At 55.4% G+C, this 56445-nt stretch carries 56 protein-coding genes (2 of these 56 running past the window's edge); 30 read left to right on the top strand and 26 right to left on the bottom strand.

From position 1 onward, the window contains the following. Positions 1 to 314 carry the 5' portion of a peptide-methionine (R)-S-oxide reductase MsrB gene (gene msrB / locus E6C51_RS17825; protein ID WP_146937025.1) on the bottom strand. 97 nt of this gene lie to the left of the window's left edge, so only the first 314 of its 411 coding nucleotides appear in the window; it begins with the start codon at positions 312 to 314; its stop codon lies beyond the left edge, outside the window. A gap of 420 nt (positions 315 to 734) precedes the next feature. Between msrB and E6C51_RS17820 the strand changes: the two genes are divergently transcribed. From E6C51_RS17820 to E6C51_RS17785, 8 genes are all read left to right on the top strand, one after another. Continuing rightward, positions 735 to 3113 carry a putative monovalent cation/H+ antiporter subunit A gene (locus tag E6C51_RS17820; protein ID WP_190236981.1) on the top strand — a complete coding sequence of 793 codons (2379 nt, stop codon included), beginning with the start codon at positions 735 to 737 and terminating at the stop codon, positions 3111 to 3113. Continuing rightward, positions 3110 to 3529: a Na+/H+ antiporter subunit B gene (locus tag E6C51_RS17815; RefSeq protein ID WP_146937029.1), complete on the top strand. Its 420-nt coding sequence runs from the start codon at positions 3110 to 3112 to the stop codon at positions 3527 to 3529. The genes E6C51_RS17820 and E6C51_RS17815 overlap by 4 nt, the downstream gene beginning before the upstream one ends. Beyond that, the gene (locus E6C51_RS17810) at positions 3529 to 3906 is read left to right on the top strand and encodes a Na+/H+ antiporter subunit C (RefSeq protein WP_146937031.1); all 378 of its coding nucleotides are present in this window, start codon (positions 3529 to 3531) and stop codon (positions 3904 to 3906) included. Before E6C51_RS17815 ends, E6C51_RS17810 begins: the two co-directional genes overlap by 1 nt. 58 nt (positions 3907 to 3964) lie before the next feature. Continuing rightward, positions 3965 to 5530: a Na+/H+ antiporter subunit D gene (locus E6C51_RS17805; RefSeq protein WP_190236980.1), complete on the top strand. Its 1566-nt coding sequence runs from the start codon at positions 3965 to 3967 to the stop codon at positions 5528 to 5530. After that, complete coding sequence (locus tag E6C51_RS17800; RefSeq protein ID WP_190236979.1) at positions 5527 to 6000, top strand: Na+/H+ antiporter subunit E; 474 nt, start codon at positions 5527 to 5529, stop codon at positions 5998 to 6000. Before E6C51_RS17805 ends, E6C51_RS17800 begins: the two co-directional genes overlap by 4 nt. After that, positions 5997 to 6410: a cation:proton antiporter gene (locus tag E6C51_RS17795; RefSeq protein WP_190236978.1), complete on the top strand. Its 414-nt coding sequence runs from the start codon at positions 5997 to 5999 to the stop codon at positions 6408 to 6410. The genes E6C51_RS17800 and E6C51_RS17795 overlap by 4 nt, the downstream gene beginning before the upstream one ends. Then, positions 6410 to 6775, top strand: coding sequence for a monovalent cation/H(+) antiporter subunit G (mnhG, locus tag E6C51_RS17790; RefSeq protein ID WP_146937040.1), 366 nt, complete (start codon positions 6410 to 6412; stop codon positions 6773 to 6775). The genes E6C51_RS17795 and mnhG overlap by 1 nt, the downstream gene beginning before the upstream one ends. A gap of 418 nt (positions 6776 to 7193) precedes the next feature. Continuing rightward, positions 7194 to 7625, top strand: a complete 432-nt coding sequence (locus E6C51_RS17785) for a MucR family transcriptional regulator (RefSeq protein ID WP_146937041.1) — start codon at positions 7194 to 7196, stop codon at positions 7623 to 7625. A 1152-nt stretch (positions 7626 to 8777) separates the two neighbouring features. On the opposite strand, the gene E6C51_RS17780 is transcribed toward E6C51_RS17785, so the two are convergent. Continuing rightward, complete coding sequence (locus tag E6C51_RS17780; protein ID WP_230987424.1) at positions 8778 to 9998, bottom strand: helix-turn-helix domain-containing protein; 1221 nt, start codon at positions 9996 to 9998, stop codon at positions 8778 to 8780. Between the two features lie 24 nt (positions 9999 to 10022). Between E6C51_RS17780 and E6C51_RS17775 the strand changes: the two genes are divergently transcribed. Continuing rightward, entirely contained in the window at positions 10023 to 10760 is a 738-nt protein-coding gene (locus E6C51_RS17775; protein WP_190236977.1) for a hypothetical protein, read from the top strand. A 7-nt stretch (positions 10761 to 10767) separates the two neighbouring features. Here the strand turns inward: E6C51_RS17775 and E6C51_RS17770 are convergent, their stop codons facing one another. The 5 genes from E6C51_RS17770 to E6C51_RS17750 all read right to left on the bottom strand — a co-directional run bounded on the left by E6C51_RS17770 (position 10768) and on the right by E6C51_RS17750 (position 13856). Continuing rightward, the gene (locus tag E6C51_RS17770) at positions 10768 to 11280 is read right to left on the bottom strand and encodes a GNAT family N-acetyltransferase (RefSeq protein WP_190236976.1); all 513 of its coding nucleotides are present in this window, start codon (positions 11278 to 11280) and stop codon (positions 10768 to 10770) included. 139 nt (positions 11281 to 11419) lie between these two features. Beyond that, positions 11420 to 12073, bottom strand: a complete 654-nt coding sequence (gene trhA / locus E6C51_RS17765; RefSeq protein ID WP_146936598.1) for a PAQR family membrane homeostasis protein TrhA — start codon at positions 12071 to 12073, stop codon at positions 11420 to 11422. Positions 12074 to 12274: 201 nt separating this feature from the next. Beyond that, positions 12275 to 12820, bottom strand: a complete 546-nt coding sequence (locus tag E6C51_RS17760; protein WP_230987422.1) for a cytochrome b — start codon at positions 12818 to 12820, stop codon at positions 12275 to 12277. Between the two features lie 302 nt (positions 12821 to 13122). Continuing rightward, entirely contained in the window at positions 13123 to 13446 is a 324-nt protein-coding gene (locus E6C51_RS17755) for a TraR/DksA family transcriptional regulator (protein ID WP_407920829.1), read from the bottom strand. Continuing rightward, complete coding sequence (locus tag E6C51_RS17750; protein ID WP_190236975.1) at positions 13446 to 13856, bottom strand: universal stress protein; 411 nt, start codon at positions 13854 to 13856, stop codon at positions 13446 to 13448. The genes E6C51_RS17755 and E6C51_RS17750 overlap by 1 nt, the downstream gene beginning before the upstream one ends. Before the next feature lie 204 nt (positions 13857 to 14060). On the opposite strand from E6C51_RS17750, the gene E6C51_RS17745 reads away from it, so the two are divergent. Then, positions 14061 to 15020, top strand: coding sequence for a VOC family protein (locus E6C51_RS17745; RefSeq protein ID WP_190236974.1), 960 nt, complete (start codon positions 14061 to 14063; stop codon positions 15018 to 15020). Between the two features lie 248 nt (positions 15021 to 15268). Here the strand turns inward: E6C51_RS17745 and E6C51_RS17740 are convergent, their stop codons facing one another. From E6C51_RS17740 to E6C51_RS17730, 3 genes are all read right to left on the bottom strand, one after another. Beyond that, positions 15269 to 16009 (bottom strand): polysaccharide deacetylase family protein, encoded by a 741-nt coding sequence (locus tag E6C51_RS17740; protein WP_190236973.1) that lies wholly within the window; start codon positions 16007 to 16009, stop codon positions 15269 to 15271. 80 nt (positions 16010 to 16089) lie between these two features. Next, positions 16090 to 17007, bottom strand: coding sequence for a bestrophin family protein (locus E6C51_RS17735; protein WP_190236972.1), 918 nt, complete (start codon positions 17005 to 17007; stop codon positions 16090 to 16092). Between the two features lie 106 nt (positions 17008 to 17113). Next, positions 17114 to 17392, bottom strand: a complete 279-nt coding sequence (locus E6C51_RS17730; RefSeq protein ID WP_190236971.1) for a DUF2798 domain-containing protein — start codon at positions 17390 to 17392, stop codon at positions 17114 to 17116. Between the two features lie 126 nt (positions 17393 to 17518). On the opposite strand from E6C51_RS17730, the gene E6C51_RS17725 reads away from it, so the two are divergent. Then, complete coding sequence (locus E6C51_RS17725) at positions 17519 to 18442, top strand: LysR family transcriptional regulator (RefSeq protein WP_190236970.1); 924 nt, start codon at positions 17519 to 17521, stop codon at positions 18440 to 18442. A 187-nt stretch (positions 18443 to 18629) separates the two neighbouring features. Here the strand turns inward: E6C51_RS17725 and E6C51_RS17720 are convergent, their stop codons facing one another. Next, a complete protein-coding gene (locus E6C51_RS17720) occupies positions 18630 to 19019 on the bottom strand; it encodes a DUF930 domain-containing protein (protein WP_146936589.1) in 390 nt (129 codons plus the stop codon). Positions 19020 to 19272: 253 nt separating this feature from the next. Here E6C51_RS17720 and E6C51_RS17715 point away from each other — a divergent pair, with 253 nt between their 5' ends. After that, positions 19273 to 21387, top strand: a complete 2115-nt coding sequence (locus E6C51_RS17715; RefSeq protein ID WP_230987421.1) for a S9 family peptidase — start codon at positions 19273 to 19275, stop codon at positions 21385 to 21387. A gap of 346 nt (positions 21388 to 21733) precedes the next feature. Next, entirely contained in the window at positions 21734 to 23326 is a 1593-nt protein-coding gene (locus tag E6C51_RS17710) for a diguanylate cyclase (RefSeq protein ID WP_190236968.1), read from the top strand. A gap of 24 nt (positions 23327 to 23350) precedes the next feature. Here E6C51_RS17710 and E6C51_RS17705 read toward each other — a convergent pair whose 3' ends face one another. Then, positions 23351 to 23791 carry a VirK family protein gene (locus E6C51_RS17705; RefSeq protein ID WP_190236967.1) on the bottom strand — a complete coding sequence of 147 codons (441 nt, stop codon included), beginning with the start codon at positions 23789 to 23791 and terminating at the stop codon, positions 23351 to 23353. A gap of 390 nt (positions 23792 to 24181) precedes the next feature. Here E6C51_RS17705 and E6C51_RS17700 point away from each other — a divergent pair, with 390 nt between their 5' ends. Continuing rightward, a complete protein-coding gene (locus E6C51_RS17700) occupies positions 24182 to 25069 on the top strand; it encodes a branched-chain amino acid aminotransferase (RefSeq protein ID WP_190236966.1) in 888 nt (295 codons plus the stop codon). Positions 25070 to 25120: 51 nt separating this feature from the next. On the opposite strand, the gene E6C51_RS17695 is transcribed toward E6C51_RS17700, so the two are convergent. After that, entirely contained in the window at positions 25121 to 26023 is a 903-nt protein-coding gene (locus tag E6C51_RS17695) for a sensor domain-containing diguanylate cyclase (protein ID WP_190236965.1), read from the bottom strand. Between the two features lie 129 nt (positions 26024 to 26152). Here E6C51_RS17695 and E6C51_RS17690 point away from each other — a divergent pair, with 129 nt between their 5' ends. The 4 genes from E6C51_RS17690 (at position 26153) to E6C51_RS17675 (ending at position 28774) form a co-directional block, all read left to right on the top strand. Next, the gene (locus E6C51_RS17690) at positions 26153 to 26509 is read left to right on the top strand and encodes a YkgJ family cysteine cluster protein (protein ID WP_190237001.1); all 357 of its coding nucleotides are present in this window, start codon (positions 26153 to 26155) and stop codon (positions 26507 to 26509) included. A gap of 124 nt (positions 26510 to 26633) precedes the next feature. After that, positions 26634 to 27341, top strand: a complete 708-nt coding sequence (locus E6C51_RS17685; protein WP_190236964.1) for a DUF3592 domain-containing protein — start codon at positions 26634 to 26636, stop codon at positions 27339 to 27341. 270 nt (positions 27342 to 27611) lie between these two features. After that, complete coding sequence (locus tag E6C51_RS17680) at positions 27612 to 28214, top strand: superoxide dismutase (protein ID WP_190236963.1); 603 nt, start codon at positions 27612 to 27614, stop codon at positions 28212 to 28214. A gap of 77 nt (positions 28215 to 28291) precedes the next feature. Next, a complete protein-coding gene (locus E6C51_RS17675; protein WP_190236962.1) occupies positions 28292 to 28774 on the top strand; it encodes a GNAT family N-acetyltransferase in 483 nt (160 codons plus the stop codon). A gap of 36 nt (positions 28775 to 28810) precedes the next feature. Here E6C51_RS17675 and E6C51_RS17670 read toward each other — a convergent pair whose 3' ends face one another. Beyond that, entirely contained in the window at positions 28811 to 29218 is a 408-nt protein-coding gene (locus E6C51_RS17670) for a winged helix-turn-helix transcriptional regulator (RefSeq protein WP_146936579.1), read from the bottom strand. An 82-nt stretch (positions 29219 to 29300) separates the two neighbouring features. Between E6C51_RS17670 and E6C51_RS17665 the strand changes: the two genes are divergently transcribed. Then, the gene (locus E6C51_RS17665) at positions 29301 to 29906 is read left to right on the top strand and encodes an FMN-dependent NADH-azoreductase (protein ID WP_146936577.1); all 606 of its coding nucleotides are present in this window, start codon (positions 29301 to 29303) and stop codon (positions 29904 to 29906) included. A gap of 74 nt (positions 29907 to 29980) precedes the next feature. Here E6C51_RS17665 and E6C51_RS17660 read toward each other — a convergent pair whose 3' ends face one another. Further along, positions 29981 to 30487 carry a GNAT family N-acetyltransferase gene (locus tag E6C51_RS17660; RefSeq protein WP_190236961.1) on the bottom strand — a complete coding sequence of 169 codons (507 nt, stop codon included), beginning with the start codon at positions 30485 to 30487 and terminating at the stop codon, positions 29981 to 29983. Between the two features lie 115 nt (positions 30488 to 30602). Here E6C51_RS17660 and E6C51_RS17655 point away from each other — a divergent pair, with 115 nt between their 5' ends. The 3 genes from E6C51_RS17655 (at position 30603) to E6C51_RS17645 (ending at position 33061) form a co-directional block, all read left to right on the top strand. Beyond that, positions 30603 to 31445: a metallophosphoesterase gene (locus E6C51_RS17655; protein ID WP_190236960.1), complete on the top strand. Its 843-nt coding sequence runs from the start codon at positions 30603 to 30605 to the stop codon at positions 31443 to 31445. Between the two features lie 166 nt (positions 31446 to 31611). Beyond that, a complete protein-coding gene (locus E6C51_RS17650; protein ID WP_146936571.1) occupies positions 31612 to 32064 on the top strand; it encodes a c-type cytochrome in 453 nt (150 codons plus the stop codon). A gap of 82 nt (positions 32065 to 32146) precedes the next feature. Continuing rightward, positions 32147 to 33061: a cytochrome c gene (locus tag E6C51_RS17645; RefSeq protein WP_190236959.1), complete on the top strand. Its 915-nt coding sequence runs from the start codon at positions 32147 to 32149 to the stop codon at positions 33059 to 33061. 76 nt (positions 33062 to 33137) lie between these two features. Here E6C51_RS17645 and E6C51_RS17640 read toward each other — a convergent pair whose 3' ends face one another. From E6C51_RS17640 to E6C51_RS17610, 7 genes are all read right to left on the bottom strand, one after another. Further along, entirely contained in the window at positions 33138 to 33368 is a 231-nt protein-coding gene (locus E6C51_RS17640; protein ID WP_230987418.1) for a hypothetical protein, read from the bottom strand. Between the two features lie 142 nt (positions 33369 to 33510). Next, on the bottom strand, positions 33511 to 33999 hold the full coding sequence (locus E6C51_RS17635) for a GNAT family N-acetyltransferase (RefSeq protein ID WP_190236958.1): 489 nt from the start codon (positions 33997 to 33999) through the stop codon (positions 33511 to 33513). Between the two features lie 293 nt (positions 34000 to 34292). After that, positions 34293 to 36104, bottom strand: a complete 1812-nt coding sequence (locus E6C51_RS17630) for a methyl-accepting chemotaxis protein (protein ID WP_190236957.1) — start codon at positions 36102 to 36104, stop codon at positions 34293 to 34295. A gap of 318 nt (positions 36105 to 36422) precedes the next feature. After that, positions 36423 to 37178, bottom strand: coding sequence for an ABC transporter ATP-binding protein (locus E6C51_RS17625; RefSeq protein WP_190236956.1), 756 nt, complete (start codon positions 37176 to 37178; stop codon positions 36423 to 36425). Then, positions 37172 to 38239: a FecCD family ABC transporter permease gene (locus tag E6C51_RS17620; RefSeq protein ID WP_146936560.1), complete on the bottom strand. Its 1068-nt coding sequence runs from the start codon at positions 38237 to 38239 to the stop codon at positions 37172 to 37174. The genes E6C51_RS17625 and E6C51_RS17620 overlap by 7 nt, the downstream gene beginning before the upstream one ends. Further along, positions 38239 to 39375 (bottom strand): ABC transporter substrate-binding protein, encoded by a 1137-nt coding sequence (locus E6C51_RS17615; RefSeq protein WP_190236955.1) that lies wholly within the window; start codon positions 39373 to 39375, stop codon positions 38239 to 38241. Before E6C51_RS17615 ends, E6C51_RS17620 begins: the two co-directional genes overlap by 1 nt. 60 nt (positions 39376 to 39435) lie before the next feature. After that, positions 39436 to 40575, bottom strand: a complete 1140-nt coding sequence (locus E6C51_RS17610) for an ABC transporter substrate-binding protein (protein ID WP_190236954.1) — start codon at positions 40573 to 40575, stop codon at positions 39436 to 39438. A gap of 169 nt (positions 40576 to 40744) precedes the next feature. Between E6C51_RS17610 and E6C51_RS17605 the strand changes: the two genes are divergently transcribed. Next, on the top strand, positions 40745 to 41548 hold the full coding sequence (locus tag E6C51_RS17605; RefSeq protein ID WP_190237000.1) for a class I SAM-dependent methyltransferase: 804 nt from the start codon (positions 40745 to 40747) through the stop codon (positions 41546 to 41548). Here E6C51_RS17605 and E6C51_RS17600 read toward each other — a convergent pair whose 3' ends face one another. Further along, a complete protein-coding gene (locus E6C51_RS17600) occupies positions 41549 to 42754 on the bottom strand; it encodes an ROK family transcriptional regulator (RefSeq protein WP_190236953.1) in 1206 nt (401 codons plus the stop codon). Between the two features lie 239 nt (positions 42755 to 42993). On the opposite strand from E6C51_RS17600, the gene xylF reads away from it, so the two are divergent. The 3 genes from xylF (at position 42994) to E6C51_RS17585 (ending at position 46563) form a co-directional block, all read left to right on the top strand. After that, positions 42994 to 44034, top strand: a complete 1041-nt coding sequence (gene xylF, locus E6C51_RS17595) for a D-xylose ABC transporter substrate-binding protein (RefSeq protein WP_190236952.1) — start codon at positions 42994 to 42996, stop codon at positions 44032 to 44034. A 412-nt stretch (positions 44035 to 44446) separates the two neighbouring features. Then, positions 44447 to 45760 carry a sugar ABC transporter permease gene (locus tag E6C51_RS17590; RefSeq protein WP_146936550.1) on the top strand — a complete coding sequence of 438 codons (1314 nt, stop codon included), beginning with the start codon at positions 44447 to 44449 and terminating at the stop codon, positions 45758 to 45760. A gap of 17 nt (positions 45761 to 45777) precedes the next feature. Beyond that, complete coding sequence (locus E6C51_RS17585) at positions 45778 to 46563, top strand: ATP-binding cassette domain-containing protein (protein ID WP_146936548.1); 786 nt, start codon at positions 45778 to 45780, stop codon at positions 46561 to 46563. 7 nt (positions 46564 to 46570) lie between these two features. Here the strand turns inward: E6C51_RS17585 and uppP are convergent, their stop codons facing one another. Then, on the bottom strand, positions 46571 to 47443 hold the full coding sequence (gene uppP, locus E6C51_RS17580; RefSeq protein ID WP_146936546.1) for an undecaprenyl-diphosphatase UppP: 873 nt from the start codon (positions 47441 to 47443) through the stop codon (positions 46571 to 46573). A 409-nt stretch (positions 47444 to 47852) separates the two neighbouring features. Between uppP and E6C51_RS17575 the strand changes: the two genes are divergently transcribed. Further along, positions 47853 to 49667: a HAMP domain-containing methyl-accepting chemotaxis protein gene (locus tag E6C51_RS17575; RefSeq protein WP_190236951.1), complete on the top strand. Its 1815-nt coding sequence runs from the start codon at positions 47853 to 47855 to the stop codon at positions 49665 to 49667. A 457-nt stretch (positions 49668 to 50124) separates the two neighbouring features. Here E6C51_RS17575 and E6C51_RS17570 read toward each other — a convergent pair whose 3' ends face one another. Further along, entirely contained in the window at positions 50125 to 51249 is a 1125-nt protein-coding gene (locus E6C51_RS17570) for a mechanosensitive ion channel family protein (protein ID WP_230987416.1), read from the bottom strand. A gap of 163 nt (positions 51250 to 51412) precedes the next feature. Next, positions 51413 to 52975 (bottom strand): helicase HerA-like C-terminal domain-containing protein, encoded by a 1563-nt coding sequence (locus E6C51_RS17565; protein ID WP_190236950.1) that lies wholly within the window; start codon positions 52973 to 52975, stop codon positions 51413 to 51415. A gap of 299 nt (positions 52976 to 53274) precedes the next feature. Here E6C51_RS17565 and E6C51_RS17560 point away from each other — a divergent pair, with 299 nt between their 5' ends. The 3 genes from E6C51_RS17560 to E6C51_RS17550 form a co-directional block, all read left to right on the top strand. Next, a complete protein-coding gene (locus E6C51_RS17560) occupies positions 53275 to 53661 on the top strand; it encodes a hypothetical protein (protein WP_146936538.1) in 387 nt (128 codons plus the stop codon). Positions 53662 to 54168: 507 nt separating this feature from the next. Next, positions 54169 to 55098: a substrate-binding domain-containing protein gene (locus E6C51_RS17555; protein ID WP_146936536.1), complete on the top strand. Its 930-nt coding sequence runs from the start codon at positions 54169 to 54171 to the stop codon at positions 55096 to 55098. Positions 55099 to 55249: 151 nt separating this feature from the next. After that, positions 55250 to 56445, top strand: the 5' portion of a protein-coding gene (locus E6C51_RS17550; protein ID WP_230987414.1) for a methyl-accepting chemotaxis protein. Its footprint extends 946 nt past the window's final position; 1196 of the gene's 2142 nt are visible here — the first part of the coding sequence; it begins with the start codon at positions 55250 to 55252; its stop codon lies off the right edge, out of view.

Genomic DNA, 56445 nt, shown 5'->3' with positions numbered 1-56445 from the left:
TCACAGGTCGCACATCGAATTTCTGTGCGCACCATGCCATGGGATGTATCACGATATTCTTTCACCGCATCCGGTTTGACCGGCTCGAAATAGCTCGGCCAGCCGCAGCCCGCGTCAAACTTGGTATCCGAGTAAAACAATGGCGTGTTGCAGCCCGCACAGCGGTAAAGCCCCGGCTGCACATTATCCCAATAGGGACCGGTAAACGGGCGCTCGGTGCCATGCTCACGCAAGATGCGATATTGCTCAGGCGTCAACTGCTCGCGCCATTCCTGTTCCGAGCGCTCGACTTTTTTCTCTTTCGTCTCCGTCATCCGCCATCTCCTTGATTTAAAACCTGCCATAAAGATAAGCGTTCCAGAGCGCCTTACAAGCATGCCACCCCTCCGCAACGGCCTCCAAACCCAGGATAGGGGTGTGGACAAAGTGACGATTACAAAAAAATGTCACGTTCTGCACGTGCTTTTGATGGAGCTCGCAAAACCTCATCCGTGCGACAAATGCGGCAAAAACCCAGAAAATGGGGCAGAAAAGCCACAAAATCGCCCTTAACCACTGGAACTCGACGGGTTTGATCCCTAGTTTAACGCTGATTTTAAACGTCTCGTGCCGCTTGCGCCATCGGCTCTATAAGCTATACGAAACGGGAAATTGCGCGCAATTAGAGCGCATGGCGTGATAAAATGAATGCGACCGTTATGCGGGCGCATATCAGGATGACGACAGGAGACGAGATGATCGCTGATGTCGCCGGTATGACTTTGCTGGCTTTGCTGTTGCCCTTTGCGGGCGCATTATTGGCACCGACGCTGACACACCGGCTTGGACATAAGGCGGCATGGCTTCTGGCCATCATCCCTTTCCTATCCTTCCTGAAATTTGCAAGCTTTGTGCCAGAGATTGCCGCTGGCGGTGCCGTGACCGGCGGCTATGCCTGGGTGCCGAGCCTGAACCTGAGTTTTTCATGGTTTCTGGACGGCTTGTCGCTGACCTTTGCGCTGCTGATTACCGGCATCGGCACGCTGATCATTCTCTATTCCGGCGGCTATATGAAAGGCCATCCGCAACAGGGGCGGTTTTTATCCTTCATTTTCCTCTTCATGGGGGCCATGCTGGGCGTGGTGGTGTCCGACAGCTTTCTGATGCTGTTTGTCTATTGGGAGCTGACCTCGATCACCTCCTTCCTGCTGATCGGCTTTGACAGCGACCGAGCGGCCTCGCGCCGCGCCGCCCTGCAAGCGCTGGTGGTCACAGGTGGCGGCGGTTTGGCGCTGCTGGCGGGTGTGATCCTGCTTTGGAATATTTCCGGCGTCACCCAGCTTTCCATGCTGGTGCACAGCGAAAATCTGGTCAAAGCAAGCCCGTTCTATCTCGTGACACTGCTGTTGATTTTGGGCGGTGCCTTTACCAAATCGGCGCAATTTCCCTTTCACGTGTGGTTGCCAAACGCCATGGAGGCCCCCACCCCGGTGTCGGCCTATCTGCATTCGGCCACCATGGTCAAAGCCGGTGTCTATCTGCTGATGCGCCTGCAACCGGTGCTGGGCGGAACGCCCGCATGGGAAATCCTCCTGCCGTTTTTTGGCGGTGTCACGCTGATTGTCGGCTCGGTGATCGCGGTGCGCCAGACCGACCTCAAGCAAATGCTGGCCTATACCACCGTTGCCTCGCTGGGTCTGATGGTGATGCTGACCGGCTTTGGCTCTCCCCATGCCATCACCGCAGCCGTGCTCTATCTGATCGCCCATTCGCTGTTCAAGGGCGGGCTGTTCATGGTGGCGGGTCTCATTGATCACGAGGCAGGCACCCGCGAGGTCACCAAGCTGGGTGGTCTGGCAAAGCCCATGCCCATCACCTTTGCTGCCGCCCTTTTGGGTGGATTGTCCATGGCGGGCCTGCCGCCTTTTGTTGGCTTTCTGGCGAAAGAAGAGATTTATGCCTCGCTTGCCAGCGGCAATCTTCGCGCCATCCTGTTCACAACCGTGGCCGTTGTTGGCAATGCATTGATGATGGTCACCGGCTTGACGCTCGCCTTCAAGCCGTTTTTGGGCCAAAAGTCCGAAGCCGCCACCAAAGCCCATGAAGGCCCCGCCCTGTTGTGGCTGGGACCATTGACCCTTGGGGTGCTGGCGGTTTTGGCAGGCGTTTTCTCAAGCACGTTTCACGCTCTCTTTTCCACTCCGATGGTCAGTGCGGTTGCGGGCGAAGCCCGCAGCGTGGAGATCAGTGTGGTGCCCCATATTGGCATTCCACTGGGCCTATCGCTGCTGACCATTGCCATGGGTGTTGCGCTGTTTTGGCAACTCACAGCGTTTCGTGCGCTGCTGGCGAGGCTTTTGGATGCCATGGGGCCGGGGCCGGATCGCGGCTTTGATGTTCTGATGACGGCACTGGTGCGCTTTGCCTATCGCTTCACCAATATCATTCACGGCGGGCGGCTGGATGTTTATGTGACGGTCACCCTGATCATCACGGCTTGCGCCTTCCTGATCCCAATGGTGGTGTTTGGCGAATTGCCAGCCATGCCCGCGCTTCCAGACAAAATCGCGCTGCACGAAGCGGCCTTCCTGCTGATTGCGGTGGCCGGTCTGTTTGCCGTGCTGAAATCGGAAAACCGATTGACGGCAATCGTCTCTCTGGGCATTCAGGGCTTTGCCATTTCGGTGATTTTCCTGCTGTTTGGCGCGCCTGATCTGTCCTTTACCCAGTTTATGATCGAAACCCTCTCGGTGGTCATTCTGGCGCTGGTGATGACGCGGTTGAAACTGCACCCCAGCGATCACCGCCCCCTGCCGCAGGTGCTGCTGGATGGCACGGTGGCGGTGGTGACAGGTGTCGGGCTCACACTGATGCTGCTCAAGGTCACCGAGCGCCCGCTGGATCAGACCCTGACCGAATTTTTCAACAGCTATTCCAAAGTCATCGCGCACGGCTCCAACGTCGTCAACGTCATCATTGTTGACTTCCGCGGCGTGGATACCATGGGTGAAATCTCGGTGGTCATGATCACGGGTCTTGCCATTCTGGCGCTGATCCGCATTCGCGCGCCCAAGCGCGCCCCCGCTGCTATCACCAAACCGCAAGAGATCAGATCTGAGGGAGGCGACGCATGAACACCCTGATTTTACGCACCGTCACCCCGTTCGTTACCGCCCTGATGCTGCTGTTTTCGCTGTTTGTGCTGCTGCGCGGCCACAATGAACCCGGCGGCGGCTTTATTGGTGGTTTGATCGCGGCCTCCGCCTTCTCCATTTATGGCATTGCCTTTGGTGTGCAGGCCGTGCGCCGGGCGTTGCGGGCGCATCCGCTCTCCATTGCCGGGGCTGGCCTTTTGGTCGCCTGCCTGTCGGGCTTTGTGTCGGCCTTTGCCGGTGTGCCCTTTATGACCGGCTTGTGGATCTATCCGCATATTCTGGGCGTGGAAGTGCCGCTGGCCACGGTGATCAGCTTTGACATTGGCGTCTATCTGGTGGTCGTGGGGGCGATTACCTCAATTGCGCTATCGCTGGCCGAAAGGGATCATGACTGATGGAAGCGATTTTTTCGATTGTCGTTGGCCTGTTTGCCACCACCGCCTTTTACCTGATCATGTCGCGCCATATCGTGCGCGTGCTGCTGGGCATTGTCATCCTTGGCAATGCGGTCAATCTGGCGCTGTTTACCGCAGGCCGCCTGACCCGCGAGGTGCCACCCATCATGCTGGCTGGACAAGAAACCCTGCCCATGACCGCCGCCAACCCGCTGCCGCAGGCGCTGATTCTGACTGCCATCGTTATCTCGTTTTCCTTTTTTGCCTTTTTGCTGGTGCTGGCCTATCGCGCCTATCAGGATCTCGACACGGATGACACAGATGAGATGCGGCTGGCCGAGCCAAAAAATCCGCCATTGCCGCCGCTGGGCTATTAATCCGCACCCGGCCCATACGATGAAACGCGAATAGCTTGAAGAAAGACGACAGGACAGCATGGCCGCATCAAACATAGACGCCACAGCCCTTGCCGCAGCTTTGGTCAGCGAACCAACAACATGGGCGCAATGGCTGCCAATTCTGCCCGTTGCACTGTGCCTTTCTGTGGGTGCCGGATTGATGATGATGCGCGAGCACACCCGCCGCCATCCTTATGTAGCGCTGCCTGCCCTTGCTCTGCTGGTGCTGATTGATGCCGTCTTGCTCTATCATGTCGCCGTGCATGGTCCGCTGACCGTGATGATGGGCCGCTGGCTGCCGCCGTTTGGCATTGCCTTCACGGTGGATTTGACCGGCGCACTCTTTGCCCTGTCATCGGCCATTGTGGCCTTGGCGGGCGGCATATATGCCTTGGGCGACATCAATACCTCCGGTCGCCGCTATGGGTTTTTTCCGTTTTTGCTGGTGTTGATGGCCGGTGTCAGCGGTGCATTTCTGACCGGCGACCTCTTCAATCTCTATGTCTGGTTTGAAGTCTTGCTGATCTCGTCGTTCGGCATGTTGATCCTGGGGTCGGAGCGCGAACAGATCGATGGCGCGTTGAAATATGCGGTGCTGAACCTGATTGCCACCACGCTGTTTCTGATCACCGTCGGTCTGGTTTATTCCAGCTTCGGCACGCTCAACCTGGCCGACCTTGCCCGCAAGGCCAATGACCTGCGCGACACGGCACCATTGATGACGCTGGCGACGCTGTTTACCCTGGCCTTTGCCATGAAGGCCGCCGCCTTTCCGGTGAATTTCTGGCTGCCCGCCTCCTACCATACGCCACGCATTGTCGTTTCCGCCCTGTTTGGCGCGCTGCTCACCAAGGTGGGTATCTATAGTTTGATCCGTGTGGTGGTGATGCTGCTGCCGGTGGAGCGCGAACAGTTGAGCCTGATCTTGAGCATTGCCGCCTGCGCCACCATGGTGATTGGCGCGCTCGGGGCCATTGCGCAGGCCGATAGCCGCCGATTGATGGGCTTTATCGTTATCTCCGGCATCGGCTATATGCTGGCCGGTATTGCGATAGGCGGAGTGGCGGGCGTCAGCGCTGCCATTTTCTATGCCTTGCATTCGATGTTGCTGATGGCTGCCCTTTACTTTGTCATCGGCCTTGCCGGGCGCATGAGCGGCACATTTTCCCTGCACGGACTGGCGGGGATTTATCGCGCCAATCCAGCCTTTTCCTTTCTGTCTCTGGCGCTGTTTTTTGCAGCCAGCGGCCTGCCGCCATTTTCCGGCTTCTGGCCCAAGGCCATGTTGCTGAAAGCATCGCTCGATATTGGCGGATGGTGGATGGCTTTCAGCATTTTGCTGGCGGGCTTTCTCACCACCATCGCCATGGCGCGTGTGTTTGTGCTGGCCTATTGGCGGCCTGAACCCACGGGCGAAAGCTTTGAGAAACAACTGACATTGCCGCGCCTGGCTGTGGCCCCCATTGTGGCACTCACCGCCCTGATTGTCTGGTTCGGCCTGTTTCCCGAACCCTTGATCCACCTGTCGCAAGACGCCGCCGACGGCTTGCTTGACCCAACCGCCTACATCACCTCAGTGTTTTCCAGGGAGCCGCAGCCATGAGATTGCTGATTGTCAATTTGCTCATGGGCGTGATGTGGGTAGCGGTCAGCGGCAGTGCCACGGTGCACAACCTGCTGTTTGGCTTTTGTCTGTCGGTTATCATCGTCTGGCTGCTGCGCGAGCAGGTCAATAGTGCCAATTACCTCGTGCGCATGGTGCGGATCTTCTCGCTGTTTGGCCTATTCCTGGTAGAGCTGGCCAAATCCGCATGGAAAGTCACCGTGCTGGTTCTGTCACCAAAACTCCATGTGCAGCCGGGTATTTTTGCCTATCCGCTGAAGGTCACCAGCGATATCGAGATTACCCTGCTGGCCAATCTGATCACACTCACACCGGGCACACTGTCGGTGGATGTGTCAGAAGATCGCAAGACACTTTATGTACACGCCCTCGATTGCAGCGATCCCGAAGGGGCAAGGCGCGATATTGCTGACGGATTTGAGCGTAAAATTCTGGAGGTGTTTCAATGACCCCGGCGCAAACATTGATTCATTACTCTGGCAACGCCGGTTTGTTTCTTCTGGCCATCGCCTTTTTGCTGACGGTGTATCGCGTCATGCGTGGCCCCACCCTGCCCGATCGCGTGCTGGCGCTGGATATGCTGGTTGCCATTGTGATCGGCTTTATTGCCGTGTTTGCGATTCGCTCCGGCTATAATCTCTATATCGATATTGCCATTTCACTGGGCCTGGTGGGCTTTTTGACCACGGTTGCTTTCGCCCGCTACATCATGCTGCGCGGCAAGATCGGTGATTCGGAGGAAACAGAGCCGGCAATACGTGCGGCGGCCGAACAATTAGCTGTGGAAAAGGGAAAAAAAACATCCCACGAGGAGCGGGCAAATATTAGATCCGACCTGTCCCAAAAGGAGACAAAGTAATGGAACTCGCGCTGGCAATTTTCATTTCAGTTCTTATCCTTGCAGGGTCATTATTCTCGGTTATTGCTGCAATCGGCATCAATCGCCTGCCGGACCTCTACACCCGCATGCATGCCGCATCCAAAGCTGGCACAGTCGGCTCCGGTCTTTTATTACTCGCTGTGGGCCTTTATTCGGGTGAACTCACTGTATTCGCAAGGGCTGTGGCGGGTTTTTTCTTCTTCATCCTGACAGCACCTGTGTCTGCGCACCTGCTGGCCAAGGCCGCCCACCACGTTGGCTATCCGCTGGCGGCCGCCACCGTGCTGGATGAAATGAGCAATGACGAGACAAATTCCAAGAATGCTATGGTTAACAAAACGTGAACAGTCACGCTTGTTAAGTATCTCAAGAGCAGAGCCTGCATCATATTCTGCACGATATACATTTCTACTCACTTATAGAAATCTATAAATCGGAACTGGACTTTTTTATCGATCTTGATAATCCAATAACCGAGCTATTTAATTTCACACTGGATATTCGTCATGAATATTCGCTCCGGCAAAATTTGAGCAAGACTTTTTAATCGTGCACAAACATCCCGGTCCCATGCGTGAAGAGCTTATTGATCTCGGCTGTGCCCGCCTGTGGCACCTGAGGTTTTGAGAACACACCGGGATCCAAATGGATTTATGGTAGAAATAGCGTAAGGCGACGATAAAAAGCCGGTTTTACTGGCACAACGAATGATCAGCGGTGGTGGCAAACGATCCGCAGATAAGTAGATGACAGGAGAAAGAAATGACTGAAGGCGTATTTGGGTCGTCTGAGAACGATCTACTTGTAGAACTGACGGCAGAAATTGTTGCTGCCTATGTGACAAACCATGTTGTGCCAATTGGGGACATCTCGCATCTGATCTCGGACGTTCACGGCGCGCTGGCCAACACATCGTCGCCTGCCCCGGTGGTGTCGGTGGTTGAAAAGCAAAAGCCAGCCGTGGCTGTGCGCAAGTCTATTCAAGGCGACCAGATTATCTGCCTTGAATGCGGCGGCTCGTTCAAATCGCTCAAGCGCCACCTGATGACGCATCACGCCATCAGCCCTGAAGAATACCGCGAAAAGTGGGATCTGCCTGCTGATTACCCAATGGTTGCGCCCGCTTATGCCGAAGCCCGTTCGCGTCTGGCCAAGGAAATGGGCCTCGGTCAGCGCCGCCGTCGCGCCAAGTAAGGTTTCAGGCAGCTCGGCTTTTCACGCATGATTATGGTGTTCGAACCAGAGCCTTACTGCATAATTCTTTAAACCGTTACCGGTTTAAAGAGAAAATTACACATCAGAACTAAAGAGCTTCAGCGCCGTGCGCCATATATGGCGCACGGCGCTGTAGCCTCTCTGGTTTGCGCAACCTGACAGCAGCGATTGCCCTATGTGGCCAGCAAAACACACTCTAGCCCCCTGTCAGGCTCAAACTGAACCATAGTACACGACATAAACGCCTTTATGTGCCGTTTACCCCCCTCTGGCTTGCCAGCGTTCGTTGCTGCAATCGATTCACTGGATCGATTACTCCGCTTCGCGGACCGCTCCTCACCCCGCCTCAAGGAGGGAGATCGGATAGGCGTTCCCGCTCGTTTCTCACAATGAACTCGTGATTTCCGACACATAGGACGTATGCTGTTGAGCAATAGGGTTGCTTTTTGTCGATCTCCCTCCTTGCGGGGGAGATGCCCGGCAGGACAGAGGGGGGTGAGCTATCCGGTAAAACCTATGCGTCGTGTACTGTGAGATTGAACCAGACAGACTCTCGATTCCCTTGTTTTCGTTTGTCTGATCAGTAAAACCGGTGACCACTTTTCCCTGACAAACTCTACTGCGTAATTCCTTAAATCGGAATCGATTTAAGGAATTACGCTGCAGTTTTAGAGTGTTACAGCATCTTTTGTGCGCCATATATGGCGCACGGTGCTGTAAGAAATTATTCATTAGAATACGTCGTTCAGTTTGTGCTTTTGAATGATTTTTGGTGAGAACTCCCACACCCGTACGGAATGCGACAGACTCCCTCCCCCTTGTGGGGAGGGTTGGTGAGGGGTTCTTCACGCGCTAAAAACGTTTGTGTCGTGCTGTGTGAAACCGGCATCCAGCTTTGCCGTAAACCTGCAAAAATACAGTGCATTTTAGCAAATATCAGCAGCTTTTGCTGACCATGGATTTTCACTTTTCGTAGAAGAATTTCAATTATTAGAACATTATTGATTGCAAACGTGTACCCCCTATTTGCATCAACCTTGAGGTTCACAATTTCGCATCACGACCCCATGATGCCCCCCTCAAGAATGCCCTCATCACTACCCCTATTGCCCGCCTTATGGCGGGCTTTTTTTATACCTGTTGCCGGTCCTGGCTTGCGCTGTATTGATTGCTTGATGTGTGATGCTGGCGCCAGGCGCTGGGGCTTTGGCCGGTGACGCGCAAAAACTCGCGATTAAAATTGGATTTGGTCATGAAGCCGGATTCAAACACAATGGTGGTGATCTGCTGGTCGGTGTCGGCCAAAAGTCGGCAGGCGGCAGAGACCCGGTAATTGTTGACATATTGCGAGACACTGATGCCATGCACCCGATTGACCGCATTGGACACCGACCGAACCGGCAGGCCCAGCCGCCGCGCCAGCTTGCTCAGGTTGAGCTCCACATCTTTATAGAGTTCTTTATCACGCATCAGTGCATCAAGTGCCTGCGCAATGCGGGCATCGTCCTCGGTGGCGCTGCGCTCACCTGCGGTGTCGCTGTCCGGCTTGGCGGCTTTCTCACCGGCACCGCTATTTTTCCCGTCATCATCATTATCGCGGGCCGATCCGGCCTCAGCAAGGGTTGCCGCAAAGCCGAGCAGCATCAAAATCACCGTCATGAAGGCGGAGACCACCATGGGCACGTGCCGCCCATCGCCCAAGCTGAAATCAAGACTGATGAAAATATCGCTCAAGGAGGATGCAATCAGCGAGGCCGCCATCAATTGCAACGAGCGATAGGAGCGCAAGGCCCCATCCAATCTTGAAGCGCTCAAGCCATCCGGTCCGTGCCGCGCCAGCCAAAACAGCGCCACCCCATAACCCATGAAAATCAGAATGAGGGCCGCATCAATCGGCGCGCCCCACAGCACGTTCAAAACCAGCAACAGCAAAACCGGCAGGGCATGGGGCCAGTCCCTCACGCTATAGCCTGCCGCCTGCTGGGTCAGGCTGCGAAAGGCCAGAAAGCTGAGCGGCGGAATGCTGGCGGCTAGCACCGACATCAGCGGCATCAACCCCACCATGCCATAGCCCCAGCGCAAGCCGACAACAACAGACTGCACCGTCATCACGGCCAGAAGCACCATAAACGGGCGCGCCGCTGCGCGCCCACCGGCATCGTCACGCGCCATGCGGATGAAGAAACTGCTGAGAAACAGGGCTACAACAAAAGAGACTGGAACAAAAATCATGGCCGCACGGAAATCAAAACGATGAAAGAGGATAGGTTTATGCCCCGGATCGCGATTGGCGGCGACCTGTAACGTGTTACAGGTCGCAGATTGCGACGAAATTCGCAAATGCTCCTTCATCACAACCCGTTGGAGCCAATCCTGATGAAAAAGCGCACTGTTGTTCTTGGCATTTTTGCCGCTCTTGTCACCCTCTCGGCCGTGGATGGGGCCGTCTCTCGCTGGGGCCGGGGCGAAACCATAAGCCCGCCGCTCGATCTGTCCGGCGTTTCCAAATTGCGCGTCAATGGCTCTGCGAGCCAGATCAGCATCTCCACCCAAAAGGACAAACCGTTTTCCGCGCAACTGATTGGCCGACGCGATGGCTGGGGCGCGCTGTGGCACTCTGGCTGGGCAGCGCGCGATTGCCCGCAAAATGGCACCATGCAGGTGGAGGGCGACACGCTGGTGGTGGAAACCTCTGCCCTGTCGCGCTTTTTCGACTGGTCCGATTGCACCATTGAGCTTTCCGCCAATATGCGCCCCGGCTCGGCGGTGATCATCCGCCAGCAGGCCGCCCGCATGACCCTGTCGGGCGATTATTCCACCGTGCAGGTCAATGCCGATGCCGGTGACTTTGCGCTCACAGGTCATGCTGATACGCTGGATGTATCGGGGGCAGCGCTGCGCGCCAGTGCTATTTTTGAAACGGTGATGCACAGCGAGGCGATCAGCTTTTCCGGCAAGATGATGGATGTCACTTTACGCTTTCTGGTACCAACTCAGATCAGCTATGTCGTGGAAGCCACAGCCTCGTTTATTGATAGCAGCCTGCCCAACACGCCGGGTGCAAAGCCCGCCGTCACCATTCGCGGCGAAATGGTGCGGGCGACAATTAAATAGAGCTTTTTTAAATAGAGTTATCAATCCGCAACTCCATGGCCGCCAGATCCAGCCAGCGGCCAAATTTGGTGCCGACTTCGCGGTGAATACCCACCAAACGAAAACCCAGCTTTTCATGCAATGCAATGGAGGCCACATTCCCGGCCTCGATTGCGGCAATCATCACATGAACATTGCCCGCTTTGGCGCGCTCAATCAAAGCCTGCATCAATATTTTCCCAAGGCCCGCCCCCCGGCAGTCCTTATCAACATAGACTGAATGCTCCACCGTGTGGCGATAGCCATCAAAGGCCCGCCAATCACCATAGGAGGCATAGCCCGCCACCTTGCCATCCACCTCGGCAACCAGCACCGGAAAGCCACGGGCACGGCGCTGCTCCAGCCAAATGCTGCGGTTGGCAACATCAATCAGCACATCATTCCAGATCGCGGTGGTATGCTCAACAGCATGGTTGTAGATATCGCAAATAGCGGCAAGGTCGCCGTCATGGGCATCGCGAACAACAGGAGAAGATGTCATGAAAAATCCATTTCTAGAGTTTGTCATTTTTAGAGTTTTTCAGGGAAAAGTGTGAACCGGTTTTCCTGAAAAGACAAACGAAAACAAAGCAATCAAGAATCTGTCTGGTTCAATCTCACCCGGATAGGCTCTCGCAAGATTACAGGCTGATCGCAGTGACCACCGCCGAATAATGCACGGCTGCGGCCACCACGACAAAACCATGCCAGATGGCATTTTGGAAGCGTAACTTCTCCCAAATGTGAAAGATAACCCCTGCCGAATAGAGCACGCCGCCAATCACAATCAGATCCATGGTCACCGCAGGCAGACGCGCCGAGAGCGGCTGAAACGCCAAAAGCCCGCTCCAGCCCATGGCCAGATAGAGCAAAATCGCCAGGCGATCATAGCGCCCCGGATAGCGGCATTTGAGAAAGACGCCCAAAATCGCCGTTGCCCAGATGCCAACCAGCAGCAGCACAATCCATGGATCATCCGAGCCGCGCTGCAAAAATGGCGTATAGGTGGCGGCAATCAGCACAAAAATCGCCGAATGGTCGAGCCTGCGCAGGTAGGATTTGAACCTCGATCGCGGCCACATATTATAGGTGAAGGAGCAGCCCATCACCAAAATCAGGCCAATGCCATAGATCCAGCTGGCAGCGATGGCCCCAAAGCTGGTGAAGACGGTGGCATAGAAGATCAGCGCAGTCACGCCAATCAGCGCAAAAACAACGCCGACGCCATGGACAACGCCATCGGCAATCAACTCCGGCACATCATATTTTCGTCCAAAGCGAAATTCATCGCTCATGCTGTTTGCCATCCATGTTTTTGCGCATATCGCGATAGATAAGCCTCGTTGACTCTCAATGTTTGAGTCTCTGGGTTTGAGTCTGGGGCCGAGCGCGTCTTCGATTTTTAAACGTTGCTGATGACAATCATCAGCAACGAAGACAATCTGAAGGCAAAAGCACACATTGCCAATGGGTCAGGCCATTTATTTCGCGTTGCATCATGTCATGCGCGACAGAACTTCGTCCTTTTTGATCAGACGATGCCAGGCGACAGCCGCCAGATGCAGCCCCAAAATGGCGAAAAAGGCATAGGCACCATATTCATGTATTGTTGAGGCCAAACGTCCCAAAGCGCGATCGGCCGGCATCAGATTTGGCCATTGAAACAGCCAGAACCATGGAAGAGAGCGCCCGGCAGAGGCGGAGGTGATATAGCCGCTCAAGGGCATCAGCACCATCAGCGCATAAAGCACCATATGCGCCGCATGCGCGCCGATCCGCACCGGCGTGGAAGGCGTTGCCTGCCACTTGGGCTCGCCATAGACGGCCCGAAGCGGAATGCGCAAAACAATCAGCACCATTGCTGTCATGCCCAGTGATTTGTGGATTTCGAGCAAAAATTGCCGCTCAGGCGAGCCTCGGGTCAAATAGGAGCAATAAAGACCCAATCCCAAGGCGCAAATGATGATCAAGGCCATGGTCCAATGCATGATTCGTTGCGAACGTCGGTATCGGTAAGCGGTTTGGGCATGGTTGAGCGTCACGGGGGATCTCCGAAAAAGACTAGAAATATCTTCACATTAGGACCACATTGTCGCAAAAAATTGAAATAAACCAAATGTGAGAAGCGCGTAACGGCTGGGCTATGGCTTTGATCCGCCTGTTTTCCACAGCAACCCTTTTGAAATGACGCGCGGTTGTCTGCCCGATCCAGCATGGAGCACAGTCCACAACGCAAAAAGAAAGGCCCCTCCCCACCCTGCCCACAAGGGGGAGGTTGGGGAGAGGTTACTCAAGCTCTAAAACTTTGTGTCCCGCACTGTGGTTCAATTTGAACTCGACAGCGCTAATGGCGAGCACAATCCTGACAAAAGGGCGTAGCAGGCAACAGGGCAAGCCGCTCTGGCGCGATGGGCGTGCCACAGGAGACGCAGAGGCCATAGGTGCCGTTATTAATGCGCTCAATTGCCGCGTCGATGCCCTTCAATTCTGTCTCGCCAGCATGACCAAGCCCCTCCAGCACCTCGTCATTTTCGGCCTCGACCGCCTGCTCTTCCATATCGGGACTGCGCAGCTCATGAAGATCATGGTCAATTTTGCCAAGTCGCCTGATGAGTTCCGCGCGGCGCTTTAGAAGCGTCTGATAGTAGCCGCTGGTGTCCATGGCCATCAACGATCCACCAGCACCGAGCATTTTGCGTGACGAACCACGCGATCTGCGGTTGCGCCAATCAGATAGTTGGAGAAATCGGGCAGATGCGACGCGACAATGATGAGGTCGGCGTGGCGCTCATTGGCAGCCGCCAAAATCTCATGGGCGGGTGAGCCGATGCGCAATTCAACCTCGGCAGCAAGGCCCAGCTTGTCGCGCAAGGCTGCCAGTTTGACCCTGCCGTCTTCAATGGCGCTTTCCATAATGCCGTGTGGAATATCAACGGCAAGATAGGTTGGTATCTGCTCAACCACAGTGACCAGAACAATCTGCCCGCCATCATCCAAAAGAGAGACTGCTTTTTTCAGTGCGCGCTCGCCCTTGTCCAATTGTCCGCATTCAACCGGTACGATGATTGTTTTAAACATGCGACCTCTCCTCAGGTGTGTTACGGCCCGCTTTTTGCAGGTCTGTAAGCGGACTATGCGCCCGTTGTGTTCTACGCACTTTGATTAGGATCAATTCTCATTCGTTCATTATTGCCGAACAATTCATCGCCAAAATTCCATCTTTATTAAACAATGAACACCACCTACAGTTATGGGCAGACAATCACCGAATTGGAGACAAGAATGGATCGCCGCGACATGCTCACTGCAACCGCCTGTGTTGCCGCATCCAGCCTCTTCACAAGTCGCGCTATCGCCGGAGAAAAGCCCATGACTGCCACAAAGCAAGAAAGCTTCGCCCTCACCCGCCCCTTGCATGTTGGCCAGTCCCATCTGGTGGTGAAGGATTTGGACATGACATCGCGCTTTTACCAGACGATGCTGGGTTTGAGCGTGCTGGATAAAAGCGCAAGTGGTGCTGTGTTGGGCACCACCAGCACTCCGCTATTGACCCTCACCACCCGCTCGGACGCGCAACGGGCACCACGCAATGCGGCAGGCCTGTTTCACAACGCCTTTTTGCTGCCAAGCCGCAAGGCGCTGGGGCAATGGCTTTATCAGGCCGCCCAAAACAATGTGCAACTGGATGGCGCGTCCGACCACCTGGTCAGCGAGGCCATTTATCTTTCGGACCCTGAAGGCAACGGCATCGAAATCTATCGCGACCGCAGCCCGATGGAATGGACCTATCATGCCGATGGCACAGTCGAGATGGCAACCGAGCGCTTGAACCTGCAAGAGCTTTACAACAGCGTGGCCGCAAACCCCGAATGGGATGGCATGCCGGAAGGCTCGGCCGTGGGCCATATCCATCTGCAGGTGGGCAATGTGGCGGAGGCTGACCGCTTCTATGAAGGCGTGCTGGGCCTGAAGAAAATGGCCACCTACCCCGGTGCCAGCTTCTTCGCCTCCGGCCAATACCACCACCATGTCGCCGCCAATATCTGGAACAGCCGGGGTGCCACGGCGCGCCAAGGGGCCATGACCGGGCTTTCGGGCTATTCGCTAACCTATAATGATCCGGCCGTGCTCACCAAGGCTTTGGCAACGCTGGAAGAGTTGGAAATTCCGACCACGAAGACATCCGAAGGTGTGAAACTCAACGACCCTTGGGGGATTGGGCTGACGCTGATGGCTGCTTAAAGTCGCGGAGGATCAATCTCATGGTACACGACACAAAGATTTATGAGCTTGAGTAACCCCTCCCCAACCCTCCCCACAAGGGGGAGGGAGCGCCTCGAATACGTCGCTCAAGGTGTACTTTTGAATGATTTTTGGTGAGAAATCATAGGTTTGCACAGGATGCAACAGACTCCCTCCCCCTTGTGGGGAGGGTGGGGAGGGGTCTTTCTTTTTGCATCACGTACTGTGAGATTGAGCCAGACAAACCCTTAATTCACCACCGCCGCCTTGGCCTTCACCGCTCCATCCAGATGCACAAACACCACGCCGCGGGCTTTGAGTGCCTTGAGCCCGGCGGCCACGCCTTCGCCTGCGGCGTGGGTGGGTTGGTTGATGTGGGCAATCAGCACGTCGCCGTTTTTGGCGTGGGCAAATTGCTGTTCGGTCTGTTTTGCGCCCAAAAGCGAGCCGGAATCACCGTTGATGGAAAAGCCGCCGATCTGATAGCCCATGGCCTTGATCTGGGTGATGGCCGAGGGAGAATATTTGGCGGTGGCATCGCGATACCAGCGCGGGGCGGGAAAGCCCGCCGCGATCATGGCTTGTGCGCCGCCATTGACCTCTTTGGCCACCGCTTCCGGCGATCCGGCAGCGGGAATACCATAGACCTTGGTGGGAAAATCCACCGCCGGAATGTGGTTTTCGCCGTGGTTTTCCACCTCGAACAGATCTGGCCTGCTTTTCAGCACAGCCACGGCTTGCGGGTTGGTTTTGATCCAGCGGCCGGTGACAAAAATCGTCGCCTTGATATTTTCATCCAAAAGCGTCGAGAGAATACGCATATCGGTTTTGCCCATACAGGCATCCAGCGTCACCGCGACATGGACAGGCCCGCTTTTGGATGGCACCACATGCAGTTTTGGCTCCACCAGACCATCAGGGGCAGCAAAGGCCGGGCTGGCAAGACAAAAGCAAGCTGCACCGGCAAACAGAAGATCAAGAACACGCATGGGATCACTCAAACAGGAGAATTACGCAAGCCAAAGCGCTCAATTTCGTCTGTCGTCAAGACACTTTCAATTGAAACCCATTACATCAGCACAAAACCCTGCGGCTGAGGGGTTGGTGGCAAATCGCGCTCGCCCAGCGCTTCCAGCAAATTGATCTCGATGGTGCGCGCCATCGCATCAATGGGCAAATTGTTGGGCTGCATGCCGAAAGGTTCTTCCAGTTCATCCCCCAAGGCATCGAGGCCGAAAAATGTATAGGCCATAATGGCGCTGGCCAGCGGCGTGAACCAGCCCAGCACATCATCAAACCCAAACGGCAGAATGAAACAGAAAATATGCGCCGTACGGTGCAACAGCAAGGAATAGGCAAAGGGCACCGGCGTGTTGCGAATACGCTCACAGGCCCCCTGCACGCCCGCCAGTTCCGACAGGCTGCGATCCAGCGTGGCAAAATCCACATCGCTCAAATGGCCCTGCTGCTGAAGCGTGGCAAGCTCAACTGAGACCTTGCGCAACAGCAGATCCGGCCCGTTGCGGCTGGCTTGCAGCTCAGCAATATCCTGCGCATTCAAGCGGCTCAAGCCAGCGTTTGAGGCAGCTTGCGGGCGCAGGTGCCGCACCATGGCAAAGCCGAAAGCAATGATCAGGGATAAAATGCGATGCCGTGCGGCCGCCTGCCCTCGCACATCCAGCACAAGCGTCTGGCGGGCCAGACTTCTGGCAGACACCAGCATCTGCCCCCATAATTTGCGCCCTTCCCACCAGCGGTCATAACAGGCGTTGTTGCGAAAGCCGAGAAACAGCGAAATCGTCACCCCCATAATGGCAATGGGAGCGCCGCTGAAACTGGGCACAATGCCGGGATAGGCATGATGGCCAAAGACCACCAGCGACGACAGCACCGCAACCAAAACCAGCTGCGGCAGGATGTTGGGCAAAATCGAGCCGCGCAATGTGAAAAACAGAGTGAACAGGGTTGGGCGATCACGAACAATCATGATGAAACTCGATCAAGGGTGGGGCCTCGTGTATAGGACCCCATTTGCACTTGGTCCATCACAGTTGTTGCAACGCACCATCACATTTTGATCGGGTCTCAGCGGATCAAGGTTGAGCGGGATGCACCACCAGCGCCACCAGCCGCACCACCACGGGCCGCACGAACATGACGCAAATGAAGGCCACCGGCATGGCCACCACATAGGATTCCCAGGTGCGGCGGGGTAAATCTGCGGTGAGGCCGCCATTGACGCAGGCAATGGTGGCGCACATCAAAAACGCCATGATGCCCGCCATGAAGAAGGCAAACACCACCGGGGCGGTGCGCGGATGCAGCTTGTACCAACGGCGCATCTTTCGAAGATCTGCTTGATAGGATGACATGTTTAAACTCTCCTGTGTGTCTCTCTTGCGCAGAAGATGCCCCACCTTGCGTTTCTGCGGTAGAACACGGTGGCTATTCTCAGTATAAAGCTAGACTTACGAATGGAGAGAGCGGATCGAAAGCCAATGGACAATCTGCGGGGTATTGAAAGCTTTGTGAAAGCGGTGGAAGGGGGCAGCATTGCCAATGCCGCCCGCCAGCTTGGCATAACACCGGCAGCCGCCAGCCAGAACATTGCACGGCTTGAGCAGCAGCTCGGCACACGCCTTTTGCTGCGCACCACCCGAAGCTTGGCGCTGACCGAGGGCGGCAAGATCTATTTTGAGCGGGTGCGGCAGGTAATCGAAGATCTGGACATGGCCCAGACAGCCCTGTTTGCGCTGAATGATCGCCCGCAGGGGCGGCTGCGCGTATCCGTGGCCAAGGCGCTTGGGCGCCATGTGATTGCCCCGATGATCCCGGCTTTTTCCGCCCGCTGGCCGGATGTCTCGCTTGAGCTTATTCTCAATGATGAGCGCATCGACCATATTCGCGACGAGATTGATGTCAGCATCCGTTTTTTTCGCCCAAGCGGTGCCGGGCTGATCACCCGCAAGCTCGGCGAGGTGCCGATTATCATTTGCGCTTCACCCGACTATCTTGCCCGGCGCGGTACGCCGCGCGAGCCGGAAGAGCTGAAGCATCACGACTGCCTGCTGTTTCGCACGGCCTTTGATGGCCGCCTGCTGCCCTGGGGATTTTTTCGAAATGGCAGCCGCTTTGAGCCGGATCTGCATGTCTCGATTATCAGCAACGACATTGACGCGCTTGCCGCCATGACCGTTGCCGGGGCCGGCATTTCGCGGCTTGGCGCGTTTCTGGCCCGCGATCTTGTGGCCAAGGGCGATGTGGTGGCACTGTTTACCTCCGGCTCCGCCGCAAGCGGCGCAGAAGCCGATCCCGAACCCTTGGACTTTCATATCTGCGTGCAGGACCGCGAAGCGATGCTGCCAAAGGTTCGGCTGTTTATCGATCACGTTGTGGCTGAATGGAAGAAACGCCCGATCTAGAGTCTGTCAGGATTAGATTGCAAACAGTACACGACGCATACGTTTTACCGTATAGCTCACCCCCCTCTGCCCTGCCGGGCATCTCCCCCACAAGGAGGGAGATCGACAAAAAGCAACCCTATTGCTCAACAGCATACGTCCTACTGCATAATTTGTGCGCCATATATGGCGCACGGTGCTGTAGGCTTCAATTATAGAGATAATATTTGCTCCAGCTGGCGCGTGGCACTTCCGCGCCGATCTGATAGCTGAAATTGAGCACATCGAGGTGTTTGTTGTCGGTCTGGCAGGTGTATTTCAGCCGATACCAGTGCTCGCGGCTGCGAAACACCGCACCGGGAGCCGACAGTTTATTGCCCGAAGCACTGGCTCTGCCAAAAGTGTAGGCAATCACCTTATCGGGGCGCATCTGCTTGTTGTCCTTGGCAATGCGGTTCATGGCTTCAATATCGCAGCGTTGCTCCAGACGCTCACGCGGCGTCAACGCATCCAGTTGGCGAACGACCGACGAATCCATGGCGCTGACAGCGTGAGCAAAAAACAATGTCAAACAACAGGATACAACGGAAAGGCGCATGGTATTTTCCTAATAAATCGCGATTTTGAGGAATGTATTACCTCAAAAGCCGCCAATCCAGTTTTTTTTAAGGTTATGCCGGGTTTGTGATTCAAACCTGTTGCCATCAATGAACATGCACTCAGCGATAGGCGACCGGGCTTTTGCTTGAAGCCGGGTTTTTGCTTGAAGGATGACCCGCGCCTGCTTATCTCTTTGTCAGTCACAGGTTTTCATTGAACAAAGCGAGATTTATCCCTTGTCAGCTCCTAAATTGTCAGCTCCTAAATCTATTTTCACGGACCTTCCCCAACCACCGAAAGCGGCAAAAAAGCCGCTTGAAGATACCCGTCACGGCATCACCCGCACCGATGATTATGCCTGGCTGCGGGCTGATAACTGGCAGCAGATGTTCAAGGACACTTCCATTCTTGATCCCGAAATCCGCGCCCATCTGGAGGCGGAAAACGCCTATATGGAAGCGGCCATGGATGACACCAAGGCGCTGCAAAAGACCCTGTTCAATGAAATGAAGGGCCGCATCAAGGAGGATGATTCCTCCATTCCGATGAAAGACGGACCTTATGCCTATGGCTCGGCCTTTGTGACCGGCGGCGAGCAACCACGCTATTTTCGCATCCCGCGTGATGGCAACCCCCATGACGAGAGCATTCGCGAGCTTTTGCTGGATGGCGACAAGGAAGCGGCGGGCAAGGATTATTTCCGCCTGGCCGGCATTGATCATTCCAATGATCATTCGCTTGGCATCTGGGGCTATGATGACAAGGGCTCGGAATATTACACCCTGCGCATCCGCGATTTAAAAACCTTTGAAGACCTGCCCGATGTGCTGGAAAACACCGCAGGCGGCGGCGTGTGGGCACCCGATGGCAAGAGCTTTTTCTACACCTTGCAAGATGACAACCACCGCCCGAGCAAAGTGTTTCATCACATCATCGGCCAGCCGCAATCGGCAGACCGGCTGGTCTATGAGGAAAAAGACCCCGGCTTCTTCATGGGGGTTGGCGGCTCGCTGCTGGATGATTTTATCTATATCGACATTCACGACCACGAAACCTCGGAATACCGCCTGCTGCCGACCTCCGACCTGATGGCCGAGCCTGTGCTGGTCAGTGAGCGCGAAGACGGTGTGGAATATTCCATGACCGAAGGCGGTGATGTGTTTTACATTCTCACCAATGCCGATGACGCCAAGGATTTCAAGATCATGGAAGCGCCGGTGACTGCACCGGGCCGGGAAAACTGGAAAGACCTGGTGCCGCATACGCCGGGCCGGTTGATCCTGTCGCACATGGCCTTTGCGCGGCATTTGATCTGGCTGGAGCGTCGCGATGGCCTGCCGCGCATCATGATCCGTGATCGCCAAAGCGGCGAAGAACATGCGATTGAATTTGCCGAGGAAGCCTATTCGCTTGGCCTGTCGGGTGCTGCCGAATATGACACCGACGTCATCCGCTTTTCCTACTCGTCGATGACCACGCCCAGCCAGCTCTATGATTACAACATGACGACCCGCGAGCGGGTGCTGTTGAAAACTCAGGAAGTGCCATCGGGCCACAACCCGGATGATTACATCACCCGCCGGGTGTTTGCCAAAGCCCATGACGGCGAAGACGTGCCGGTTACCTTGCTCTATCGCAAGGACACACCACTGGATGGCTCGGCCCCTTGCCTGCTCTATGGCTATGGCGCTTACGGCGTCACCATTCCGGCGGGCTTCAACACCTCCTGCCTGTCGCTGGTGGATCGTGGCTTCGTCTATGCCATCGCCCATATTCGCGGCGGCAAGGACAAGGGTTTTCAATGGTATGAAGATGGCAAGATGGAAAAGAAGGTCAACACCTTCAAAGACTTCATCGCCAGCGCTGACCATCTGGTCAAGGAAGGGTTCACCTCGTACCAAAACATCATCGCCGAAGGTGGCTCGGCAGGCGGAATGTTGATGGGAGCCGTGGCCAATATGGCCCCGGAAAAATTTGGCGGCATTATTGCAGCCGTGCCTTTTGTGGATGTGCTCAACACCATGCTCGACGACACCCTGCCGCTGACACCGCCGGAATGGCCAGAGTGGGGCAATCCGATTGAATCGGAAGAAGAGTATAAGTGGATTGCGGCCTATAGCCCTTATGACAACATAGGACCGAAATCCTATCCGCCAATTCTGGCCCTGTCTGGTCTCACCGATCCGCGCGTGACCTATTGGGAGCCAACCAAATGGGTGGCGCGTCTGCGCGAACACACCACGGGCACGGCACCGATCCTTTTGAAAACCAATATGGCAGCAGGCCATGGCGGCAAATCGGGCCGTTTCCAGAGGCTGGAGGAAGTGGCATTTGAATATGCCTTTGCCATCAAGGTGGCACTCTAAACTACGGCTGCCTTTCTCTCCTGCGTAATTCCTTAAATCGGAATCGATTTAAGGAAACAACTATGCAGCAGATTAAAAGCATTGCAGCACCGTGTGCCATATAGGCTGCACGGTGCTGCAATGGATACGCCTCAAAAAGCCCATAAAAATTTACTGGAAAATGGCATTGCGCGTTTAGCAAAACACACAATGCCATTTGTATTTTAGAAGCCACTTGTGTCTTATATCGTCGTGCATCATAGACATGCGAGGCGCGATAGCGCGTTTCATCCTTTTTATGTATTTTGGGATACAGGACAGCGATAAACGCATGCGCAACAGGTCGTAGCGCACCGGAGCGACGCTTTTGGCAACACCCATTTGGCTTCTGATAGCCATTATCATCCTGACGATATTGATTATCGCCCACACTTTGCGCGCCCCCAAATCACCGGGAAGAGAGGCGTTTGCCCTGTCGTGTCTCTGTGCCATCTGGTGGATCGCCTGCGTGCTGCTGCGCCACGACAGCGTTGATCTTCATGTAAAATTGCTGTTGAGCGAAATGGCGTGGTTCGGCATCACGGGGACACCGCTGTTTTGGTCGTTGAGCGTGATAGCCTATGCCAACGGTCGCCATTTGGAAAAGCGCTGGCATCTGGGACTGATTTTTGCCATCTCCACGCTTGTGACCCTCGCGGCCCTGACCAATCAATGGCATCACGCCATATACGTGGAGCTTTTGAACGAAGAACGCATGAGCTTTGCCCACGGCTGGATGTTTTTTGTCGTCATGGGTGTGGTTTATGCCATGATGGCGCTTGCTCTGGTGACAGGCGCTCTCCGCTCCGTTCACGCCAGAGGCATTCATCGGCGGCAAATCTGGATTTTGCTCACCTCAGCGACTTTGCCATGGATTGGCAACATTGCCCACCACACCTATGGTTTCAGATTGTTCAATGACGATCCGACGCCTTTTATTTTCGTGGCAACGGGTTGCTGCCTGCTGGCCAGTCAGCTGGTGTATGAATTGTTTATTCTGCCCCCCATTGGCCGGGATGCAATTTTTGCCATGCTGCCCGATCCCGTGGTGGTGCTGGACCAGCAAGGACGGATTCTGGAGCTGAACCCGGCGGCCACGCACCTGCCGGGCATTCCACGAAAGCCCATTGGCGAGGTGCTGAAAGATCCGCCCGAGCTGGCACAATTGCTGGCCAATCCATGGCCGAGCGATGAGGACCGCGTGGAAATCTGCCTCCGTGGCAATGGTAAAACCTATGAGCTTTCCTGCCAGTCCCTGGCCCCGTGGGGGCGTGCCGGTGCCCGCATGATGATCTTGCGCGATATAACCGCACGCAAGGCCGATGAATTGCGCCTGGCCGCCTTATCGAAAGACCTGCACGATAAGCTGAAGGAAAACCTGCTCCTCCAGACCCGATTGAAAGAGGAAGCCTCGCGCGATCACCTCACCGGCCTGCACAATCGCCGCCACGCCCATGAAGTTCTGCACGACCTTTTGGGAAGTACCACCGACAACACAGAAACAGCCGTGTTTCTGATCGATATCGACCATTTCAAGATGTTCAACGATCGCTATGGCCATCAAACAGGCGATGACGTGCTGATCCAGTTTGCCCGACTCTTGCAAGCCGATCTGAAGCCAAACGAGCATGCCTTTCGTTGGGGTGGCGAAGAGTTTCTGGTGGTTTTGCCCTCAACGGACGTCAGCGCCGGTTTGCAACGCAGCGAACATTGGCATCACCTGTTTGCCCAGCAGAACCCACCGGGCAATATCGATATGCGCCCGACCTTTTCAGCCGGCCTCGTCATCTGCGGCCCCAGCCCCACAAACCTGCGCACCGCCGTTCAGCGCGCCGATATTGCCCTTTATCAAGCCAAGCTGTCAGGACGAAACCAGACCGTGGTCGCAGGGGAATATACTCCCCACGCCGAGCATGAGTAATCTGGCACCCGCCTGAAGCAAGGATCATTGCTCAAAAAACTGCAATCCTTCGCCGATCTTGCAATGATAGGTCAGCGCATCACCCATCGCACGCATCTCTGGCATTTCCATGGTTGTCATCGAAAAGGTGGCGCTGTTGTCGGGCTTCACCTGATAGCGCAAGAACTGATAGATCGGCTTTTTGTCTTTGGTTGTGAGGGTAAAGTGATCGTCGGAAAAGCTCAAAGATTGATCTGGTCGGATCAGAAATGATGAAATCCTCAAGCCACCTTGCATGGTGCCAGTCTTTTTCGGATCGGTGGCTGAGGTACATTTTGTGAGATCAACCACCGAGTTCACCGATGCACCGGATTTCAGCGCCGCATTGATGTCCGGTAATGTGGTGAGCGCCGTTGCGGCATCCGCAACGCGCGGAAAAATGGCCATAAACGCCAGTCCACTGGCAAAAACGATTGATTTAAACATGATGTCTCCTTCTGAAAGTTGCCAAGTTCCAGGATGTGCACGGCGCTTTTTTGGAAAAATCAAACCTCTCAGCCGCCCAATCCTGTTATTGCAGGCCCATTATCGCAGGTGAACCAATAAAACCTCGGAAGTATGGGTGGCGCTCATGTCGCAATCAACAAACAAACACGTGCGACGAGGTTGGTTTTACCCGTGCAGTCATTGCCGCGCCATAGATGAATTTTCGTGATCAATTCATGCACAAAACCAATGGTTTGGCGACTAAATAGCATCAAAAAAGATGCTTATTTCTCCATTATTTCAGATCCAGAGAAAAACGGGCAATTTTCTCCTTGACGTTGCAAGCGCCCCGGGTCTTTCATGCCGCAGCATTGGAAATGGGAGATTGAAATGACTGTCGATACCGCGCCGCGCACGCCCACCTGGACCTATGTTGATGGACGCTGGATTGATGGCAACCCGCCGCTGATTGGGCCAACATCACATGCCATGTGGCTTGGCTCCACGGTGTTTGATGGCTCTCGCTGGTTTGATGGCCTTGCTCCTGATCTTGATTTGCATTGCCAGCGCGTCAACCGTTCCGCCATCAATATGGGCATGACCCCCACCATGGAGGCCAAGGAGATCGAGCGGCTGGCGCTGGAAGGTGTGGCAAAATTCGATGGCAAAACTGCCATTTATATCAAGCCGATGTATTGGTCGGAGCATGGCGCGCCCGGCTCGGTGGTGGCCCCGGATGCAGAGTCTACCCGTTTTGCGCTCTGCCTGTTTGAAGCGCCGATGAATACGGCCAAGCCGCATTCGCTCACCGTGTCGCCATTTCGCCGCCCCTCGCCCGAATGCGCCATGACCGATGCCAAAGCCGGTTGCCTCTACCCCAATTCCGGCCGCATGATTGTCGAAGCCCGCGGTCGTGGCTTTGACAATGCGCTGGCGCTGGACATGAATGGCAATGTGGCCGAAACCGCATCCTCCAACGTGTTTATGGTCAAGAATGGCGTGGTCATGACCCCCATTGCCAACCGCACATTTCTGGCAGGCATCACCCGCTCGCGCATCATCACCCTGTTGCGTTCCGCGGGCGTCGAGGTGCAGGAAAAGACCCTGTCAGTTGCCGATTTCCTTGATGCTGATGAAGTATTCACCTCCGGGAACTATTCCAAGGTGGCCCCGGTTAACCGGCTGGATGATCGCCATTATCAGGATGGTCCAATGGCGGCCAAGGCGCTTGAGCTTTACATGGAATGGGCGAAAAAAGCCGCACATCCTGGGGCATAATTGCTTAAATCGGCATCGGTTTAAGGTGAAATTATGCAGCAGAGGTGATCATCACGCCACCTTGTCGGGAGGTTGATAGCGCATGAAAACGCCATTGCCGATGGCCTTGGCCTGATACAGCGCATGATCGGCGGCGCGCAGTAACGCTTCCTGATTTTCGCCGTGATCGGGAAAAACAGCGTAGCCAACACTGACGCCCACCGACAAGATCGTGCCATCATAGCGGATGGGTTGCTGCCCCGCCGAGGCAAGACGCGAGGCAAGCACCTCTGCTCTGTCTTCATTGCCGCGACACAGAAAGATGAATTCATCGCCGCCCAATCTGGCCACGAAATCACTATGCCCAAGGCTTGCCCTGAAACGGCAGGCAATTTCCTTCAGCACTTGATCACCCGCACCATGGCCATGGGTGTCGTTGATGTGTTTAAAGCGATCAAGATCGGCCATCAACACGGTAAAACGTTCATCCGATTGACGAGACACGCGAATGGATTGTGAAAGCTGCGCTTCAAAGCTGACGCGGTTGGCCAGCCCGGTCATCATGTCATGACTCGCCAGATAGGCAATCTCACGCTCAAGCTTGATCTGCGCGGTCATGTCCTTCTGCGTGGAAATGATCAACTGCCCGTCGATCATCACATCATGAATGCTGATAATCCGCCCCTTGACCTCAATCTGGTGCCGATGCTCGCCTTTTTTCTCCAGATCGTCCAGAACTGTGGCAAGATATGACGCGCTATCAACCTCCCACCCAGTCAGCAGGCCACCATTGAGGATGTCTGCAATCGATTCGATTTGGTTGTCGGCACCGCCGAGATCATAAAGCTCCCGGAACATGTCGTTCATATAGTAAAAGCGACCGGACTTGTCATAAACGATCACAGCAAGCGGCAAATGATCAAAGGCCCGCATGATGATATTGGAGTTTTCTACTTCGGCGCGCGCGTCAATCATGATACCATCTGCAATAGCGTCCACTTAACAAGTAATACCTTAATTAAAAAGTGTTAAAAAATATATGTGAGGCGGCTTTCGCATTATGATCCCGCTTTCCTTCTGGTGCCCGCTCTGTCACAACAACACATGATCGAAACATCGCCGCCTGAAATATTTGATTGCCAGTCTTGTGGTGCCTGCTGTGCCTATCAGGCCGATTGGCCGCGCTTCTCTTTGGAAAGCGATGAGCAACTGGCGAAAATCCCGGAAAAATTTGTCGCAAGCGACCTCAGCGGCATGCGGTTTGAAACCGATGCCAAGGGCCAATGTCGCTGCACCGCGCTTACCGGCGAACTGGGCAAGCATGTCGGCTGCGCCGTCTATGATGTGCGCCCGCAAGTGTGCCGCGATTGCATGCCGGGCGATCCGGAATGTCATATCGCCCGCAAAGCCTTTGGCTTTGCCGTGGACGCGCTGCCGGACCCGGATGTTTACGAGATTTAAAGCCTGTTGCAATGAAGAGGATTCCTTGCGACAGGCTTCAAACCGCTCCGTTCCAAGAACCGTTGCCGCCAGCGCCGTGCGCCCTATATGGCAAGCAGTTCTTTGAAGCGGGAAGTTGGGGGCGATGAGTAAATCCATAAGACTGTTGGGCTACGCTTTTGCGGCCGTCGGCGTGATCATGCTGCTGTGCGGCGGTGGCGCATTTTACTATGACAACCAGTTTGAGCAACGCGCCCTGCACGCCCAAGGCGTGGTAACAGACCTCACCCGCAAGCGAGACAGTGATAACAACGGTGATCTTTTCACAGCGATTGTCCAGTTTACCGATGCCAAGGGCCAGCAGCATGAAATGGCTGACCGCACCAGCTCCAACCCGCCGCGCTTTTCGCGTGGGGACAAAGTGGATGTGATGTATGATGTTGAAAGCCCGTCCAGCGCGGTGATCAACGACATCTGGGGCCGCTATCTGATCGTGATAATATTTGGCCTTCTCGGCAGTATTTTCACCATTCTCGGCAGTATTTTCATCATCATCATGCGCAAAGGCGACAGCAAGATCAGGTGGCTTCAGCGCTTCGGCACCCCCATTGATGCCGATTTTCTGCATGTCTATCTGGATGAGAGCGTGAAGATCAACGGAGCGTACCCGTTTCGCGTGGTGGCTCAAGGGGCCGATCCTACAACCGGTGCCCTGAGACGCTATGAAAGCGGCAGAATCTGGATTGATCCGACATCGCGTTTGCAGGGAAAAAAGCTGCGCGTGCTGGTCGATCCCAAAAAGCCCAAACGGCATATGATTGACCTGTCAACAGTCATCGCACCCCCGGATTGATCTGAAAACCGGATTCCAGGTTGCCCTGAAAAATTATGCAGCGACTTAAATGTGTTACAGCGCCCTTTGTGCGCCATGAGTGGCGCACGACGCTGTAAATGCCACGCATCTGTCATTTTGGAACATTATGCTTTCACAAACATTGGTAGGTGAGAGAAAGTTCTGATCGGAACAATAATTTGCCGTTTGGCAGGTTGCCTCTTGCCTTTGGCGCTCCTATGTTCCGCTCACCTCACCTTTTCATTTTCGATGCCCAGAGGAGATTTTATCATGGCTTTCGAACTTCCCGCCCTGCCTTACGCTTACGACGCACTCGGCCCGTTCATGTCGGCTGAAACGCTGGAATTCCATCACGACAAGCACCATCAGGCCTATGTGACCAACGGCAACAACCTGCTGAAGGATTCCGGTCTTGAAGGCCTGTCTTTGGAAGAAGTTGTCAAGCAGTCCTATGGCAAGAACGCCGGTCTGTTCAACAACGCTGGCCAGCACTACAACCACATCCATTTCTGGAACTGGATGAAGAAAGACGGCGGCGGCAAGAAGATTCCGGGCAGGCTGGAAGCGGCAATTGCCTCTGACCTCGGCGGCTACGACAAGTTCAAGGCTGATTTCATTGCCGCTGGCACCACACAGTTCGGCTCCGGCTGGGCATGGCTTTCGGTCAAGGATGGCAAGCTGGAAATCTCCAAGACACCAAATGGCGAAAACCCGCTGGTGCATGGCGCATCGCCAATTCTCGGCGTCGACGTGTGGGAGCATTCCTACTACATCGATTACCGCAACGCCCGTCCAAAATATCTGGAAGCTTTTGTCGACAGCCTGATCAACTGGGATTATGTCGCTGAAATGTATGAAGCGGCCACCAAGTAAGCTGAAGCGCCCTTGAGAGTTATAACACCCGGTACATCTGTGCCGGGTGTTTTTGCATTGAGAACAGGAAAGCCAGCATGATTGATTTCAACACCATGACAGAGGAGCAATACAGCGCTTTTTTGGCCTATTTCATCCCGGATTACGCTGAGGAGATCGCCAGCAATTACGCCCGCTCGATGAATGACGCCCTCAAGCAGGCAGAAACCGAGATTGCCCATAGCCTTCCTGATGGTCCCCGAACAAAGGGCCACAGCCTGTGCACGATCGCGGATAGCGATTTGCAGGCGGTGATCGGCTATGTCTGGTATCGCCCGGATGAGGTGAGCCGTTCGGTGTTCATCTATGATTTTTCCATCCTGCCAGAGCACCGTGCCAAGGGCCAAGGCAAGGCAGCCTTGCTGGCTTTGGAAAATATGCTGGCCAAGGAAGGCTATCGCGAGATCAAACTGCGGGTCGCCGCAGACAATGGGCGCGCCCAGCATGTTTATCAGGCGGGCGGCTTTCGCATCACCGGCATCAATATGGCCAAACAGATCAGAAACAGTCCCAACAATTGAGTCGGCAAATTCACTGGATTTTTTGCAACGCACTGTTCACTGTTTGGCGTCAAATTCCGCACGGGCTGCAACAATGCATTCATAATGGTCGAAAGCCCAATGGCCCAGAGCCTCGATGGGTTCACGCAAAGAGTGGCCAAGCGGGGTCAATTCATAATCGACACGCGGCGGAATGGTGGCATAGACCGTGCGTTTCACCAGCCCGTCCCGCTCCAGTCCACGCAGGGTAAGTGTAAGCATTCGTTGGGAAATTCCGTCCACGCGCCGTTTCAGCTCATTGAAACGGCAGGGCCCTTGAGCAAGCGACATCACCAGAAGCACGCTCCATTTGTCGCCCACACGGTTGAGCACACTGTTGATGGCATCGCAGCGTTTAGGATTGTGGTTACCCTCGCGCGCACCCTCTTGAACGGTGCCAGTTACATCCGTGTGACCGAGTTCCAATGATGTGCCTCCTTGCAAGCATTTTTAGGTTACCATATGTGTCTCAGTATCGGTTTTATACCATACAAGAAGGTGACTGACTATGAAACTTCTGCACATCGATTCCAGCGTTCTCGGCCCTTATTCCGTCAGCCGCACGCTCAGCGCCTCCATCGCCAAGAAGCTGGGTGAAAACGCCACTGTGACCTATCGCGACGTTGCAGCCAACCCGATTGGCCACCTCTCTGGCCTCACCCTGGCTGCTGCCATGGGCAATTACGACGCCAGCAACGATGAAGCCACCAAGGCTGATCTCGCCCTGGGCGGCGAAGTTCTTCAGGAATTTCTGGATTCTGACGTGGTTGTTATCGGCGTTGGCTTCTACAACTTCGGCATTCCAAGCCAGCTGAAGGCCTGGATCGACCGCATTTGCGCCGCTGGCAAGACCTTCAAATACGGCGAAAATGGCCCAGAAGGCCTGTGCGGTGGCAAGCGCGTTGTGGTTGCCCTGTCGCGCGGTGGCGTTTACAGCGAAGGCCCAGCTGCTGCTTTGGAACATGCTGAAACCTACCTCAAGGGCGTTTTCGGCTTCCTCGGCATCACCGATCTGGAATTTGTGATCGCTGAAGGCGTCAACATGGGCGACGAAGCCAAGGCTGCTGCTGTTGCCAAGGCCAACAGCTCGATCGAAGCCCTCAAGGCTGCCTGATTGATTGCTTGACTGAATGTGAAGGGCCAGCGGGCATGATATGCGCGCTGGCCTTTTTTATGCCTAATCCCGGCTTACACCGCATCCTTGACCCGCGCCCAGCGCTCGTGGTCGCGCCATTCGCCATCGATCTTCAGATAGCGCTCTGAAAAGCCTTCCTTGACAAAACCGCAACGCGCAACCAGCGCGATAGAACGGGCATTGCCCGGCTGGATATTGGCCTCAACCCGGTTCAGGCCGACCTCATCAAAGGCATAGGCCATGGTGGCCTTTAACGCTTCGGTCATCAGGCCCCGCTTGCCAAAGCCAGCCATGCCATAATAGCCGAGATAGCAGCTTCTGAAATTGCCAAGCGCGATCTGACTTAAGGTGAAGACGCCGACCACACCTAAGCTCTCAGACTCACGGGCAACCAGACCGATGTTGGCTCCCGTTACCGTTTGCGAAAACCATGCATCAAACCCGTCTGAGTCGGTAAAAGCCTTGACCCAAGGGGCGTGATAGCTCTGGCTTTGGTGGTTTGCGGCGATAAGGTCGGCGCAATCGGAGCGTCGCACAGGTGAAAGGAGAATTGACGTCATTGTCGTATGTCCTGCAAAATCATAATGGTAGAAGAGTCGCGCAGGTGTTTTTAAAGGGTTGTCATGCCGCTGTCATCGCAAGAGATTATCTGCCGCACAAATGGAACAGGTGATCATGCAGAAGACCAGCCCCCTCTTGCGACTCGGCATCATTGCCGATCCTCAATATGCCGCCCTTCCCCCAGACGCCCGTATGGATCGCCATTATGCCAACAGCCTCACGAAATTGCGGGCGGCAATTCATGCGTTCAATCTGGAAGATCTGGATCGCGTGGTGGTGCTGGGCGATTTGATCGATCGCGGTTTTGAGCATTTTGCCCCAGCGCTGGAGACATTTGCCGCATCGCGCCATCCGGTGATTTTTTTGCCCGGCAATCATGATTTTGCCGTCAAGCCAGAACAGCGTAGCATGGTGCAGGCAGCGCTGGATATGCCAGCGCCCTATTATGATGTGGTGGTCAACGGTGTGCGGCTGATCATCACCGATTGCTGCGAGATCTCGACCTTTGCGCCACCGCCGGGCGATGCGCGTCTGAAAGAGGCAGAAAGCCTTCTGGCTGCGCTCAAGGAAAAAGGTGCCATCAATGCCCATGACTGGAACGCCGGTATGAGCGCCAGCCAGATTGCGTGGCTGAAAAGCCGTCTTGCTCTTGCCGAGCAGCATGGTGAAAAAGCCATCGTACTGGGCCATTATCCCCTGCACCCCTTTTCCGATCACGCGCTCTGGGATGCACAAACCGTCGCGGAAATCATCTCCTCCTCGCCAGCCGCCCTTGCCTATCTGAGCGGCCATGATCATCGCGGCAATTATGGCAAGCTGGGCCACACCCATTTTATCAATTTCAAAGGCATGGTGGATACCGAGCGCGACAACGCCTATGCCACGCTTAAACTCATGCCTGACACGCTGATCATTGAAGGTTCCGGTCGGCAGGAAAGCTACACGCTGGCAATTTAAATTGTTGAGATCGTGGGGTTTTTTGCTTTCTGTCGCAACAGCGCCTCAAGAGGCCTGTATTCACCATGAGATCACGCGGTTGTGACTTTATTTGGTTTATCTGTTACGTTCAAATATCGTGTGGGAAACCGTCTGCCGCTCCATCGGCACTTAAGGGAGAATGCCAATGAATTGGAAACACACCACAATTACAGCCCTCTGTCTCTGTCTTGCAGGTGGCGCTGTCAGCATGGCAAGTGCGGCCGATGAGCCACAAGTGGTTCGCGCTGCCATGATGAAAAAAGTGGGCGGCGCCATGGGCGCGCTGGCTGGCATTGCCAAAGGCGAAAAGCCCTATGACGCAGCCGTGGTCAAGGCCTCGCTGACCACCATGGAAGACGTTGCCAAGCATTTCCCGGACCAGTTCCCGAAGGGATCGGAAACCGGCTTCAACACCGAAGCCAGCCCGAAAATCTGGGAGGACATGGCGACCTTCAAGACCAAGGCAAAGGCCCTTGAAACCGCCGCTGCCACCCAGCTTGCCACCCTTCCTGCCGATCAGGCTGGCGTTGGCGCAGCCATGAAAGCCATTGGTGCCACCTGCGGCGATTGCCATCAGGCATTTCGTTTGAAGAAGTAATTCTGGCATAAGGCAAGCGCCAGGCTCTGTGCCGGGCGCTTGATCCTGCCCGTATTTTATCTGGTTGGCAAAAGGAACAGGCATGGCAGGCAAGACAAAATTGGGCATTGCGGCGTCAGTTGTCACCGGGGTTGCTGCGGTTGCGGTCTATGTTTTTGCCATTGCACCGCACCGTCAGGCTCCCGAGGTTTGGGCCAGCACGGCCTCGCCTGATCTCGCCAACGGCAAACGCATTTTCTTTGCGGGTGGCTGTGCGAGCTGTCATGCAGCCCCCAACGCCAGTGGCGATGCACGTCTGTTGCTGAGTGGTGGCGTAACGCTGAAAACCCAGTTTGGCACTTTCCACGCCCCGAATATTTCACCCGCCCCCAAGGCCGGAATTGGCAATTGGACACTGGCCGAGTTTGGCGATGCCCTCACCCGCGGCATTGGCCGCAATGGCGAGAACCTCTATCCCGCCTTTCCCTATACATCCTATTCCCGCATGAAGCCGCAGGATGTGGCTGATCTGTTTGGCTATATCAAAAGTCTGGCCCCAAGCCCCAATGTGGCCCCCGCCCATGAAATCGGCTTTCCGTTTAACCAGAGAATTTTGCTGACCGGCTGGAAGTGGCTTTATCTGTCGGACGCCCCGCGCGTAACCCTTGCCAATGCCGATGAGCAGGTGCGCCACGGGCAATATCTGGTCGAGGGCCCCGGCCATTGCGGCGAATGTCATACGCCGCGCAACGCCATCGGTGGTTTGGAAACAGAAAAATGGCTGGCAGGCGGCCCAAACCCGGAAGGCGAAGGGCGCATTCCCGACATTACCCCCGGCTCGGACACGATTGGCAAATGGTCGAAAGACGAAATCGCCAGCTATCTTGAAACCGGCTTCACGCCAGATTTTGACAGCGTCGGCGGCTCTATGGTCGAGGTGCAGAAAAACATGGCCGAACTGCCCGCCAGCGACCGCGCCGCCATTGCCGCTTATTTGAAGGCGATCCCGGCAAAATAAGCCTTTAGAGTGTGTCAGGGAAATAAGCCTTTAGAGTGTGTCAGGGAAAAGTGAAATCCGGTTTTCCCTGACAAACTCAATGCTGCATCACCGGATTTCGAGACCATTCTTGCAAGGTGGTCTTGATCAACACCAGTGCGGCGTGGCGGGCCTGATCGCGCTCGATCGGGTCAATAATACCCGTCAAGCGGGTTTCAAACGAGCGCACGGTTTCGCGCACCCAACGGTGCAGATTTGGGTCGGTATGCTTGTCCAGCAGAGCGCGGATGGTGCTTTCCATCCTGCGATTTTCGATCATGAGTGTCATTTTGGTCTTCCTCCAGGAAAGACGAGTATTGTTACAGTGGCTTGTCCCGGGCATGTCATAAAGATGAATGATGATCTTCAGATAACAACACGCCCGGATTCTGTCCTAAAACCCGGCAAAAACGGCTGTCTTGACGCCATTCTTACGCCAGTGCCTGAATATAGCGCATGCCCGTGACTGGGCGTGGTGCAAATTCCATATGCTCGTAAAAGCGATGAGCGGCGACATTGCCGGTGGTGGCGCTGACCGAAAGATAATCACAGCCGGATTTTCTGGCCAGATCACGGGCGCGCGCCACCAGATGCTGACCAATGCCGTTGCTGCGCTGCCCATCGCGCACATAAAGATGGTGCAAATCCATGCCGCGCTTGCCTTCAATAGCCCTGTAAAGCGGCACGAGAATGGCATAGCCAATCAACTCGCCCTCGCCTTCGGCCACAAGCGCGGTGATCCAAGGCATGGGGCCAAACAGATCGCGCTTCAGCGTCTGTTCTGTCATCGCCGATGCATCGCCATGGTGGGCCGCCAGATCAGCAATCATGTCGCTCAACTGCGGCAAATCATCGGGCCGCGCATGGCGGATCGACACAAGCGGCGGGCGCGGCAGGATTATATCAGTATCTTCGGTCATTGCGAGCTTCCCTTTTGAATTTCGCCGTCAGGGAAGAGCTCGTAAAAAACAACAAAGCCGCCTGACGGCGGCTTGTTGACATGATGATCTGTCGAGCCGCCGATTACCGGTAGGCCCAAAAATACGTGCAGGAAATGATTGTGCGCGATGTGATCATGGCGGGATCAATGCCGGGTCTTGATGGAAATGTCAAGCCCGGCGTTTGATCATCTGCTGCATAATTCCTTAAATCGGAATCGATTTAAGGTGAAAATTATGCAGCAGATTTAAAATGCTACAACGTCCTTTTGTGGTCAGGCTGCGTAACGGCGCTGCTGGGCCGCTTGTGCGAGTTGAAACCGACCGAGCAATTGCAGCAGGGATTCGGCGCTTGTGGCCAGATTATGGGCGTTGGCCGTGGCTTCTTCGGCCATGGCCGCATTTTGCTGTGTGCCCTGATCGAGACTGTTGATGGCCGTGTTGATTTCCTGAAGCCCAAGGGATTGCTCACGATAGGCCTCAGCAATGCCCTGCACATGCCGTGTCACATCCTGAACGCGCTGCACAATGCTATCCAAAGCCTCGCCGGTGCTGACCACAAGCGTCACGCCATTGGCAACCTGGGCGCTGGACGTGTTGATCAGGTTCTTGATTTCGCGTGCCGCATTGGCAGAGCGCTGCGCAAGCTCACGCACCTCCTGCGCCACCACGGCGAAGCCCTTGCCTGCCTCGCCAGCACGGGCCGCTTCAACGCCTGCATTGAGCGCCAGAAGGTTGGTCTGGAAGGCAATCTCGTCAATCACCCCAATGATATTGGAGATTTCCGAAGATGAGGTTTCGATGGCGTGCATGGCTTCGACCGCAGAGCGCACCACCTGGCCCGAACTGCTGGCGGCTTGGCCGGTTTCTGTCATCAGATGCCTTGCTTCTTCGGCGCGCTTTGCACCATCCTTCACCGTTGTGGTGATCTGCTCCAGAGCGGCAGCGGTTTCTTCAACGGCTGCGGCCTGCTGCTCGGTGCGCTTGGACAGGTCATCGCTGCTTGAGCGGGCTTCGTTGGAATTCGCCATAATGGTCTGGGCATTTTCGCCAACCCGTGACAGCGCTTCATTGAGCTTGCCAATGGCTTCATTGAAATCCTGGCGAAGGCCATCGAGATCAGCCGCAAAAGGCGTGGTGATCTGATGGCTCAGATCGCCAGCCGCCAACTGGCGAAGCCCCCCGGCCAAAGCCGAAACAACCTGCTGCATTTCAGTGGCAGCGCGGGCCTTCTGAGTCTCGCGTTCGCGGCGTTCCGTGTCGCTCATGCTGCGCGCCTCTTCTGCCTCGGCCTGCAAGCGACGGCGCTCCAGGGCATTGTCGCGAAACACCACCACGGTTCTGGCCATGGCACCCACTTCATCCTTGCGATCGCCACCATCAATCGGCGCCTCCAGCGCACCATCGGCCAGCGACGCCATGCGCTGGCGCAGGGCTTCCATGGGGCGGCTGATTCCGGCAGTGGCAATGTAAAATCCAAGTGCCAGCACCGCGATAAAGCACAACACCAGCGCAATGATGGTTGAGGTGATTGTTTCGCTTGTATCGGCACTAATGGATTTGCCGCCGTCATTCAAAAGGCTTGTCAGGAATGCGTTGGTGCCGCCGGATTTGGTCGAAAATTCTTGCGCCAGCTTATCGAGAGACTTGAACAGCTCGACAGCTTCAGCATCCTTGCCATTCTCTTTAAAGGCGACAATCTTGTTAAAGTGGCCGCGATACTGTTCGGAATAGCCACGCAATTGCTCAATATTGGCCGCGGTTTGCGGCACCGCACTTGCAACCGTATTCAGCTTGTCCAGCGCACCATCGACATTGCGGGTAAAGCTTGCCTTTGCCTCATCAAATTCCGGCGAACCAACCTTGTTGATCGCCACGCGGCCCAGAGCATTCACAGCGGTCCACATGCCAGCCGACGCGCGGGCGGCCAAAATACCGGAATTGGCCTCTTTTTCAATGAAGCGCAAATAGGTGTTGTTGGCCGTCGTGAAGCTATAGGCAATGTGTGATACGCCAACAATTGACACCAGGCCAAGAATGATGAGAACCAGCAATAGCTTTGCTTTTATTGAAATTTTACCGAGCATTTCCATCCCCAAATACGCGCTACACTCTCCAGTTGAGAGCAGTAAGAAATATATAAATATCAGTATATTACGTAAGAAGCCCGCCCTGACCTCTACACGCAAAACTGATCATTTCAAAAGCCGCTTATCTGCCAAGTGTTTTAAATATCAATTAAACGTGATCGTATGGCTCATACTTTTTATGGTTAAATTTTGATGAACCTTTGCAGCCGTTCTCTGCTCCCACAGGCACTCCTGCAAGCACCTTGATAACAGCCACGCAGGCGTGTCGAGGATACAACGTCCTGCGACACGCCAATCTTTAAAAGAGGGCAGATTTCACCCCAAAGCGCCATCCACAATCACCTGCAAACGACCCTGGCTGCAAGGCTCAATCCGGGCATCGACGCGGTAGACGTCGCGCAGCAATTCGGGCGTGATGACCTCGCGGGTTGGGCCGCTGGCAATCAGGCGGCCGCCGTTGATCACCATGGTCTGGCTGCAATAGCGCAGCGCATGATTGAGATCATGCAGGGCGATCAGCACGGCCATGCCCTCCGATTTGGCAATGGAGGCCATGAATTCCAGCACTTCAATCTGGCGAAACAGATCAAGCGCCGAGGTTGGCTCGTCCATCAGCAGCACTTCGGGCTTGCGCACCAGCGCTTGGGCAATGGCCACCAGCTGCCGTTGGCCACCAGACAGCGCACCAAGATCGCGAAAGGCGAGATCGGAGATGCGGAGCGCTTTCAGGATGCTGTCGATTTCGCTCAATTCATGATCGGCCACCCGCCAGCCGCCGCCCTGTTTGGCGGCCAGCAGGATGGATTCATAAACCGTCAGCACTGCATTGGCGCCGGTGTCCTGCGGCATGTAACAGATGGGGCGGCGACCCTCACGCACCTCCTCCACCACAACCGTGCCGGGGCCAGACAGCAGGCTGGCAATGCGCTTGAACAGGGTGGATTTGCCCGCCGCATTGGGACCGATCAGCGCGGTCAGCTCGCCCCCATGCATGGGGGCTGTGGTGATATCCTCAAAGACGGTGGCGCGGCCATAGCGTGCCCCGACCTTATCGAGCGCCAGCGTTACCATGCGCGCCTCCTATTGGTGAAAATCAGCGAGAAGAAGAAGGGCACGCCCACAAGGGCTGTGATGACGCCAATTGGCAGGATTGCGCCCGGAATTAGCATTTTCGACACCACCGATGTCACCGACAACAACAGCGCGCCGCACAACACCGAAGCAGGCAGGAAAAATCGCTGATCTTCGCCCACCAACATGCGGGCAATATGTGGCCCGACCAGACCAATAAAGCCAATGGTGCCAACGAAAGACACCGGGATCGCCGCCAGCAAACTCACCAGCATCATGGTTTGCAGTCGAAGACGGCGCACATTCACACCAAGGCTTGCGGCTTTGTCATCGCCGAGGCGAAGGGCGGTCAGGGCCCAGGCCTGCCGGGCAAACAGCGGCACGCAGACCACGAGCACAGCAGCCGTCACCCCCACCTTCATCCAGGTGGCTTTGGTCAGGCTGCCCATGGTCCAAAAGACCACCGCCGCCAGCGCCTGTTCTGAGGCCAGATATTCCAGCAAAGACAGGAGCGCATTGAAGGTAAACACCAAGGCAATGCCCAACAGCACAATGGTTTCCACCGTCACGCCGCGCATGGTGGACACACCATAGATAAACAGTGATGCCAGCATGGCCATGATGAAAGCATTGATCGGCACCATGAACTCAAGAGCCACCGGAAACACCGCAACACCGCCCACCAGCGCCAGCGCCGCCCCAAAGCTTGCCGCCGCAGAAATACCCAGCGTAAACGGACTTGCCAACGGATTGGCCAAAATGGTCTGCATCTGCGCGCCCGCCAGCGACAGACAGGCCCCCACCGTGACCGCCATCAGGGCGATGGGCATACGAATGTCCCAGATCACCACCCGGATTTGGTTGGACACAGCTTCTGGCGAGAAAATCGCCGTCAGCACCTGTTCCAGTGTGTAACGCGCTGGCCCAAGTGCCATATCAACGGCGACACTGAGACAAAGAGCTGCCAAAAGGCAGATCAAAATTATGCTGCGTCGGGCAGCAAGGGCGCGGTATTGCACACCCCCGGCTGCTTTCGAGGCATTTTCAACCGCAAGAGCCATTATTGTGCACCTTTATCAAGCGATACGAAATAGCCGGGCTTATAAGCAATCGGCAGGAATTTCTCATGGAACTCCCGAAACGTCTGCTCGGGATCGAGATCGGCAAACAGTTTTGGGTGGAACCATTTGGCAAATTGCTGGATCGGCACAAACTCGTAAGGCGCACCATAGAACTGGTGCCACACGGCGTGCACATTGCCCTCCTGCACGGCTTTCAAGCCTTCAAAGCCCGTGCGCTGCATCAGGGTTTGCAGTTTTGCGCGGGCTTTGATGGGGTCAGCACCGCGCCCGACATGCACAAAGCGGTTGGTTTTGGATTCAGCCGCCCAATTGGAGCCGGTGGCAATGATCTGGTCGGGGTTGGCGGTGATCAGCTGCTCAATGCTCATGGTGCCAAAGGTGGTTTTGAACACGTCTGAGCCAATGTTATGGCCGCCCGCTTTTTCGACCATCTCGCCAAAATTGGCCGGGCCAAAGGTGCGGCAGCAGCCGTTTTCAAAATCATTGCCCGGCGCGCGCTCCATATAAACCAAAGGCCGCTTGAGATCTTTTACAGATGCCAGCCGGTCTGTGACGCGGGCAATCTGCGCGCGGCGATAGGCAATCAGCTCTTTGGCCTTATCGTCATAACCGAAGATTTTTCCGAGAATCTCGATGGATTTTTCCGTATTCTTGTCGGGATCAACGCGAAAATCAACATAGACCACCTGAATGCCCGCCGCAGCGGCCTTCTCCTCCAGCCCGCTCTCATGGGCTGCCGTTTGCGCTTCGATGTTGAGCGTCAACACATCCGGCTTCAGGGCAATGGCGGCTTCCAGGCTGAAACTGCCATTGGGCACATAGCCAAAACGCGGCAGATCGGCGATTTTGGGAAAGCGCTCCACATAGGCATCATAGCTGTCCGGGTCTTTGGTCAGAAAATCATCGCGCCAGCCGACAATGGTGTCAAACGTGTGGGCACCCGCAAGCGCTGCAATGGTGTGAATCTGCCGTGCCTCGCCCACCAGCACCCGCTTGGCTGGCAAATCCAGCGTCACGGTGCGGCCAGCCACATCTGTCAGCGAAGCCGCCCAAAGGGGCTGCGCCAGAAATGGCACAAGGGCGACGAGCGCCCGGATCAAATATCTGAAATTCATACGAAAACCTTTAAAAGCAAGAGAACCGGCGACGCCATTGTGCCGCCGGTTCTGCAAAATTTACGAGCGGGGTTTCAGCGAAACGAAATAGCCGCTCTCATAGGCCACCGGCAGGAAGCGATCATGCAACTCCTTGAAGGTGGCTTCCGGATCGAGATCCTTGAACAGGTCAGGGTGCAGCCACTTGGCCATCTGCTGGATTGCCACGAACTGATAAGGATTGTTGTAGAACTGGTGCCAGATGGCGTGGACATTGCCCTCTTTGACCGCCTTGATGTCGGTAAAGCCGGGGCGTTTCATCAGGTCTGCCAGTTTCTTTTCAGCCACGGCCTTGTCTGCACCGGGGCCGACACCAACCCATTTGCCGCCGGGCACATACATTTCCCAGTTGGCACCGGTGACAATCACCTGATCCGGGTTTGAGGCAATGATCTGCTCTGGATTGACCGTGCCGAAAGTGCCGGGGATGATGCCATCGGCCATGTTCTTGCCGCCGGCAATATCGACCATCTTGCCAAAGTTTTCATTGCCAAACGACATGCAGCAATCATCACTGTAGCCGCCAGCACGCTCGACGAACACCACAGGCTTTTTCAGGTCTTTGACGCTGGCCAGTTTATCGGTAACGCGCTTGATCTGGGCATCATGAAACTGCACGAATTCTTCGGCGCGCTTTTCCTTGCCAAACAGCTTGCCAATCAGACGCATGGATGGATCGGTGTTTTCCATGGCCTTTTCACGAAAATCGACATAGACCAGCGGAATGCCAACCTTGGCAAGCTTTTCGATATAGCCGCTTTCTTCTGTTGCCGACTTGGCATCAATGTTCATGATGATCACGTCTGGCTTCAGGGTCACGGCCTGTTCAATATCGAACGTGCCATCCTTCATGCCGCCAAAGGTGGGGATTTTGCCCATTTCGGGGAATTTTTTCAGATAAATATTATAGCCGTCGAGATCGGCTTTTTGAAAATCATCGCGCCAACCAACAATGCGCTTGAACGGCTGCTCGGTATCCAGTGCTGCGGTGAAATAGATCTGGCGCCCCTCGCCCAGAATCACCCGCTCAACCGGCACGCTCACCTCAACCTCGCGGCCGGTAATGTCCTTGATCTTCACCTTTTCGCCAGCATTGGCCGCACCTGAAAAAAGCGCAAGCGAAAGCGCGGCAGCCGTAACCACCCCATAAACGTTGAACACGTTATGTCTCCATGAAATTTGTTTTATTCATCAACGGCATTTTTAGAAAAGCCAATCGCCCCGTTTCCAAATATGCCGTTCTGAATGGGGATTTATGATATTATGACTTTATCAGTCAACAAATATCTTTTAGAAGGATTCTATCAAATTTAAAGGGTATCGGGTGAACATGTCTCAGGTTGCCAATCAGCACAATTACAATTTGAAAGACGAGATCAAGGCCTATTGGTCGGCACGGGCCGAGACATTCGATAGTCAGCCGGGCCATGAGATTTTCTCCGAAGACGAGCGCGCCGCCTGGCATGGGCTGATCAGCCGCCATCTTGGGGCTGGCGATGGCCGCAAGGCGCTTGATCTGGCATCGGGCACCGGCGTGGTCTCGCATCTGCTCGATGATCTTGGCTTTAACGTCACTGGGATGGATTGGTCTGAACCGATGCTGGCCCGTGCGCGCGCCAAGGCCAGAGCCCGCGGCCGCACCATCCGCTTTTTGATGGGTGATGCCGAAAATACCATGGAGCTGGACGGCACCTATGATGTGATCACCAACCGCCATCTGGTCTGGACCCTTGTGGACCCGCTTTGCGCCTTTCGAGAATGGCACCGCGTGCTCAAGCCCGGCGGCAAGGTGCTGATCGTCGATGGCGATTTTGTCAATCCCAGCCCATTTGCCAAACTCACCGGATTTTTGACGAAACTGGCATCGCGCCTTCACATCGGCAAACAGCCAGCCCATCACGGCCCGTCCGCGTCCTTGGCCGACACCCACAAAAGCATTCTCTCGCGGGTGTATTTTTCCAAAGGGGCACGCGCCGATGCAGTTGTGGACCTGCTGAAACAGGCTGGCTTTTCGTCCATCACAATTGATCAGGACTTGCGCGCCATCAACCGCGCACAGAGAGCCAATTTCGGCTTTCTCAAAGGTCTTGAGCGTGCAACCCAGCACCGCTATGCGATTTGCGCGGTGAAGTGATCACGGCGTACCCGCCGCCAATTGCTGATCAATGGCTTTCAGCGCCCGATCGAGATGCCCTTCATAGACCAGACTGGCCTCGTCGCCAGCAATATCGATCTTGGGCATGCCATCGAGCCGCACTTGCAGGCATTGCTGCAAGCCTTCTTCGAGCCCGCGCGCCAGCAGATCATAATAGCGGGTGCCGGGGCCGGTGATGATAACGGGCAAGGTTTCATAGAGGCTGAACACCCGTGACAACCCCTGCCCCAGTGCCAGGCCCGCCTGCCGAAAGGCATATTGCCCCATGCGATTTCCCTGTCGGGCCGAGAGCGCGATGCGATCCATCTCGGCCAAGGGAACAAAGCGAGCCGGAATGGTGTCGGGCGGCACCTCAAAGGCGGTGCGCAAAATGCCGTAAAAGCCAGCAGATGCCTCAACGCAGCCGCGCGATCCGCAGCGGCAGAGCTTGTTATCGGCGGCATTCAGCATATGGCCAAAGTTGGGGGCATTGATCTCAAACCCACCCACCCCATTGGTGCGGGCAATGCCAAGGCCAATGCTGTGACCCAATGACAGCGCAACCAATCCACGAAAACCGCCCCCTTCCCCACCAAGGCGTGAGGCGAGACCATAGGCCACCAACAGGCTCTCATTGCTGATCATCAGATCGGCATTGGGGAAGGCAGACAGGGCCGTATCGAGGTCCACCGGCTGATTGCCAAACACCGGCGACCACACCACATGGGCACCCTCGGCATCGACAATGCCCTTGCTGCTGACCGACAAAACAGCAACAGCTGCCGGGTCCAGTTTGGAGCGCTCCGCCAGACGCAGCAGTGCTCTGGCAAAATCTGCGGAAAACTGCTGCGGTGTTGCGGTCTGCACCCTTGGCTCATCAAAGCGGTCCATCAATGTGCCGCGATAATCGGCAAGCGCATAGCGCACATTGTCCGAGGAAATCTGCACGCAGATGCAATAGGCAAAGCTGCGCCTGCGCGACAACAGCACTCTTGGACGGCCCCTTGCTGCTGCCGCCTGCGGCTCATGCCGCTCGATTGCGCCAATCTGCTCAAGTTCAGCCGTGATGGCGGTAACCGTGGCCGAGGCAAGCCCGGTCAGCTCCGAGAGATCGGTATGCGACAGCGCTTCTTGCCGCCGCAGCACAGACAGCACTCGCGTGGAATTTTGCCGACGCACCTTGTCGCTGCTTGATTTGATCAGCATCGGCAGGCCCGACCCTTCACCGTGAACTTACACACATGCTCCTCCCAAAGCATTTGTGCACTGTCTTGACAAGTCCGTTTCAAGGGCTGTTGACAGGCTGTCATTCTTCTGCCAGTTATTTTCTCGACTGTCGAGAAAAACATTATTGGGCCGGTTTCCGGTAATCTCGGGGGTTTTTCGGTGGTGATGCGGCGGACGAGGAGGTCTGCCCCACCGCTTTCATTTTGGGGAGGTTTAAAATGAAATCCGTCATGAAACTGATGGCATGCGTTGCCGTCATTACGTCCGTGCACGTCCCGTCCTACGCCAAGGATCTGATTGTTGGCGTATCGTGGTCCAACTTCCAGGAAGAACGCTGGAAAACCGATGAAGCCGCCATCAAGGAAGCCTTGAAGGCCCATGGTGCCAAGTATATTTCGGCTGACGCCCAGACATCGGCCGCCAAGCAGCTCACCGATATTGAAAGCCTGATTGCCCAAGGTGCCAACGCCCTGATCGTTTTGGCGCAAGATTCCAGCGCCATTGGCCCTGCCATTGAAAAGGCCACCAATGAAGGCATTCCGGTGATTGGCTATGACCGGCTGATCGAAAACCCCAACACCTATTACATCACCTTCGACAACAAGGAAGTTGGTCGCTTGCAGGCGCAAGCCGTCATGAAGGTCAAGCCAACCGGCAATTACGTGTTCATCAAGGGTGGCTCGACCGATCCAAATGCCGATTTCGTCTTCTCCGGCCAGATGGAAGTGCTGAAGCCTTCGATTGACGCTGGCAAGATCAAGAATGTTGGTGAAGCCTATACCGATGGCTGGAAGCCGGAAATTGCCCAGAAGAACATGGAGCAGTTCCTGACCGCCAACAACAACAAGGTTGATGCGGTTGTCTCGTCCAACGACGGCATGGCCGGTGGTGTTGTCGCAGCCCTTGAAGCACAAGGTCTGGCGGGCTCCGTTCCCGTTTCCGGTCAGGATGGCGATAAGGCGGCGCTGAACCGTGTGGCGCTTGGCACCCAGACCGTATCGGTGTGGAAAGACAGCCGTATGCTGGGCAAAAAAGCGGGTGATGTGGCCGTTGAGCTGGCAAGCGGCAAGAAGATGAGCGAAATCCCCGGCACCGTGAAATTCAAGGGCGGCTCCAAGGGCATTGAAATGGAATCGCAATTCCTCAAGCCACAGGCCATCACCAAGGACAACCTCAATGTTGTGCTCGATGCCAAGTGGATCAGCAAGAGCGAGTTGTGCCAGGGCGTAAAAGCCGGCACCGTGGCGGTGTGCAAGTAAGAAGGGTTGGTTCAGCATCGCAGCGTATTCCATAGGCGCTGCGGTGCGGGGCTTACCCCCCTCTGCCCTGCCGGGCATCTCCCCCTCAAGGAGGGAGATTGGATGGGGTTTATCACCCCTTTTCAATGACACGTCGCGCGCTTCGACACGCTAAAATGGAAAGTGAGAGGCAAGCCCCGAGTCGATCTCCCCCTTGAGCTGGGATGAGAAGGGGTCGGCGAAGCCGATGAAACGATCCAGTGAATCGTTTCAACCGACGAACGCCCTGAGCCACGCGAAGGGCAAAACCGGCAGGACAGAGGGGGGTAGCCCCGCGCACCATCCGTTCAAAACAACAAATCACGCCCCACACACGCTGGCACGAAAGCGGCACCTACCGCAGACCCAAAGGTCATAGAGGAGTATCCGGTCCATGGTGGATCACACAATCAGCGCAGCCTCCAACAGCGCCCGGCCGACCAAGGCCAATCTCTGGCAACAGTTTTTAAAAGCCACCGAAATCGACACCCGCCTGATGGGCATGGTGATTGCCCTTTTGCTGATCTGGGTCGGCTTTCACGTGCTGTCAGACGGGCTGTTCATGACACCGCGCAACCTTTGGAATCTTTCGGTACAGGCGGCGTCGGTGTCGGTGATGGCAACCGGCATGGTGCTGGTGATTGTCACCCGCAATATCGACCTCTCTGTCGGCTCCATCCTCGGCTTTGTCGGCATGATGATGGCGGTAACGCAAACCAAATTTCTGCCAGTGTGGCTAGGCTATGAACATCCGCTGATGTGGGTGCTGGCGCTGGCTTTCGGCATCGTCATCGGGGCTGCGATTGGTGCTTTTCAGGGCGCGATCATTGCCTTTCTCAATGTGCCTTCCTTCATTGTCACACTGGGCGGATTGCTGGTGTGGCGCGGTTGCGCGTGGATGGTCACCAGCGGTGCAACCGTTGCGCCGATGGACACCCGCTTTCGCCTGATGGGCGGCGGTGCTGATGGCTCGATCGGGGCCACGGCAAGCTGGGTGGTGGGCGTGATTGCCTGCGTGTTTATCGTGCTGTCGATCCTGCATTCGCGCAAGCAGCGCAAACGCTTTGGCTTTCCGCTCAAGCCCGTCTGGGCCGAATATTTCATGGGTGTTATTGGCTGTGGTGCCGTGATGGGTGCCGTGAATGTGCTCAATAGCTATTACATGCCGGTCAATCTGGCGCGCAAATATGCCGAGGCAAACAATATTCCGTGGCCAGATGGCGGGCTGGATATTTCGCTGGGCATTGCCATTCCTGTGTTGATTGCCCTTGGCATTGCCATTGTCATGAATTTCATCACCAACCGTACCCGCTTTGGCCGCTACGTATTTGCCATTGGTGGCAACCCCGAAGCCGCCGAGCTGGCCGGTATCAAGACCCGCTGGGTGACGGTGCGCATTTTTGCGCTGATGGGGGCGCTTTGCGCCATCGCTGCGGCCATTTCTACCGCCCGCCTCAATGCCGCCACCAACGCCCAAGGTACGCTGGATGAGCTTTACACCATTGCCGCTGCCGTGATTGGCGGCACATCTCTGGCCGGTGGCGCTGGCACGATTGTTGGCGCCATTCTTGGGGCCATTGTCATGCAATCGCTCAATTCGGGCATGGTGCTGCTGGGCATGGATACGCCTTTGCAGAGCATTGTGATTGGCATGGTTCTGGTTGTCGCGGTGTGGCTGGACACGGTTTACCGTGCCCGCACCCGATAAAAAGCAGGAGAAACGTTATGACACAACAGAACACGCCTCTTGTGGAAATGAAGAATATTTCCATCTCCTTTGGCGGTATTCATGCCGTTGATGATGCCTCTGTCGATCTGTTTCCCGGCGAAGTCGTGGCCCTGCTTGGCCATAATGGCGCGGGCAAATCCACCCTGATCAAGATCTTGTCCGGGGCCTACAAGCGCAGCGCTGGCGACATCCTGATCAATGGCGAACCTGCCGACATCAACAACCCGCGCGATGCCAAGCATTATGGCATTGAGACGATTTATCAGACGCTGGCCGTGGCTGATAATGTCGATGCCGCCGCCAATCTTTACCTCGGGCGCGAGCTGCAAACCCCTTGGGGCACGCTGGATGATGTGGCGATGGAAGCGAAAGCCCGCGAAGTGATGGGACGGCTCAACCCGAATTTCCAGCGCTTCAAGGAGCCGGTCAAGGCGCTCTCCGGCGGTCAGCGTCAATCGGTGGCCATTGCCCGCGCCATTCTGTTTGACGCCCGCATTCTGATCATGGACGAGCCAACCGCCGCCCTTGGCCCGCAGGAAACCGCACAAGTCGGCGAGTTGATCTTGCAGCTCAAAAAGGAAGGCATCGGCATTTTCCTGATCAGCCATGACATTCATGACGTGTTTGATCTGGCCGACCGGGTGTTTGTGATGAAAAACGGCAAAGTGGTGGGCCACGCCAAAACCACGGACGTGACCAAGGATGAGGTGCTGGGCATGATCATCATGGGCAAAGTGCCACCGGGTGCCGTGCCCGGCCCCGGTGCCATGCAGGTGGCTTGAGTTTAGATCAGGTGGCAGCCCCTGTGGCTGCCGCCGCAATCAACACAAAGCCAAGCAGAATACGATAGATCACAAAGGGCCAGGTGGAGAAACGCTCCAGAAAGCGCATCAACCCCCAGATGGCAATCAGCGAGGAAATGCCACCGGCAATCAGCCCCACGCTGAGAAGCGCCCAGCCGTGGGCATCGAGCGAGAGTTTGTGCAGCTCCCACACTTCTTTGAGGCCCGCCAACACAATGGCAGGCAGGCCCAAGAGAAACGAAAAGCGGGCGGCCTCTTCGCGCTTGAAACCCAGCGCCAATGCCGCCGTAATCGTGCCGCCCGAGCGAGACACGCCGGGGATCAGCGCTGCGGCCTGGGCAATGCCCACCAGAATAATATCGAGCGGGCGAATGCTGGGCAGATTGCGCTTGTGCTTGGCCAAAAGCTCGGTTGCGGCCAAAAGACCACCCATGACAATACAGGCTATGCCCACGGCCCACAGGCTGCGCAAGGGAGAGCCGCAACTGTTGAGACTGTGCGACAGAGCAAGACCGGCAATCACAATCGGGATGGTGCCAATCATGATCCACAGCACCAGCTGGAAGCTGAAATCATTATAATCGCGCCGCTTTAAAGCGCTGATGGAGCCAGAAGCGAGGCCAAAAATATCGCGCCAGAAATAGCTGACCACCCCAACCAGTGCTGCCATCTGCATGGCGGCTGAAAAAGCGGCCCCCGGATCGGGCCAGCCCAACAGCGCTGGCACCACGCGCATGTGGGCAGAGGATGACACCGGCACCAGCTCGGTCACACCCTGCACCACGCCCAGAAACGCCGTTTCCATAAAACTTAAGTCAACAAAGCCCGTTGCCGAGCCCACCAGACAAGCATCCGCCATTGATCACCTCTTCAAGCATGTGGCGTTTTATTGTCCTCAATAAAACGATATCGCCCATGCGACACAATAAGATCTAAAGCCAGTCACGTTGAATCCTATTCACAGTGACAGTCCATAGGGGGTTGGAATGCTTTGAAACTCTGAACGTGGCAGAAGGAAGACTGCAATTCAACAGACCGTGAAAGAATATGCCACGGACATTGCATGCACCATGAAAGACTTATGGAGAAGACAAGAATATTCAGAAAATCGAAATAAATCCAGACTGCGCGTAGCAAGCATCTTCAACCAAAACGATAAAAAAATTAGCATTTGTTCAATATATTTATCAGATACTTCTCCATCTGCCTAAAAAACGAAACGCGAAATTGCGGCATGGATCGCTGCTCTTAACCCGTTGGAGATTGTCATGCGAATTTCTCTTGGTCAAATTTTGACATCGCTGTTTGCCGTTATTCTTGTCGTTGTCGCTGGACAGGGCGTCTACGCCATCAGATCGCTGGGCACGATTGAGGAAAGCAACCACCAGATTGTCGAAAAGCGCGTGCCCTCCTTCATCATCATGGGGCAGATCAATGCCAATCTCGGCGACATACGGGTTGCCCAAGGCAATTACCTCACCGCCGACAAGTCCCTGCAAGCCGAATTTGGCAAAGACCTCTCGGAAGCTTACGCAGATTTGGCCAAGAACAGAAAAGCGTATGAGCCGCTGATGGTCGATCAGGGCGACCGCGATCTCTACAACGCCTTTTCCAAAGACTGGGAGGCGGCAGAGCAATATTGGCAGAACATCAAGACGCTTGCGGCCAGTGGGCAACAGGAGAAAGCCGAAACCCTGTTTTTTGGTGACTCTCTAAAACTGTATAACAAAGCAGGCGATGACATCCAGGCTGCCGTTGATGATCTTTCTGGCAATGTGAAAGATGAGGGTGCATCGACCATCGAGAGCATTTCTCTGGCGACCACGGTGACCTACGCCGCCCTCGTGTTGGCAATCCTGATTAGCGTGAGTGCAGCCATCATCAGTGCCGTGCGGGTTGTTCGGCCGCTGAAAGTCATGACAGGCAATATGCGCACCCTGTCATCCGGCGACACCAGTGGCGAAGTGCCCTTTAAGAGCCGCAAGGATGAAATCGGCGACATGGCGGCTGCCCTTCAGGTGTTCAAGGATGGCATTTTGCGCAATCGCGCCCTTGAGGCTGAAGCGGAATCCGCCCGCCACAAGGCCGAAGCCGAAAAACTGCGACTGCAACAGGAAGCCGAAGCGGCAGCGCAAAGGAAGCTGCAAGAAGCAACGGCTGGTCTGGCATCGGGCCTCAAGCGGCTGGCGGCTGGCGATCTCAATTTTGAACTGAACGAGCCGTTTTCGGCCGAATTTGATGCCCTTCGCCTTGATCTGAATTCCGCCGTATCGCAACTGGGCAGCACCATTGCAACCGTTGCCGGCTCTGCCGGGGCCATCAACGATGGCTCGCGCGAAGTGAGCCAAAGCGCCAATGATCTGTCAAAACGCACAGAGCAGCAGGCAGCATCGCTGGAAGAAACCGCGGCTGCCCTCGACCAGATTACGGTCAATGTCACAAATTCGTCCAAGCGTGTGGAAGAGGCCCGCGGCGTTGCCAAGGAGGCCAACAGCAGCGCAGTGCGTTCAGGCCATGTGGTCAACGAGGCCATCAATGCCATGCACCGTATTGAGCAATCCTCCAACCAGATTTCCAATATTATTACGGTGATCGATGAAATCGCCTTCCAGACCAATCTTCTCGCCTTGAACGCAGGCGTGGAAGCCGCCCGTGCGGGCGAGGCAGGCCGGGGCTTTGCCGTGGTTGCCACGGAAGTGCGTGAGCTGGCCCAGCGCTCGGCGAGAGCAGCCCGTGAAATCAAGGAGTTGATCACCAATTCAACGGCGGAAGTGGAAAACGGTGTTCGTCAGGTACAGGAAACCGGCGACGTGCTGAAAGCCATCGAAGTGCATGTCACCACCATCAACGGCTTGATGGATGCCATTGCCACCTCATCGCGTGAACAATCGGTCGGCCTCTCGGAGGTTAACACCGCCGTCAATCAGATGGATCAGGTCACTCAGCAAAATGCGGCCATGGTCGAAGAAACCAGCGCCGCCAGCGCCAGCCTTGCGCAGGAAAGTACGCGGCTGCAACAGCTTGTATCACGGTTTATTATTCCGGGCAGCCAAGGGAGCGCTGCAATGCGTCGGGCCGCTTAAAGCGTTGGATGAGAGTTTGTCAGGGAAAAGTGGAAACCGGTTTTCCCGAATAGACAAACGAAAACAAGGGAATCGAGAGTGTGTCTGGTTCAATTTCACAGTACACGACGCATAGGTTTTACCGTATAGCTCACCCCCCCCTCTGCCCTGCCGGGCATCTCCCCCACAAGGAGGGAGATCGACAAAAAGCAACCCTATTGCTCAACAGCATACGTCCTATGGGTCGGAAATCACGAGTTCATTGTGAGAAACGAGCGGGAACGCCTATCCGATCTCCCTCCTTGTGGGGGAGATGGCTGGCAAGCCAGAGGGGGGTAAACGGCACATAAAGGCGTTTGTGTCGTGTAACTATGGTTCAATTTGAACCTGACAGACTCTAGAAGTGTTACAGCCTCCTTTGTGCGCCATATGTGGCGCACAGCGCTGTAGAGTGCCAATCCCATCAAGGCGCGGCGGCCTAAGCCTTTTCGAGATCTGCTGTCCGACCTGTCACAGCATCCGGGCTGTTGCGTAGATCTGCCTGCCGCTCCATGCGCAACACGGGTAGCGCCGTTGGATGGTGATCACGCAAAAATGCCACGAGGTGTTCGCGAATGTAGCATCTTAAATCAAAGGTTCGCCCGGCATTGCTTGCCGACACCAGAATGCGCACCTCCATTGTATTTTCTTTGAAATCCGTGACAGCCACATTGACCACCCCACCATCGTGCAGCGGCGAATTGGCGGCAAGCTCCATCACTTTTGCCCGAATAAGATCAATGGGCGCCCGATAATCAAGATAAATCATCACGGTACCGATCAGGGACGAGCTTTCGCGTGTCCAGTTCTGAAAGGGCTTTTCCATGAAATAATTGAGCGGCAACACAAGACGCCGCCAGTCCCAGAGTTTCACCACAACATAGGTGGAGGTGATTTCTTCGACATTGCCCCATTCCCCTTCCACCAGAAGAGCATCATCAATGCGGATCGGCTGGGTGACGGCCAGTTGCAGACCGGCCAGCAGGTTTTTCAACACCGGCTGCAAGGCAAGACCAACAACAATACCGGCAGCGCCCGCCGACGCCAGCAGACTGACGCCATACTGGCGAACTTCATCAAATGTCATCAGTGCCGCAGACACCGCAACCACAATGATCAGCCATTCGCAAACCCGCTTGAGAATGCGAAACTGCGTGACATGTTTGCGCGCCATCAGATTGTCGGCGGTGTCCAGCTTGAAACCGCGCAGATGAACCGTGGACCAGATGTGCAAGGCGCTTCGAGCGACCCAGGCAATCAGAAAAATCAGGCAAACCAGCATGATATGACGGATCGTATTGTCCTGCTCGCTGGTCAGCGGTGATACATGACTGGCAAAAGAGACGCCGAGAACAAAGACGGCAAGCCGGGTTGGCCGCTTGTTGCGCGAAACCATCGAGCGCCAAAGCAGATCCTTTTCGGCCACAATCCGGGTGAGCATTTCGAAAATCAGCCGATGCAGGAGCCAGCTGAAACCAAGCACCACAGTAAAAATAATCAGGCTTATCGCCCAATCGGGCAAGAAGCGGCTGAACTTTTCGATCTGCTGAATATAGAAATCCACTGTGCCTCCTGAAGCAAAGTGTTGCGCCGAAATGGTGCTGTCTCAAAGCACAAACATTTATAGCGTGATTTGGTTCGCAGGAAGAAAAAGTCAAACAAAACTGTCCTCATCCGTTCCGGCGCGTTTGCTGCATCAGGGCTCAGATCGAAATCAGCACGGCGCCCTACCGCTTCAAACTGCCCAGAATACCACGCACCAGCGCCCGGCCAATCTGATTAGCCACCTGACTGGTGATCGAGCGCGCCGCGGTTTTGATCACCGCCTCAATCACCGTTTCGCGTTGTCGCCCCGTGGCAGGCGGGCGGGCTGTGGTTTTCGCGGTTTCTTTTTCACCATCGCCAAAACCGGGCAAAGTCCAGCCGCTGGTACTGCCGCTTTCCCCGGCGGGTTCTGGATTGCGCGCCCGCTCGGCGGCCGCCAGCCGCTCAGATCGCTCCGCCAGAATTTCAAAGGCCGATTGCCGGTCCACGGTTTGATCATAGACGCCTGCCACCGCGCTCAGTGCCATCGCCCCGGCGCGCTCCGTATCGTTGAGCGGCCCAAGGCGGCCAGATGGCGGGCGGATCAAGGTACGCTCCACCATGGTGGGAGAACCTTTGGCCTCCAGCGTGGAGACCAGCGCCTCGCCAGTGCCGAGATTGGTAATGGCCTCCTCGCAGGAAAAAGCCGGATTGGGGCGAAATGTCTCGGCTGCGGCCTTCACTGCTTTTTGCTCACGCGGCGTATAGGCGCGCAGGGCGTGCTGCACCCGATTGCCCAATTGCGCCAAAACGGTCTCCGGCACATCCAGCGGGTTCTGGGTAACAAAATACACCCCTACCCCTTTTGAGCGGATCAGGCGCACCACCTGCTCCACCCGCTCGATCAAGGCTTTCGGGGCATCATTGAACAAGAGATGCGCCTCATCAAAGAAAAACACCAGTTTTGGCTTGTCCAGATCGCCAACCTCCGGCAGCTCTTCAAACAGCTCAGACAGCAACCAGAGCAGAAACGTCGCATAAAGCCGCGGGTTCATCATCAGCTTGTCGGCGGCCAGCACCGAGATGGTGCCGCGCCCATCCGGGGCAATGCGCATGATGTCGGCAATGCTCAGCGCGGGCTCGCCAAAGAAGCTGGCCGCGCCCTGGCTTTCCAGCATCAGCAAGCCGCGCTGAAGCGAGCCGACCGAGGCTTTCGAAATCAAGCCAAACTGCCCGGACAGCTCACTTGCGTGTTCGGCCATATAGGTCAGCAGCGATTGCAAATCCTTGAGATCCAGCAGCGGCAACCCGCCCTGATCGGCAATCTTGAAGGCGATGTTGAGCACACCCTCCTGCGCTTCAGATGCTTCCATCAATTGCGCAAGCAAAAGCGGCCCCATCTCGGCCATGGTGGTGCGCACCCGATGGCCCTTCTCACCGAACAAATCCCAGAATATCACCGGAAAATTCTGGAAAGCATAAGGCGAAAGCTGCACCTCCTCCGCCCTTTTAAGCAGGAAATCTTTAGGCTCACCTTTGAGTGCGATGCCAGACAGATCGCCCTTGATGTCGGCGCAAAACACCGGCACACCGGCATTGGAAAAGCTCTCGGCCATCACTTGCAGGGTCACGGTCTTGCCGGTGCCTGTGGCCCCCGTGACCAGACCATGACGATTGGCAAATTTGAGCGCCAGAAACTCCTGCTTGTTAAAACTGTCATCCGGGTTGCGGCTGGCTCCCAGAAAAAGCTTTCCCTCGTTCGGCATCACTTCACATCCCCCACACAAACCCACACCAAGCAACACGACATCATTTCGACAGGCTATTCATGGCCGGATATCTTTTGGCAAACAACACATTCTGTTGCCGCCAGCCGGGCCGCTGTTTTAAACATATCGTATAGATGTGCAAAAACCAGTGCGATCAACCAGCACATCGATAAAGCTGTCATGATTTGCTGTTCCACACCGCTGTTATGGTGCAAAACATCAAGCCTGTTGCTTGAGTTTAACAAAAGATTTGATTACGTTAACGTCAACGTCAATCTGTATTGGAGGAGCAATCCATGAGCGAACTGATCACACGCATTGCAGACAATGTTGGCATCACCCCCGATGTCGCCGAAAAGGCACTGGGCATGATGCTTGGATTTTTGCAGCGCGAAGCCGATGACGGTGCCGTTGCCCGCATGATTGAAGCCATGCCCGGCGCACCAGAGCTGGTGGCCCAGTTTAACGGCGAAGGCAAAAAGCCCGGCCTTCTCAGTGGCTTGATGAGCGCCATGGGCGGCGGCATCATGGGCCTTGGCCAGCAATTGATGGGTCTTGGCCTGGGCATGGGTGAAATCTCGGCACTGGCCAAAGAAACCATCGCCATTGCCCGCGAACATGCCGGCAATGAGGTTGTCGACGAGGTGGTTGCCTCCGTGCCGGGCCTCAGCCAGTTCGTTTGAGGTCTCGCAACGACAATTTACTGCATAATTCCTCAAATCGGAGTGGATTTAAGGTGAAAATTATGCAGCAAATTTAAAGCGTTACAACGTACCTTGTGCGTTTTATAAAACGCACGTCGCTGTAAAGCCGGGTTTCCGTGTTTCATAGAACCATGGAAACCCGGTTATTATTTTTTGGGCATATTCAGACGCGAGCAGCCTGCGCGAAACGCTCAAAACCCTTCCGAACATCCTAATTTAATTAAATATATTTTTTAAATCCCGAAGGGATAAAAGGCCAAAATTGCATAAATCAAGGCTTGTTTTTTCTGGTGTCGGCTCTTTTTTAAAGAAAAATTTACGTCCGGCACTCTGAAACCTCAATGAATGCCTGACAATATGGGCTTCTTTTTTAAATTAAGTGCAAAAAGCCCATCTACAACCCTAAATTCATGCGCCAGCTTATGTTTTTTTTAAGTTGTTTGTTTGATCTTATCGGCATATTCTCATCCGCTTAGGGAAATCATTATGCGTTCGGTTGTTACGTTATCCGTTGTCTTGTCGCTGGCGGCTACGCCTGCTTTCAGCACGACACTGGGTTTTGCCATTGCCAATTCATCTGACACTTTTCAGTCCGGTTTGCTTAAAGCTGTTGAAGATGCGGGAAAAAAGGCAGGTGCCACAGTAAAGGTGGCCGATGCCAAAGCCGATCCGGCCACGCAAATGGAGCAGATCAAAACGCTGATCGCCTCCAAGCCTGATGCTCTGATTGCCGCTATCATCGACAGCGATATGGGGGCCGAGGTCAGCAAGCTGGCCACTGCCGCCAATGTTCCGCTGGTGTTCGTGAACAACACCCCCGCCAATGCCGATAACCTGCCGCCGAAGGAAACCCTTGTCGCATCAGAGGAAGTGCAGGCCGCCACCCTGCAAGGCAAGGAAGTCTGCCGCCTCTTGAATGGTAAGGGCAAGGCTGTGATCCTCACCGGACCGCTTTATCATTCCGCCGCTCGCACACGCACGTCTGTGGTGCAGAAGATTTTCTCCGAAGCACCCTGCAATGGCATTCAGGTTGTGGAGCGCCAGTCTGCGGACTGGGAGACGGACCTTGCCGCCCAGCAAATGCGCGAATGGCTAAAGGCGGGCGTGACCTTCGATGCCGTGATCGCCAATAATGACTCCATGGCGCTGGGTGCCATTGAGGCCATGAAGCAGAATGGCATGGACATGAAAAAAATCGTCGTGGCTGGCATTGATGCCACCGCAGACGGCAAGAAGGCCATGATGGCTGGCGATCTTGCGGTGACTGTGTTGCAGGATGCCGACAACCTGGGCAAGTCCAGCGTCGATGCAGCCATGAAGCTCGCCTCCGGTGAAACTGTGCCACCGCGCATCAATGTTGCATTCAAGCTGGTAACGCCAGCCAATCTGGACCAGTTCGTCGCCAAAACCCAATAATTCGGCCTTAACCGCGAGGGTTTTCCCCTCTCTCACCCTCTTCTTGGAAATACGCGCAGCAACCCTCTGGCACCATCAAGCCATGATGCCATGAAACCGGGCACTGCGCAGAAAAGGCGGGTCTAAAGACCCGTCGCATGGAGCACATATTATGCAAGTCTGGAACAGACTGGGTATTCGCACCCAGATTTCCGCGGGCTTTCTGGCCCTGATCGCCCTGATGGGCCTTCTCATCTACGGTACCGTCGGTGGCATTCGCAATCTGGGAGCCGCCATTGCTGAACAGACAGACAATACGGATACAGCCCAGCTTTTGACAACGCTGAGCCAGGACCTGTTGAACTTTCGCGTCTATGCCGCCCGCTACACTGCCAATCATGCGCCGGAAGAGGCCGCTGCCGTGAAAAAGGCAGTGCAAGACTTCCTGCGTGACAGCGCAAGCTTCAAGGGAGAGGGAGAGATCAAGGCGACGCTGGACCAGATGCGCGCCGATGTCAGCGCCTATGACAGCGCTTTCGACAAGGTCGTGATCCTGTGGAACCGCAAGAACAGCCTTGCTGAAAAGGTGTTCGATTTCGGCCCATGGACCAACCTCGCCATTGAAGACGTGTTGCGCTCTGCCTGGAGACAGAATGACATCAGGACCATGCATGATGCCCAGGCCGTGTCGGCCACCATGTCCATGAGCCTGTTCAATTCCGGCAAGTACCAGAACGGAACAGCACAGGCCGATTACGATCAGGCCCAGCTTTATCTCAACAAGGCGCTCGAACAGCAGAAGGCGCTGGCCGAACAGCTGAAAGATAACAAGCTGCAATATAGCCGCGTCATCGCTGCTGGTCGCCTGATGGCCAATTACAGCGCTCGCCTCGCGGATTTGCAGGCCACTGTGAAGGAAAACCGGGACCTGATCGATAGCCAGCTCGGTGTTTATGGCCCACGCATTGCCCAAAAATTCGACGTCTTGCAAAAGATCGTCAATGAGCGGCTGGATGCACAAAGCACGCAGGCCATGGCCGATGCCAGCAGCACCACAACCACCACCCTGTCGTTCAGCGTTGTCATCATCGCGCTGGGTCTTGGCCTTGCCTTTGTCATCGGTCTGGTTATTTCGCGTGCTGTCACCGGCATGGCGTCGACCATGAACGCGCTGGCACGCGGCAATAATGACATTGCCATCAACGGCACGGATTATAACAACGAACTGGGGGCCATGGCCCGCTCACTTGTGGTGTTTCAGGAGACCGGTCGCGGCAAAGTGGCCGCAGAACTGGCTGCCGAACGCGCGCGCCTTGCTGCCGAGCAGGAACGCCTCAATCAGGACCGTGAAAAGGCCGAGGAAGCCCA

The sequence above is a fragment of the Gillisella terrae genome, from assembly GCF_004801395.1.
GTDB classification, from domain to species: Bacteria; Pseudomonadota; Alphaproteobacteria; order Rhizobiales; family Rhizobiaceae; genus Allorhizobium; species Allorhizobium terrae.
Note: the sequence above shows the minus strand (reverse complement) of the source record. Positions and strands in the feature narration are given on the sequence as shown.

Excerpts from the sequence above, each read along its gene's own strand:
- E6C51_RS17820 (WP_190236981.1), top strand. The coding sequence starts at position 735 with ATGATCGCTGATGTCGCCGGTATGACTTTGCTGGCTTTGCTGTTGCCC.
- E6C51_RS17815 (WP_146937029.1), top strand. The coding sequence starts at position 3,110 with ATGAACACCCTGATTTTACGCACCGTCACCCCGTTCGTTACCGCCCTG.
- E6C51_RS17810 (WP_146937031.1), top strand. The coding sequence starts at position 3,529 with ATGGAAGCGATTTTTTCGATTGTCGTTGGCCTGTTTGCCACCACCGCC.
- E6C51_RS17805 (WP_190236980.1), top strand. The coding sequence starts at position 3,965 with ATGGCCGCATCAAACATAGACGCCACAGCCCTTGCCGCAGCTTTGGTC.
- E6C51_RS17800 (WP_190236979.1), top strand. The coding sequence starts at position 5,527 with ATGAGATTGCTGATTGTCAATTTGCTCATGGGCGTGATGTGGGTAGCG.
- E6C51_RS17795 (WP_190236978.1), top strand. The coding sequence starts at position 5,997 with ATGACCCCGGCGCAAACATTGATTCATTACTCTGGCAACGCCGGTTTG.
- mnhG (WP_146937040.1), top strand. The coding sequence starts at position 6,410 with ATGGAACTCGCGCTGGCAATTTTCATTTCAGTTCTTATCCTTGCAGGG.
- E6C51_RS17785 (WP_146937041.1), top strand. The coding sequence starts at position 7,194 with ATGACTGAAGGCGTATTTGGGTCGTCTGAGAACGATCTACTTGTAGAA.
- E6C51_RS17780 (WP_230987424.1), bottom strand. The coding sequence starts at position 9,998 with ATGAAGGAGCATTTGCGAATTTCGTCGCAATCTGCGACCTGTAACACG.
- E6C51_RS17775 (WP_190236977.1), top strand. The coding sequence starts at position 10,023 with ATGAAAAAGCGCACTGTTGTTCTTGGCATTTTTGCCGCTCTTGTCACC.
- E6C51_RS17770 (WP_190236976.1), bottom strand. The coding sequence starts at position 11,280 with ATGACATCTTCTCCTGTTGTTCGCGATGCCCATGACGGCGACCTTGCC.
- trhA (WP_146936598.1), bottom strand. The coding sequence starts at position 12,073 with ATGAGCGATGAATTTCGCTTTGGACGAAAATATGATGTGCCGGAGTTG.
- E6C51_RS17755 (WP_407920829.1), bottom strand. The coding sequence starts at position 13,446 with ATGGCCATGGACACCAGCGGCTACTATCAGACGCTTCTAAAGCGCCGC.
- E6C51_RS17750 (WP_190236975.1), bottom strand. The coding sequence starts at position 13,856 with ATGTTTAAAACAATCATCGTACCGGTTGAATGCGGACAATTGGACAAG.
- E6C51_RS17745 (WP_190236974.1), top strand. The coding sequence starts at position 14,061 with ATGGATCGCCGCGACATGCTCACTGCAACCGCCTGTGTTGCCGCATCC.
- E6C51_RS17740 (WP_190236973.1), bottom strand. The coding sequence starts at position 16,009 with ATGCGTGTTCTTGATCTTCTGTTTGCCGGTGCAGCTTGCTTTTGTCTT.
- E6C51_RS17735 (WP_190236972.1), bottom strand. The coding sequence starts at position 17,007 with ATGATTGTTCGTGATCGCCCAACCCTGTTCACTCTGTTTTTCACATTG.
- E6C51_RS17730 (WP_190236971.1), bottom strand. The coding sequence starts at position 17,392 with ATGTCATCCTATCAAGCAGATCTTCGAAAGATGCGCCGTTGGTACAAG.
- E6C51_RS17725 (WP_190236970.1), top strand. The coding sequence starts at position 17,519 with ATGGACAATCTGCGGGGTATTGAAAGCTTTGTGAAAGCGGTGGAAGGG.
- E6C51_RS17720 (WP_146936589.1), bottom strand. The coding sequence starts at position 19,019 with ATGCGCCTTTCCGTTGTATCCTGTTGTTTGACATTGTTTTTTGCTCAC.
- E6C51_RS17705 (WP_190236967.1), bottom strand. The coding sequence starts at position 23,791 with ATGTTTAAATCAATCGTTTTTGCCAGTGGACTGGCGTTTATGGCCATT.
- E6C51_RS17700 (WP_190236966.1), top strand. The coding sequence starts at position 24,182 with ATGACTGTCGATACCGCGCCGCGCACGCCCACCTGGACCTATGTTGAT.
- E6C51_RS17695 (WP_190236965.1), bottom strand. The coding sequence starts at position 26,023 with ATGATTGACGCGCGCGCCGAAGTAGAAAACTCCAATATCATCATGCGG.
- E6C51_RS17690 (WP_190237001.1), top strand. The coding sequence starts at position 26,153 with ATGATCGAAACATCGCCGCCTGAAATATTTGATTGCCAGTCTTGTGGT.
- E6C51_RS17685 (WP_190236964.1), top strand. The coding sequence starts at position 26,634 with ATGAGTAAATCCATAAGACTGTTGGGCTACGCTTTTGCGGCCGTCGGC.
- E6C51_RS17680 (WP_190236963.1), top strand. The coding sequence starts at position 27,612 with ATGGCTTTCGAACTTCCCGCCCTGCCTTACGCTTACGACGCACTCGGC.
- E6C51_RS17675 (WP_190236962.1), top strand. The coding sequence starts at position 28,292 with ATGATTGATTTCAACACCATGACAGAGGAGCAATACAGCGCTTTTTTG.
- E6C51_RS17665 (WP_146936577.1), top strand. The coding sequence starts at position 29,301 with ATGAAACTTCTGCACATCGATTCCAGCGTTCTCGGCCCTTATTCCGTC.
- E6C51_RS17660 (WP_190236961.1), bottom strand. The coding sequence starts at position 30,487 with ATGACGTCAATTCTCCTTTCACCTGTGCGACGCTCCGATTGCGCCGAC.
- E6C51_RS17655 (WP_190236960.1), top strand. The coding sequence starts at position 30,603 with ATGCAGAAGACCAGCCCCCTCTTGCGACTCGGCATCATTGCCGATCCT.
- E6C51_RS17650 (WP_146936571.1), top strand. The coding sequence starts at position 31,612 with ATGAATTGGAAACACACCACAATTACAGCCCTCTGTCTCTGTCTTGCA.
- E6C51_RS17645 (WP_190236959.1), top strand. The coding sequence starts at position 32,147 with ATGGCAGGCAAGACAAAATTGGGCATTGCGGCGTCAGTTGTCACCGGG.
- E6C51_RS17640 (WP_230987418.1), bottom strand. The coding sequence starts at position 33,368 with ATGACACTCATGATCGAAAATCGCAGGATGGAAAGCACCATCCGCGCT.
- E6C51_RS17635 (WP_190236958.1), bottom strand. The coding sequence starts at position 33,999 with ATGACCGAAGATACTGATATAATCCTGCCGCGCCCGCCGCTTGTGTCG.
- E6C51_RS17630 (WP_190236957.1), bottom strand. The coding sequence starts at position 36,104 with ATGCTCGGTAAAATTTCAATAAAAGCAAAGCTATTGCTGGTTCTCATC.
- E6C51_RS17625 (WP_190236956.1), bottom strand. The coding sequence starts at position 37,178 with ATGGTAACGCTGGCGCTCGATAAGGTCGGGGCACGCTATGGCCGCGCC.
- E6C51_RS17620 (WP_146936560.1), bottom strand. The coding sequence starts at position 38,239 with ATGGCTCTTGCGGTTGAAAATGCCTCGAAAGCAGCCGGGGGTGTGCAA.
- E6C51_RS17615 (WP_190236955.1), bottom strand. The coding sequence starts at position 39,375 with ATGAATTTCAGATATTTGATCCGGGCGCTCGTCGCCCTTGTGCCATTT.
- E6C51_RS17605 (WP_190237000.1), top strand. The coding sequence starts at position 40,745 with ATGTCTCAGGTTGCCAATCAGCACAATTACAATTTGAAAGACGAGATC.
- E6C51_RS17600 (WP_190236953.1), bottom strand. The coding sequence starts at position 42,754 with ATGCTGATCAAATCAAGCAGCGACAAGGTGCGTCGGCAAAATTCCACG.
- xylF (WP_190236952.1), top strand. The coding sequence starts at position 42,994 with ATGAAATCCGTCATGAAACTGATGGCATGCGTTGCCGTCATTACGTCC.
- E6C51_RS17590 (WP_146936550.1), top strand. The coding sequence starts at position 44,447 with ATGGTGGATCACACAATCAGCGCAGCCTCCAACAGCGCCCGGCCGACC.
- E6C51_RS17585 (WP_146936548.1), top strand. The coding sequence starts at position 45,778 with ATGACACAACAGAACACGCCTCTTGTGGAAATGAAGAATATTTCCATC.
- uppP (WP_146936546.1), bottom strand. The coding sequence starts at position 47,443 with ATGGCGGATGCTTGTCTGGTGGGCTCGGCAACGGGCTTTGTTGACTTA.
- E6C51_RS17575 (WP_190236951.1), top strand. The coding sequence starts at position 47,853 with ATGCGAATTTCTCTTGGTCAAATTTTGACATCGCTGTTTGCCGTTATT.
- E6C51_RS17565 (WP_190236950.1), bottom strand. The coding sequence starts at position 52,975 with ATGCCGAACGAGGGAAAGCTTTTTCTGGGAGCCAGCCGCAACCCGGAT.
- E6C51_RS17560 (WP_146936538.1), top strand. The coding sequence starts at position 53,275 with ATGAGCGAACTGATCACACGCATTGCAGACAATGTTGGCATCACCCCC.
- E6C51_RS17555 (WP_146936536.1), top strand. The coding sequence starts at position 54,169 with ATGCGTTCGGTTGTTACGTTATCCGTTGTCTTGTCGCTGGCGGCTACG.